Genomic DNA, 42,873 nt, shown 5'->3' on the forward strand with positions numbered 1-42,873 from the left:
TTTAGTACGTGGCTTCTTTATTTTGACTATTACGTATTCATTTTTTATTTTACTTTAAAATTCGTAGATTACATCTTATTTTCCAGTTAAAACTTGTATAGCTTCAACGTAGTATTTAATGTCTTTTACTAAATGTTCCAAACGGGAATAAAATATCATCGTTCACAATCTCAGTTAGGATAGAAATCTTTTCCCTAGATAAACATAAGTTCGAACAATCGTCCGAACACTAATTGGAAATCATATTGTGCCGTATTAATTAATGCACTTCGGGTAAAATTCAGTCACGATAACAAGTAATTCGTTCATCAATTTTAAATAATTTGTCACAATAATAAGTGTTTTATCGTGTTTAGCAAGGGGTATAATTTTACTGTCATTATCAAATGAATATAAACAAGCGGATGATCATGTAATTGATTTAGAAATTCATTATTGGAGGGAAAACACATGAATAAAAAAAAGAGTTTTGCATTAATTGCAGCTTTTGTAGTGCTTGTCATTATTGTTTTATTACCTAACCCCGAGTCACTTCCTGTTGCAGGTCAACGGGCACTTGCCGTATTAGCATTTGCTGTTATTTTATGGGTAACAGAAGCAGTGTCATATCCAGTAAGTGCCATATTTATCGTAGCACTATTAACAGTGCTAGTAGGACTTGCTCCAGATATGGAAAATCCAGCTGAACTCCTTGGTACAAAAGATGCGTTAGTCATGTCAATTGGAGGATTCAGTTCAACAGCACTTTTATTGGTTGCCGGAGCGCTTGTACTAGCAACAGCGATGGAGCTAACTGGTTTACATAAACGAATTGCACTTTACATTATGTCAAAAGTAGGAACCGCACCAGGTAGACTTGTCATTGGAACTATTTTGGTTAGCTTTGTATTAGCGTTATTTGTTCCAAGTGCAACTGCTCGTGCAGGTACGTTAGTTCCTATTTTATTAGGAATGACTGCAGCATTTGGTTTAGCAAAAGACAGCAAATTATCTGCCCTGCTGATGATTACCGCCGTACAGTCCATTTCTATTTGGAATATTGGAATTAAAACAGCCGCCGCCCAAAACATGGTTGCTTTAGGATTTATGGAATCAGAATTTGGGATTGACTTCTCATGGGGAGCTTGGTTCCTATATGCAGCACCTTGGGCAATAATCATGTCTGTTGTGTTATACTTCGTCATGACAAGATTAATTAAAATCGACGAATCCAATTTAGAAGGAAAAGGCGATATAAAAGAGCAATTAAAAGCATTAGGTGCGATGACAATAAAAGAAAAACGACTTATTATTGTGTCCCTTTTTTTATTATTTTTCTGGTCCACAGAAGGGATCATTCATCCATTTGATTCAACGACCGTAACAATTATTGCATTAGCATATATGTTCATACCAAAAATAGGGATTTTTTCTTGGGCGGAGGTACAACCTAAAATAGCGTGGGGAACACTTATTGTCTTTGCCACAGGTATTTCAATGGGACAAGTGTTACTCGCAACTAACGGGGCATCTTGGTTATCGGAAAAATCATTTGAAGCAATTGGTCTAACTACTATGCCGTTAGTAATGATGATTGCTGTTTTAGCACTGTTTAATATTTTAATTCACTTAGGTTTTGCAAGTGCAACCAGTTTGGCATCTGCTTTTATTCCAATTGTAATTGCACTAGTCGTCGGTATGGGAGAAACAGCATTCAATGGACCAGGGCTAGTATTAATTATGCAGTTCGTTATCAGTTTTGGTTTCTTACTACCTATCAATGCACCACAAAATATGTTGGCATACGGTACCGGAGCGTTTACAACCAAACAATTTCTTAAGTCAGGGATCCCTATTACCATTATCGGTTATTTATTAATTATCCTATTTAGTGCAACATATTGGCAATGGATCGGTTTATTATAAAATCGTAACAGAAATTGGACGAGGTAAATTTTGATTGTATGTGCATCCTTTCATAAAGGCTGCACATACAATTGAACATCCCTTGTCCTTTTCATTGTCTACGCTATACCACCGTAAATAGCACTGTGGTAGGGAGTACCTTTATAGCCTTTAAAAAAGGACAAAACGAAAAAGTTTTGTCCTTCATTTCATATTTGATATTAAACGATCGCAGCCAAAATAGCCTTTTGTGCGTGGAGTCGGTTCTCAGCTTGGTCAAAAACGATAGAGTTTTTTCCATCAATGACAGAAGCTGTTACTTCTTCTTCACGGATTGCTGGTAAACAATGCATGAATAAATAATCGTCTTTCGCATGTGCGACAAGTGCATCATTTACTTGATAATTAGCAAACTCTTTAACACGTGCTTCTTTGTCACCTTCCCAACCCATACTCGCCCAAACATCTGTGTAAATAATATCTGCATCTTTTACCGCTTCTACAGGATCATATGTTTGAACGACTGTTGCATTATTATTTGCAGCTATTTCTTTTGCCTCTTGTAATACTTTTTCACTTACTTCATTTCCTTTTGGTACAGCGACATAGCAGTCGATGCCCATCGTTGCACACCCCATCATTAATGAATGTGTCATATTATTGCCATCGCCAATATAGGCAAATTTCAATCCAGAAAATGTACCTTTTTTCTCATAAATGGTGACTAAATCAGCTAATACTTGGCATGGATGTGCATCATCTGTTAAACCATTAATAATCGGAATGGATGCATGTTCTGCTAACTCTTCAACGATATCATGACCAAAAGTACGAATCATGATACAATCCACAAATCTCGATAATACTTTTGCAGTATCATGAATGGTTTCGCCGTTTCCTAGCTGCATGTCTCGCGAACTTAAAAATTGTGCGTGCCCACCTAATTGGAACATGCCCGTTTCAAAAGAGACACGTGTTCTCGTTGAGGACTTTTCAAAAATCATCGCTAACGTTTTTCCTTTTAAATAATGATGTTCTTCGCCATTTTTCTGCGCAGTTTTTAGTTCTAATGCGAATTCGATTAACGCAGTAAGTTCCTCCTTCGTAAAATCGCTAATTTGTAGAAAATCTCTACCTTTTAATTGTTGAATGGTTTTTTTTGCTGTTTTTACTGCACTCATTGTAACACCACTTCCTTTACATTCGTTCCTTCTTCTTGTTGTAATGCCCACACCTCTGGACAGTTATTTTCCATTTGCAAAAATGCTTCTAAAGTTGCTTCACTTGATAACACGAGAACATTATATTCAATCGCACGTTCACGTAATACACTATTCTCTTCATTACTAAATAAAACGATGGATGTTTGCTCTTTCAACCAATTTTCAACTGTTTCAAATGAAACATCTTCTTCAAATTCGACAGTTGTCATTGATCCATTTTGTATTAATGTTTCCATATCAATTGTTTCTATTGGTGACGCGATATATAACTCTTTACCAGTTTGTTGGAATGTATTTTCTAACTGTTCATTCCAAATAAATGCTTTACGCAAACTTTCACCGTACGTTTTCCCAATAGCAATAATTTCTCCTGTCGATTTCATTTCTGGTACGAGAATAGGATCGACCCCAGGTAATTTTTGTGATGAAAAAACAGGAGCTTTCAACGTGTAAAATTTATTTTCACGTAATATTTTTTCATCTCCAACGAGTGATTGTAAGGATGTACCTAGTAATAATTTTGTCGCTAACTCGATCATATTCACTCCCGTTACTTTACTAATTACTGGAACGGTTCTTGACGCACGTGGATTCACTTCTAACACATATAAAACACCGTCATATAAAACGAATTGAATATTAAAAATCCCTTTAAACGTAATGCCTTGTGCTATTTTTTCTGCATATTGTACAACTAATTGTTTCGTTGTTTCATCTAGTGTAATAGGTGGTGTCACTGCCATACTATCCCCTGAATGGACACCTGCTTTTTCAATATGTTCAAAAATCGCTGGGATAAAAATATTTTCTCCATCTGTCACGACGTCCACTTCTATTTCTTTCCCTGGATAAAATGCATCTATTAAAATGGGATATGATGTAGTTCCTTGTAAATAATAATGGACATATTTTTTCAATGCTTTTTCATTTTCAATAGTTGCCATTCCTTGCCCACCAATTACATAGGATGGGCGCACTAAAACGGGATAACCAATTTCAGCTGCTTTCTCATATAATTCTGTTTCATCTTTCGCAATCAATCCTGGAATATGTGGGATATCAAGTTGTTGGACATATTGGTAAAATAAATCACGATCTTCTAACGTATCAATTGTTTCCATAGATGAACCGAGAATATGGACACCATATGCTTCTAGTCCTTCCACTAAATTAATCGCTGTTTGCCCTCCAAATTGAACAATTACCTTATTCGTTCCCTCTCGTTGCATCACTCGATAAACATCTTCTGCTGTTAACGGTTCAATATACAGTTTATCGGCAAATTCATAGTCTGTACTTACAGTAGAAGGGTTATTATTAATTAAAATGGTTTCATAGCCTAACATTTGCAATGCTTTTACTCCTTGTACAGAGCAATAATCAAATTCAACCCCTTGCCCAATACGAATTGGGCCACTTCCGACGATAACGACCTTTTCTTTTTTCTCTATAATTTCATCTGTATCGTCCGCTTGCCACGTTGCATAATAATATAATGCTTCTTCATCTTCTTGTTCAGAAAAAGCTCGCACAGCATCATAAACTGGTGTAATTGCTAATTCTTTCCGTTTATTTGCAACTGCTTGAACGGACACATTCCACCATGTTGCTAATTGTTCATCTAAAAATCCGGCTTGCTTCCATGCTAGCAATTGTTCTTTCTCCACCATCTCCATGGTACTTGTTTTTGCTTTTTCCTCTAATACGACTAACGTTTCCATCGCTTGTAAGAAATAGTTATCGATTTTTGTCGCTGCATGGATTGCCGTAATGGGAACACCACGACGAATTAGCTCTAATAATACAAAAAAGCGACGATCATCCGTATGATGAACGAGTTTTTTTAATTGAATCGTATCATAATGTTCTATGCTTTGTAGGGTTAATCCATCCATTTTTAATTCAAGCGATCGAATTGCTTTATGCAAGCTAGCAATGATTGTTTTTTCAATAGCCATGACTTCCCCTGTCGCTTTCATTTGTGTGCCTAATTTACGGTCTGCTGTTACAAACTTTTCAAATGGCCAGCTCGGGAACTTCACCACTGTATAATCTAACACTGGTTCATATTTTTCCAATGTTACCTTTCTTTGTGCATCAAAAATTTCATCTAATGTATACCCAATGCTTAATTTCGTTGCAATTTTAGCAATTGGATAGCCTGTTGCTTTAGATGCCAGTGCGCTTGAACGGCTTACACGCGGGTTAATTTCAATAACAATATAATTTTTCGTTAATGGATCAAATGCTAATTGCACATTACATGCCCCAATAATACCAATTGCACGGACGATTTTTAAAGATGCTGCTTTCAGTTTTTCAATATCTCGTTGTTGCAATGTTTGAATCGGGCTTACGACAACAGAATCTCCTGTATGAACTCCAACAGGATCAATATTTTCCATATGACAAACGACGACCGCTTGGTCTTTTTTATCACGAACTACTTCCATTTCAATTTCTTTCCAACCAGCAATACTTTTTTCAATCAAACATTGCCCAATTGGGCTCGCACGTAGTCCACGTGTCATAAATGTCGTAAATGCATTTTCACCTTTAGCAATTCCTCCTCCAGAACCACCTAAAGTGTATGCCGGACGAACAATTATTGGATATCCCACTTCATTTGTAAATGCCAAACCATCTTCTAATGTTTCAACAATGGCACTTTCTGGAATCGGCTCATCAATCTTTTGCATTAATGTACGGAATTTTTCTCGGTCTTCCCCTTCCATAATTGCTTCAATAGGAGTACCAAGCACTTCGATATGATATTTTTCAAAAATATTTTGTTCGTATAAAGAAAAAGCTAAATTTAATCCTGTTTGGCCGCTAACAGACACGAGCATTGCGTCTGGCTGTTCCTTCTCGATGATTGCAACAATACTTTTTATCGTTAAAGGTTCGAAATATACTTTATGTGCAATATGTTCATCTGTCATAATTGTTGCTGGATTATTGTTAAGTAAAACGACCTCGTATCCTTCTTCCTTTAATGTTAAGCAAGCTTGTGTCCCTGCATAATCAAATTCTGCTGCTTGCCCAATCGTAATAGGCCCAGAACCGATTACTAATATTTTGTTCATGTCTGTTTTCTTAGGCATAAAAATAGCCTCCCCGTATTTTGAAACTGTCTATTAAAATGTCGCTAATGTTTCTTTTAGTAGTTCAATCGCTTCGTCCATTTGCGCTTCTGTCACAATAAGCGGTGGTAACAGTCGAACGACCGTATCACCTGCAAGTAAAACGAGCAATCCTTTATCTAATAACTGTGTCACGATAGGAGCAACACTTTTATGACAATCGATACCGACCATCATTCCTTTTTGACGAATTGCTTGGACAGATGCCAATGGTGCGATTTCTTTTTCCAATTTTTCTTGTAAATATGTTGCTTTCGCTTCCACTTCATCTATAAACGTATCTTCAAATACTATCTGTAATACCGCATTTGCAGAAGCCATTGCAAGTGGATTTCCACCAAAGGTAGAACCGTGCGATCCAGGACCAAAATCGTCTTTATAAGCTGCTTTAGCAACCATCGCACCTACTGGTAATCCATTTCCTAACCCTTTTGCTAATGTGAAAATATCTGGTTCAATTTGATAATGTTCAAAACCGAATTTCTTTCCAGTACGTCCAATGCCAGTTTGAATTTCATCGACGATCAGCAATATATTGTTTTCCTTACATAATGTTGCTACACCTTCCATAAATTCATGGTCTGCTGGGTGTACTCCACCTTCTCCTTGCACAACTTCGACCATGACAGCAGCGGTATTTTCATCGATTAATTGTTCTACAGATGCTAGATTATTAAATGTTGCATACGCAAATTTTTCCAACATTGTCCCAAAACCTTCACGTACTTTTTCTTGTCCTGTCGCAGCCATTGTTGCAAACGTTCGTCCGTGGAATGATTGTTGGAATGTAATAATTTTTTCTTTTCCTGTTGCTTTGCGTGCCAATTTAATTGCTGCTTCATTTGCTTCTGCACCACTATTACAGAAGAACACATAATCTCCATGACTATGTGTCGTAATTTGTGCTGCTACTTTTGATTGAATTGGGTTTTCATATAAATTAGATGTGTGCCAATATAAATGTAACTGCTTTTCAACTGCCTTTTGTACAATTGGATGACAATGGCCTAAATTACATACTCCGATACCTGAGCCAAAGTCTAAATACGTTTTCCCATGTATATCTGTTATTTCAGCACCTGTCGCACTTTGTACAGATAATGGAAATCTATTATATGTCGGAAACAATGCCATTTTTATCTCTCCTACGCTGTTACGACCGCTATTTTAGTATTTTTTATCGTCGTCCCTGCTAATGTATTTTTATTTTTCATCTTTGATTTTTTCCCATTTACAATCATCACTTCTGAAACATTATGTTTTAATCCTTTCATTGCTGCTTTTACTTTCGGAATCATCCCACCGAAAATCGTATTATTTTGGATTAGTTTTTCTACTGTTTCAGTTGTCACTTCTTCTAATAATTCTCCATCTTGTAAGATACCTGGTACATCTGTCACAAAAATTAATTGTTTCGCATTTAATGCAGCTGCAACTGCACCTGCTGCTGTATCTGCATTAATATTATATTTATTTCCGTCTTTTCCATATGCAATTGGCGAAATGACTGGAACGATATTTTTGCTCATTAAATCATGGAGTACTTCTACATTTACATTGCTCACTTCACCAACTAACCCATATTTGTCATAATCTAGTGGTGTCGCTTCGAGTACATTCATGTCTGCACCTGAAATACCGACAGCATTAATGCTATGGTCATTTAAACGGCGGGACAATGTTGGATTTACGCTACCTGTTAAAACCATTTCTACCACATCCATCATCTCATCCGTTGTTTTTCGTAGTCCATCAATAAATTCAAACTGTAGATTTAATTTTTCTAACATACTTTGAATAGCTGGACCACCTCCATGAACGATTACCGGATGAACTCCTTGGTTGATTAACGATTGCACATTATCAAAAAAACTATCTGATAGTTCATCGATCGAACTACCTCCACATTTTAATACGATAATATTATCCAACATTTTTATTTTTCCCCTTTCTATGTTTTACGTTCTATAACTCGCATTTATTTTCACGTAATCATATGTGAGGTCACATCCCCACGCTTTTCCATTAGCATTTCCTTTATGAATATTTACTTGGATGACAATATGTTCATTTTGTAAGTATGCTGTTGCTGCTTCCTCTGAGAATGGAAGAGGTTCACTATTCTGTAATAATGGAATAGAACCGATTTTCATATCAATTGTTTCTGGATGAATGTCTACTCCACTATAGCCGACCGCTGCAATGACTCTCCCCCAGTTTGCATCATTTCCATATACCATTGTTTTTACTAGGGAAGATCCGACAATCGCTTTTGCAATCTTTTTAGCATCTTCTTCTGTCTCCGCACCTTGTACCTCTACCTCAATTAACTTTGTTGCCCCTTCTCCATCTTGAGCAATTTTTTTCGCTAAGTCTTCACATGTTTTCGTAAGTATTGTTACGAATGTTGACCAATCTTCATGTGCATTTGTTAATGGCTCATTTTCTTGTAGTCCACTCGCTAATACGATAACCATATCATTTGTCGACGTGTCACCATCTACTGTAATACAATTAAATGTTTTATCTACTGCTTCTTTTAATGCTATATCCAACCATTCACCTGAAATGTTTGCATCTGTCGTAATGAAACCTAGCATCGTTCCCATATTAGGCTCAATCATCCCTGAACCTTTTGCAGCGCCTGCCATCGTAATCGTCTTTCCATCGATCGTCGTTTCATAACAAGTACTTTTTGAAAAAGTGTCTGTCGTTAAAATTGCTTCTCCAAAGTCTGTTGCACTTTCAGTTTGATTATTTATGATTAAATTTGGGATGTTCGTTGTAATTTTCTCCATCGGTAAATATTCACCGATCACACCTGTAGATGCCACTGCTACATGTTCTTGTTGAACATGAAATGTATCTGCTGTTACTTTTTGCATTTCATATGCATCTTGCATCCCTTGATTTCCTGTACAAGCATTTGCATTGCCGCTATTTACAATAACCGCTTGAATTTTATTCGCTTTTTTCACCGTTTCCTTCGTTACCGTAATCGGTGCTGCTTGGATTTGATTTAATGTATAAACTGCTGCAGCATCTGCGACCGTATCACAAACGATGACCCCCAAATCTTTTCGCTTCCTTTTTAATCCTGCATGGATTCCAGCTGTTTGAAATCCTTTCGGTGTTGTAATATTTCCATTCTTTATATATTTCATTGTCATTACTCCTTATTACGGAAATAATGGCATAAAGTCTATTCCTTCATGTTCATCAAATCCGAGCATTTTATTCATATTTTGTACCGCTTGCCCTGAAGCACCTTTTACTAAATTATCGATAACAGAAACGACCGTAATTCGTTTCGTTCGTTCATCATATGCAACTGCAATGTCGCAAAAATTTGAGCCAGATACTTCCTTTGTACTCGGAAACCTTCCTTCTTGAATACGTATAAAATGATTATCTTTGTATTGTTTCTGAAATAACTCTGTTAATTCCTTCGTTGTAGTTGACTCTTTCGCTGTTAAGTACATCGTCGCCATAATTCCTCTTGTCATAGGTGCTAAATGTGTAGTGAATGTTACTGGACCGATGTTAGCATTCCAGTTTTGTAATTGTTCTTCGATTTCTGGTGTATGTTGATGTTCATGTACTTTATATATTTTCAAGTTGTCATTTATCTCTGGAAAATGGGTACCTTGCGATGCATTTTTTCCTGCTCCACTTACACCTGTTTTCGCATCGATAATAATCATATTTTCATCAATGATTCCTTCTTTTACTAAAGGTGCTAAACCGAGCAGCACCGCTGTTGGAAAACATCCAGGATTTGCAATGAGATTCGCTTTTTGTAAATCTTCTTCTACCCATTCTGTTAATCCATATACTGATTGATTTAATTTCTCTTGTTCTGCAGCATGTATTTTGTACCATTCTTTATATATTTCACGATTTTTTATTCGAAAATCTCCTGATAAATCTATCACCTTCACACCTTTTTCTACTAATACTGGAGCAATATTCTTCGCTACCCCTGAAGGTGTTGCAGTAAATACAATATCTACTTCTTTCGCTAATTGATCTAAATCTGCTTCTTCTAATGTATCTTGTATAAAATGTTGCATATGAGGAAAAACCGTACTTAGTTTTTCACCATGCATACTTGTTGCATGAATCGAGTGAATAGATACTTTAGGATGTCGGTGTAAAATTCGTACTAATTCAGCTCCACCATATCCCGTTGCTCCAATAACTGCTACTTTCATTTCATATCCACTCTCCTAATTATTTTTCGTAACAAATACTATTATACAGTGTATAAAAATAAAATCAATAGTATATTTATAAGTTTTTTCATTATTTTTAATAATTTTATACATATTTATGGAAACATCACTTTCTATTTATGCAATATAGTTGTATAAATATACCGATTTATTCATTTTCAATTTTTTGTGAATACCTGTATGATAAAGGTAGCGAAAGAAATTGGTAATTTAAACCGAATAAGTTGAATGAAATATTTGCAAACATAGTTAGTGGTATATGCGGAAATACTGAAAGTAGAATCGAAGTATACTTAAAATGAGTTGCAACCTGCTTTACAAATACTTTCATTTCTTCCTACACTAACGAACATTATTGCTTTTCCAAACGAGGAGGAATTCTATATGATTCGTACAAATTATGATTTCATCACATCAGATGGGACAACTATCAACACGTTCAAATGGGAAAATGAGCATCAGTCTCCAAAAGCGATTATTCAGATCGCCCATGGTATGGCAGAACATATTTTACGCTATGACCATTTCGCAACCTTTTTAACCGAAAATAACTATACTGTTATCGGAAATGACCATCGTGGACATGGTGGGAACATCATTGCTCCTGACGACAAAGGTTATTTTGCGGATGAGGATGGTTTCCATCGTGTTACTTCAGATATGCACGAACTAACACAAAAGATAAAACAAGACTATCCAAATATACCAATCATTTTATTTGGTCATAGTATGGGGTCATTTTTATCAAGACGTTACATACAATTGTATGGAAATGAAATCGATGGGGTTATTTTATGTGGAACAGGTGGAGATCAAGGAATTATTGGCAAAATTGGAGAAATCATCGCTAAAATGGAAAAACGAAGAATTGGTCGCCGGACACCAAGTAAGTTAATGGATAAATTAATTTTTGGCAATTACAACAAACATTATAACCATCCTAAAACGTCATTCGACTTTTTAAGCCGGGATGAAACAGTAGTAAATCAATATATAGAAGATGAATATTGTGGATTTATTTGTACTAGTGGATTTTTCGCGGATTTATTACACGGCATCAACACCATCCATAAAAGAAAAGAGATTGAAAAAACACCTAAAGACTTATCGATATACTTCATCGCTGGTGATGCTGATCCTGTTGGCAACCATGGAAAAGGCGTTAAAAAAGCGTATGAATACTACAAAGCTATCGGTTGTACAGATGTAAAACTAACATTATATCACGGGGCACGTCATGAGTTAATTAACGAAACACATAAAGATGATGTATATAATGATGTATTAACATGGTTGGAACATACTGTTTCGGAACATACTAATTAGGAGGCTCACGTATGAAAAAGATTAAAGTAATTGAGTTAGGTGGAACCATTTCTGCCGCTGGTGAAGATCGATTAGATTTTAAAGATTATACGTCAGGAATATATACTGGCGAAACGTATTTAAAAGACATCCCAGAATTATCATCGATTGCTAACGTTTCTTTTGAATCTTTTCTTCGTGTAAGTAGTACGGCTATTCAAACAGAACATTGGATCCAACTTAGAAATAAAATTCAACACGATATCCAATTATATGATGGAATTGTTCTAACACATGGGACTAACACGATTGAGGAGACTGCTTATTTCCTTCATTTAACTGTCGATACAGATAAACCAATTGTCGTTGTTGGTTCCCAACGTCCTTACAGCGCTATTAGTTCCGATGCACATGCTAACTTATTACAAGCCGTCCGTGTAGCGGCAAGTGATGAAGTAAAAGGATATGGAGTACTCGTCGTTTTAAATGATGAAATCAATTGCGCCCGGGAAGTAACAAAAACAAATACATATCGTTTAGAAACATTCCATTCCGGTCAATTAGGTTATTTAGGGTTTATCGATCCCGACAAAAAGGTTCATATGTATCGAAGGCCTGTAAAAAAGCATACATATGAATCTGAATTTTCAAAACTTGAATTCGATACATTTAAAAATGTAGAAATCATATACTCCTATGCCGGTGCATCGGGCCATTTAATTGATTATATTATTGCATCCAAATATTTTTCTGGTATCGTCACAGCTGGAACTGGGGCTGGTTTAGTTTCCCCTGATGAACTTGATTCATTACGAAATGCAACCAAAGAAGGAATGTTTATCGTTCGAAGTAGTCGGGTTGGAAATGGACGTGTGATGGATGTTGCTCCATACAGAGATGATGCATTCATCCATGCAGATAATTTATTGCCACAAAAAGCTAGAATCTTATTAATGCTCGCCTTAACAACTTATACAACCGTAAAAGACATTCAACAAGTATTCGACCAATACTAATATACATAATCACGTCTATAAGAATCAATTTTTGCATCTGGACTCTTACAAATTATGTTTACATATTATTTTCTGTATTTTTTGTTCATCCAATACATAATATACACGCTACAAATTATCCTTTCCGTGGGTCATGCGTCTACGAACTTAGTAAGTTTGCTATCGCGAACTTACTAGGTGAATTTACAGCTGTTGCTTTCCTTCGTGAGTCTACATATTATTTTTCCACTATTATGCTTCCTTACTTTTAATGTTATAAAATAATTCCGAATGCATTCTCTTTATGTTGATGATTTCATATTATTTTCCATCTAACCATTTAACTCCAAAGGCATTACGCTTAATCATCTTTATTTGATTTCCCCACCATTATTATAAAGCTATGAAACAAAAAACGGTCATGTTTATCTTTTTTTGATAAACATGACCATTTTTCATGATAAGAGACTCGTTTTGCCTGAACCTCTTTCGTTGGAATAAAATTAGTTTTTCACTTTGTCATCTAATAACATTGTTCCATTTTCTTTTAAGTTTGTATGCCATGAGAATGCTTTATCTAACATATGTGGAGTATGTCCACCTACTTTTTCAATTGCTTCCTCAAGGTAATCTAATAACTGCTGCTTATATTTAGGATTCGCACAGTTTTCGATAATTTTTCTAGCACGCTTTACAGGAGGTAATCCACGAATGTCTGCATAACCTTGCTCTGTAACGATAACGTCCACATCGTGCTCTGTATGGTCTACGTGAGATACGAATGGAACAATGGTTGAAATGTCTCCACCTTTAGCAAGAGATGAAGTAACAAAAATTGTAATACGTGCGTTACGTGCAAAATCTCCTGATCCACCGATACCGTTCATAACACGTGTACCACTTACATGTGTAGAGTTTACGTTTCCATAAATATCAACTTCGATTGGAGTATTGAATGAAATAACACCTAATCGACGAATAATCTCTGGATGGTTCGAAACTTCTTGTGGTCGGAATACGATTTGCTCTTTATATTTAGCTAAATCCTCTCCTAATGATTCCACACGTTTTTTCGATAATGAGAATGCTGTTGCAGATGCAAACTTAACAACTCCAGCATCAATTAAATCGAAAATACCGTCTTGTAAAACTTCTGAGTATACTTCGATATCTTTAAACTGTGAATCTTTCATTCCACTTAATACAGCATTCGCTACAGAACCAACACCTGACTGAAGCGGAGCTAATGATTTTGGTAAACGGCCAGCTTCTACTTCTCCAGCGAAAAAGTCTAATAAGTTGTCCGCGATTTGTTGTGTTTCTTCGTTTGGTTCGAATAATGGAGAAGGAATATCTGGTTGCTCAGATAAAACGATCCCTTTTACTTTTGCAGGATCTACTTTAATTCCAACTTCACCAATACGCTCTCCAGTACTATATAAAGGAATTTCACGGCGTTTACCTTGTTCTTCTAATACATAAATATCGTGTAAACCTTCATACTCTTTCGGAGCATTTAAGTTTAATTCTACGATAACGTTTTCAGCTTTTTCAATGAAAATTGGAGAGTTACCAACAGAACCAGTCGGAATAATTAATCCATCTTCTGTAATAGCTGCTGCTTCAATAACAGCATAATCAATATTCCCTAAAGTACCTTTACGTACTTCTTCAGCTGTATGAGATAAATGTTGATCAATGTAAAACATTTCACCAGCATTAATACTTTTACGCATTACAGCATTTCCTTGATAAGGAACACGTAAGTTAACAATTCCAGCTTCTGCCATTGATTGGTCAGCAGTTGGCCCTAATGAAGCCCCAGTATATAAGTTTACTTTGAAATCTTCTTTCTTTCCACGCTCTGATAAAGCTAATGGGAACTCTTTCGGCTCACCGAATAATGTGAATCCACTAAATCCTAAATTCATACCATCTTCAATCCATGAAGCTGCTTCCTCAGCAGATACAACTTTGTCTAAAAAATCTTTATTTCTAATCTTTTGGCTTAAATCAACGCTCATGAAAAATCACCTCTTAAAATATTATTTACATTTTGTATATATTTTAACAATTTCCAGCCTAACATTCATGTGTTTTTGCATGAAAGGGCTTTAATTTATACTGAGCTACAATTATTATGACACTAAATGCATTGAAAGTCCACTATCATCATCATCCTTTACACACCAACAACTAAAGCGTTTTCAAAAATCGAGTAATTGACGAAATCTTTTGGAGTAGCTTTGACTTACAGGCACTCTTTCTTCGTTTGACATTTTTAATATAAAAGTGGAATGTGAATCAGGATGAATTTCTTTTATTTGATGTAAATTAACAATGTAGGATCGATGACAACGTAGAAAGTTTTCCGCAGGTAATTTTGCCTCTACTTCTGTTAAATTGTTACGATGTGTGCCCTTATAAGCGATGGAAGAAATAGATGTTTTTCGATTGTATGCTTCCAAATAAACGATATCATCTAAATGAATTGGCACCCAGCGGTCTTTCGTTCGAACCGTGATATATGGTAAATAAAGGGTAGTAGCATGTAATGGATAAATAGCTGTCATAGCTCCAACGATTTCTTTTCCGATAAAAATCGGTTCTGAAATTGCCCGATAGGACATATGTATTCCTTCGTGTTCAATCACTTCCTTCACACGATATCCTTTATCCATTGCCTCTTTTGTAATCGATTTTGTCGGTAATAAATCACCAGGCTTTATTTGTAAATCTAAATGAACACTCGGTTCATAGTACAAATATTTTTGTCGATCAGCAATAATGATAGAGTCCGCATTTGGAAATAAGCGAAAATAATTGCGCAAAACTGTTTGGACAGTTTGTTTATCCATTACATCCACCCCCTATTCATATACATAGCTTTCTCATCTTAAAATAGGTATGTTTCTAATTGCAATGGCTCAATATACGTTCCATTTTTATCATAGACACGCATATTTCCGCCAGAAATTTCATCAATTAACATAATTTCCTTCGTCTCTTTATTACGCCCGAATTCTAATTTTATATCAAATAATTCTAATCCTTTATCTGCTAATGTTTCTTTAACGATTTGTGAAATTTCCTTCGTTAAAGTTACAATTTGATCATATTCATCTTCTGTCACAACATGTAACATTGTTAAAGCTTCTTTCGAAATGGGAGGGTCACCGCGTTCATCGTCTTTAATTGTTATTTCAACAAACCTATCTAACGCTTGCCCTTCTTCACAAAGTGCTGCATAACGACGATAAAAGCTACCAACTGCACGATAACGACAAATCACTTCTAACCCATTACCGAACATTTCCGCATCCTTTACGATCATTGCAACATCATCAAAATTCGTTTTAATATAATGGGTTGGAATATTTCTTTCTCGTAATTTCTCGAAAAAGTATGTCGTCATTTTTAAACCTGATTTTCCAACTCCATCAATAGTTAATCCTACCGTATTGGCACCTGGATCAAATACTCCATCTTCGCCAGTAACATCGTCCTTAAACATTAGTTGAATATTTCCATCTTCAAGCTTGTACACATCTTTTGTTTTTCCTTGATAAATTAGCTCCATCTGTTAATTCCTTTCTGAAAACAGTTGTATAGTTTTAGTATAAGTCTTTTTGAATAATTTTAAAAGACAAAAAAGGATGTAACAGACTAACGCTAAAATAATTGCAACCAAATTTAAAATGATTAATAGTGTAAGTAAACTATCAAACTGTGCAACAAAAAATTTGAATAACATTTGCTTCATGACTACCTTTTCATTCTTAAAACGACTAATGCTCTTTTTCATGAGCAATTTTCACTAATTTCTTTACATAAGAATACAATATTTTGTTTGTACAATTTCCCATAAAAAAACAGCCCTGTTTATCTTTTCCTGATAAACATGACTGTTTTCCAAATGAGAAACTTAGTCGTTCGAACCTCATCTATTTTATAACGTAATAAAAATCATTAATCCAAAAACAATACTTAAATATGTTAAAGAAAAATAGAACATTGAATTGGCATAGCGAATATCATCTTTTCTAAACAATCCACGAATCGCCATGCATAACCAAATAATATTTAATACGGACATCACAATAACGAAAAATGTGCCTAATGAAGTTAAAAATAATGGTAATGGTAAAAGTGCTGCAATATATACTGCATTTTGACGCTTTGTTACTTCAAAACCATATGCTACTGGTAACATCGGTACACCGGCAGCCTTGTAATCATCATGGCGGCGCATCGCAATCGCAAATGTATGTGGAATTTGCCATATAAATAAGATGATAAATAATACAATCGGTACGATATGATACGCAGAAGAAATCGTCGCCCAACCAATTAATGGTGTAACTGCTCCAGATACACTTCCAACAACTGTATTCAGTGTATAACGACGCTTCGTCCAAAATGTATACAACACTACATACGTAAACCAACCAATAAAGGCATATATAAATGCTTCAAACGTTGTAAATAGTAAAATAACATGTCCTAACACAGAACTAACAATTCCTAATGTTAATACTGTTTTCATAGAGAAATTCCCTGTTACTGTAGGTCTTTCTTTCGTTCTATCCATTTTCTTATCTAAATCTACTTCATACCAATTATTCAAAATTAACGCACCAGACATTACTAATGTGCCACCAATTGTCATAAAGATAAATTTGTCTAAATGATCAAGAAAAGATTCATTATTAAAATAAAGGGCTAACCAAAAACCACTTAAAATCGGTAATATATTTGCAAGCAAGACAATACCTTTTACCAGTGCCTTTAAATCTCGCAATACAGTTCCGATACTTTGTTTTTCCATATTATAATTAGTAGACATACTCAACCTCGTACACCTCTTTAATAGTCAATAACTCAATTATACACATTATTATAGCACGAAGAAACTTTTTAGCTATGTTGAATTATTACATATTTAAGACATTTTCTTTTATAGTAAAGATGAGTCGTATTAATATGAAGGAGAATGCATATGACATTACTTAAAAAGGGACTGCATTTTTATTTATTCGGCCTCCTTATTCTAACTTTAGGGATTGCTTTATCCGTTCTTTCTCTATTAGGAACATCACCATTCGATGCACTTTTAGTAGGATTATTCCGAACTTTCGGATTAACGATTGGAAGTTGGGAAATCGTTGTAGGTACATCAATGGTTCTCGGAAATGCTTTGTTCGATCAAAAACGCCCTGAATATTTCGCGCTCATTACATCTTTTATCACTGGAATTGGGATCGATAGTTGGCTATTCATTTTAGAATATATATACATTCCTCATGGGCTAGGTGGGCAAATTGTTTATTTACTACTCGGTATTCTCTTAACAGGAATCGGTGTGGCTTTTTATTTACAATCCGAAATTGCTCCAAATCCAATGGATCGCTCCATGATGATTTTATCCAATAGACTAAATTGGTCTGTCACGAAATCACGTGCCATTATGAATGTGCTTCTCGTTATTATTGCTTTTTTATTCGGTGGTGCAATCGGGATTGGAACACTCATTAATGCGTTTGTAGTCGGATGGATTATTTCCCTTTTATTACCTTGGACAAGTAAATTAAGAAATTCTAATTTGGATCAGACATCATTTGATTGAAATAAAACACAATGAATATAGATGTTTTTCGTTTCATCTCATTCCTTTTTTCAGAATTTTCCGTTAAGATGTAATATATATGTTTCTTAATAAAGGAGCTTGCAATGAATAAATACGTATACGCACTACTCGTCGTCGCAACAACTTCATTAATGGGTTCTGCATTTGCAATTGGTAAAATTGGCCTCGCTTATGCATCACCAATCTTACTTGTCGCCCTCCGCTTTACTATTGCTGGAATTGTCATGGGCATTGCTGTCATAATTTTAAAAAAGCCCCATCCAAAGACGTTGTACGATTGGGGACAAATTTTTATAATCGGATTTTTTCAAACAGCTGGAGTGATGGGGTGTATTTTCGTTAGTTTGGAAACGATTACAGCCGGAGAATCGTCGATTTTAACCTTTATGAATCCATTGCTCGTCATTATTTTCGGAACTATTTTTTTACGTTTATCTTATCGGCGATTACAATGGTTCGGGGTCGTTCTAGGATTCATCGGTGTGTTCATTACTTTTGGAGCGCATGTCTCTATTAAAACAGGAACATTACTCGGTTTTCTCTCTGCCGTATCATGGGCTATCGGGACGTTACTAATTAAAACATGGGGAGCTAAATTTAATGTGTGGGTATTGACTGCCTATCAAATGCTCTTCGGTGGTATCATTTTATTTTTAGCTAGTTTTATTTTAGAAGAGCCTTTTTTCGTCGTGAATAGTTCTTCTCTCTTTATTCTTTTATGGTTAGCAATTATGGCATCTGTCGTTCAATTTGCAATATGGTTTTACTTACTTTCTATTGGTGATCCAGGTAAAACGAGTGCATTTTTATTTTTATCTCCATTCTTCGGTGTTTTATCCGGTTGGATACTATTACAAGAGCCTATTTATTGGTATGTCGCATTAGGTGGCGTCTTTATATTTGCAGGTATTTTCTTTGCAAACTGGACACCAAAACAAACATATTAACGTTCTGCTTAAAGTGGGAGTAGTAAGTATCTACTCTGTCCTTTATAAAAGGATAAAAAATGAGCTTCCAGTCAAATGCTGAAAGCTCATTTTTTAAAGATGTGTAAATCCTCGAATGATGGAACGAATAAATCGGATTGGTAAAGAAAGTATTTCCACAATTTCCACTGTCCACTCTACCTTATCTAGAAAACTTATTTTCTTTTTATTTTTCTTATTTTTTTTACCCACATATCATACTCCTTCATCTTAAATTTCAATTTCATCAATCAACTCTACCGCTTCAAATATTCCTGTCTCACTATTATACTCCATACGATACACTGATTCAAACTCACGAAGTCCTTCTTTTTCTACTCCCGTAATATAAAATTGTTGGCGGATTGTGACGTCATATTGTTCTCCAGAAGATAATACTTCTGTCATTACGACTTTTCCACCTTCATATGTTAACTCCACACCACGTGCTTGATTATCTTTAATGTTATATCATCTTTCTCAATAAATGGTGCGAATAAATCTAAATTTAGTAAAGTAATCAACTCATCTTCACTTATTGCTTCATTTTGACATCCGTATAATACTACACTGCTAATAATAAGAATGCTTGCCAATAATTTCTTCATATTTTCCTCCATCAAGATAGTATTGTTATATTACATTTTATGAAATCTTACATTATTTTCAAAAGAAATGAAAATTTTATAACGAAAACATTCCAGCGAAACTTACAAAAATTAAAAAAATCATAAAAAAGAAGGCCCCTCACGTAATATCACGAGTGAGACCTTCTGTCTTTTTTTATATCAACTTATTAAGCTGATTGTGGTGTTGCTTTGTTCCCCTTCATTTTTGTGAATTGGAAGATTAACATGAGTGCGAAAATCACTACTCCGATAATATCTGTATATGTTCCAGGGTACATTAATGCAACCCCACCAACTAAGGAGATTAGTCTACCGAACCAGTTTAATTTCACATACCAATAACCTATCATCGAAGCACCAATTGCGATCATTCCTGCTATCGCTGTAATTAAAATTAAGACGATTTCAAAGAAGTTCGTATCAATCATTAATAAAGCTGGCTGTAATACGAACATATATGGAATGATAAAGGCTGCAATCGCTAATTTCGAAGCATTCACTCCGGTCTGAATCGGACTTCCCCCGGAAATACCGGTGGCTGCAAAGGCCGCTAATGCTACCGGTGGTGTAATATCCGCTACAATACCAAAGTAGAATACAAACATATGTGCAGCTAAAATTTCAATCGATACAGGTAAAGCTTCATTTAAAGCAATAATTGCCGGTAATGCAATGGTAGATGTAATAATATAGTTCGCAGTCGTTGGCGATCCCATCCCTAAAATTAACGATGTAATCATCGTAAAGATCAAGGTTAACATTAACTGCATCTGCACATTTGTTGAAATAGATGCTGCCATACTAACTAAACTGTTCCCCATTTTTAAACCTAAACCTGTTTTTGTTACAACTCCTACAATAATCCCAGCACACGCTGTTGCTGCCGCTACACCTAAAGCAGTTCTCGCCCCTGAAGTTAAAGCTTCAATAAAACGAGAAAAATTAATACGTGTTTCTTTCAACGGTAAACTAACGATAATAGTAGATAAAATACCGTATAAAGCTGTTCTTTCAATACTTAAGCCTTGGAATAATAATATAACGATAATAATAATCGGTAATAATAAATGAATCTTTTTAAATACCGTCGATTTTTTCGGAATTTGATCTGCTGGAAGCCCATGTAAACCTAACTTTTTCGCTTCCAAGTGTGTCATAATCCAAATTCCAGCAAAATATAATATCGCTGGAATTAATGCTGCTTTCGCAATATCCCAATATGGCACACCAGCAAATTCAATCATTAAGAATGCCGCAGCACCCATGATTGGTGGCATAATTTGCCCACCTGTTGATGCAGCCGCTTCGACCGCACCAGCGAAGTTACGATGGTATCCTAAACGTTTCATCATTGGAATCGTATAGGAACCTGTTGTAACTGTATTTGCAACAGAACTTCCTGAAATGGTCCCTTGTAATGCACTTGAGAAAATAGCAACTTTCGCTGGTCCACCTGTACGTTTTCCAGCAATTGTAATCGCTAAGTCGTTAAAGTAGTTTCCTACACCTGTTTGAACTAAAAACGCTCCAAATAGTAAAAATAAGAAAATATACGTAGAAGATACTTGAAGTGGTGTACCTAAAATACCTTCTGTCGTAAAGAACATTGAATCAACTAATTGGTGTAACGTTAATCCTCGGTGCGCGAACATCCCAGGCATATGTGGCCCAAAATAAGCGTATAACAAAAATACGGATGCGATAATCATAATTGGTAATCCAACCGCACGTCGTGAAGCTTCTAACACAAGTAAAATCGCGATTCCACCAATAACCAATTGTGCATCTGATATCGTCCCTACTTGTTGCACTAAAGTATCATAATACATTGGCCAGTAGCCACAAACGATAATCGCTAATAAAATTAAAATCATATCATACCATGGTACACTATTTTTAACTGTCTTTCTTCGCGCTGGGAATAATAAGAAAATAAGTACAAGCGCAAATCCTAAGTGTACAGTACGTTGAATATATGCTGTATACTGTCCAAACGCTCCTGTATATAACTGGAATAAGGAGAAAGAAATTAATAGGCCGAATACAATCCATGATGCAATCCCAGTTAAACTACGTGTATTCGATTCAGCATCAAATTTCTTCAATAATTCCTCTTGTTCTTCTGCACTAAGCTCAGTAGCACCTTCTGTTTCATTATTTTCCTTTTCTTCTAGCTCTTTTTCTTTGTTGTCATTTGATTCAGTCATGAATCTTCACCTCTTTCCACGCTCTAAATAATGATATATGTTCAACCTTTACGGTATACCAGTTTCCAGGCTCAAAAAAGTCATTGAATAAAACAGTATGTTTATCGCCGGTTTTGTCATACCAAGTAAAGCGATGTTCCGATACTGTTTTCCCATTACGTATTTTCATGTCATCAAATACGTTGTTCAAATTTTTTATATGATATTTTCCATCTTCGTAAAAAAATTCTTCTTCCTCTTCTACCGTCGATGGCATTCCTATTCCAAACTCTTCAAATACAATTTCATGTTGCTCTATTTTACTTTCTGATGTGATTCGATATTTTTCCACCACATCTGTTAAATGAATAGAATGAACAAATGTAATATGAAAGTGTTGATCCTCAAATGTAGGCATATAAGCAGCAATATTTTCACTATTTTTTTCATAGAAAATCAACACTTGTTTTTGTGGTATAAATATAAAAATAATTGCAATCAAACATATCATTACGATAAAACTTACAATCTTTTTCAACAAAACCAACACCTATAGGGGAGAAAAAGGCTGGTGATGTGTAACCACCAGCCTTTCTTTTAATTTTTATTCAATCTCTAAACCTTGCTCTTCGTAGTATTTCTTCGCACCTGGATGTAAATCAAAGCCGATTCCATCAAGTGCTGAATCTAATGAAATGAACTCAGATTTTGCGTGAGCAATATCATCTGTATTTTCATAGATTGCTTTTGTAATGTCATAAACTGCATCCTCAGAAATATCATCTTTAACAACGATCATTGCCATTACAGCAACTGTTTCGACGTCTGATTCTAATCCATACGTACCTTCTTCAATTGTATCATTTGCATAGTATGGATATTTTTCAATTAACTCTTCCGCTTTATCAGCTTCAATTGGTAATACGTTTACTTCAGCAGTAGCTTGTAATTCTTCTACCGCTCCAGTTGGTGTTCCTGCTGTAATGAATGCAGCATCGATATTTCCATCTTTAATTCCACCTGCTGATTCACCAAAGTCTAAGTTTTGTGCATCAATATCATCCATCGTTAAACCATGGATTTCTAAAATTTGTTCAGCGTTTACATAAGTACCTGATCCTGGTGCTCCAACCGATACTTTTTTACCTTTTAAGTCTTCTACAGACTCAATACCAGATTTTTTAGTCGTTACAATCTGAATTGTTTCAGGATATAAAGAACCTACTGCTAATACAGTATCAACTGGCTCCCCTTCAAATGCATTTTCCCCTGCAACAGCATCTGATGCAACATCTGTCTGTGTAAATGCAATTTCAGCTTCGCCATCACGTAATGCGATAATATTATCTGCTGATGCGTTAGAAGATAATGCGTCTGTTTGAATACCTGTTTCATCTGTAATAATTTTGGCAATAGCTCCACCTAATGGATAGTAGGTACCACTCGTTCCACCAGTTAGGAAACTTAAGAAATCTGGTGTTTCCCCACCAGCATTATTTCCTCCATTGTTTCCACCATCATTCGAATTTCCACCACATGCAACTAGAACGAGTGAAAGCGCGAACAATAATAATATTGTAAATAGTGAACGTTTTTTCATGTAATGTTTCCCCCTTTATATAAACTTATTGTATTACTAAAATAACAGTATTCTCAATTAAAATCAACTATTTTGTAATAGCTTACAAGATTGTTATGACAGATATGATATCGGTTTCTTGCAATACGCTATTTTCATGTGTATTCTTAACATATTATATAAAAAAGGTGATAAAATGAACATTGCAATTTTCGATTTTGATGGCACTTTATATAAGAAGGAAACCTTTCCACTATTAATGAAACATTTAAAACATCATCCTATTTACAAAAAACGATACCGTTCTTTTTTCTCAGCTGCATTACTTCCTTATTTAGCTTATAAATGTAAATTATATAAAGAAGATAAAATGAAATATAACATGATGCAATCTTATCTTAATGCGTTTCAAGGACTGACGACGGAAGAAGTCCATCATTTTTTTAAGACGGTAGCAGAAAAAATGATTCCTGACATCAATACAACTGTAAAAAGCCGATTAGAACAACATGCAAAGGATGGCATGGAAATTTATATCGTTTCTGGGGCATTTACACCATTAGTTGAATATGTTACAAAAGACTTACCGGTATCTCATATCATTGCAACGAATATTCCGTATAAAAATGGGGTATACCATTCAACAGAACCGATTACACATGTACATGGCATAACAAAATGCCACCTCATCCAAAAAGCATTAAAAGGTAAACATGTTCAATGGAATGACAGTATATCCTATGCAGATAGTTACTCTGACATACCGATTCTTGAACTTGTCGGAAAACCTATTTGTGTCCACCCAGATGATACTCTACAAATCGTTGCAAAGCAAAATGGGTGGGAAATTTTAGATTAATATTTTATAAAGGAGAATGAATCATGGAAACATTTAAAGCATTAATCGTTGATAAACAAGAAGATGATTTTTCTATTGAATTAAAAAACATTTCACAAACGGACTTACCTGAAGGTGACATATTAATTAAGGTACATTATTCAAGCGTCAATTATAAAGATGGACTAGCATCTATCCCAGACGGAAATATCGTTCGAAATTACCCTCATATTCCTGGTATCGATCTAGCAGGTGTCATCGTCGAAAGTACAAACGATGCATTTACGGTCGGTCAACAAGTGATTGCGACAAGCTATGAAATTGGCGTATCCCAACATGGAGGATTTAGTGAATATGCTCGTGTGAGTAGTGAATGGGTCGTTCCATTACCAGATGGTTTAACATTAAAAGAAGCGATGATATATGGAACAGCTGGATTTACAGCAGCATTAGCGGTACATCGCCTTGAAACTAGTGGAGTTAAAAAAGAGGACGGTCCTATTTTAGTAAGTGGGGCAACAGGTGGTGTTGGAAGCATCGCTGTTTCCATGTTACATAAATTAGGTTATGAAGTAACTGCAAGTACTGGAAAAGAAACCGAACATGATTTCCTACGTTCCATCGGTGCTACAAATATTATTTCACGGGAAGCATTGCAACCGGAAAAAGTACGACCATTAGATAAACAATTATGGGCAGGTGCGATTGATCCTGTTGGTGGAAAAACTTTATCGTATATTTTAAGTACAATAAAATATGGTGGTGCGGTTTCTGTAATGGGATTAACTGGAGGACCAAAACTAGAAACAACTGTATTCCCATTCATTTTACGTGGGGTCAATCTGTTAGGAATCGATTCCGTTTATTGTCCGATGAATGAACGGAAAGTAATTTGGGAAAGAATGGCCTCAGATTTAAAGCCAAACACATTAAATGATGTTGTACACGAAGTCACTTTAGAGGAATTGCCTGCAACATTAGAAGCAATTTTAGCTGGTAAAATAAAAGGGCGTACGATTGTTTCCTTAATATAAAATATAGAAATACGAATGATAATCGTGTTTACAATTGTGATAGCAATGCACATTACTTTTTACAAAAAACTGTTAGAGTGCTGAGACAAAAAAATACTACCTGTCCCTTGCCAACTTTTAAACGGAACGAGAGCAAAACACCCCTCCTGCTCGGGCAGCAGAGGTCAGGTTTTTTTGTTTCTTTTTTCTCGTAAAAAAAAGAAAGGTCTTAAAGGTTTTGTGCATACTGGTAATCAGTATGCAGGGTTTTGTTGGCAGAGCCAACAGCCTCGCAGAGCACACACTTTATGAACATAAAGTATAATGTATGGTTCGTTACTTTGCACATATGGATAATCCCGAAAAGTTTCAGTATGATAAAACTGAAATTATTGAACATGCAGGAGCTGATGAATAGGTAATTCCAGTAAAAAAATAATTTACGGAAATTACCTTTTTCATTCCACACTAGCGACTGTAATAATTTTGCATTTATATACATCCCGTCTTGATCACGGACTTGCACCTCTTCAGCATCATTACCAAATAATTCTATTAGTTCATCCATCTCATCTGTTGCTGGTGATATAATCGATAATGTAATATAAACAGATTATATGAGAAGCCGTTTTCATTATAGTATAATAAAGGAAGAAGCAAAAAATATAGGGGAGCTGATATAAGTGGAATCAATGACGCTATTTAAATATTCACGCACTTCTACATTAATTTTATTAAAACAATTGGGAGAAGAAGTGTGGGATGAACAACCACACAATTGGCCGAACAATATTCGGTGGTTAGCTGGCCATATTTATGCGGAAGCAGAAGGTTTCATGCATGATGCAGACCATTCCTATGAAATCACACATCAAGAATGGATGCCATTGTTTTTAGATGGTTCCCGTCCGTCCGAATGGAAAGAAAATGATCCTGTTCCTACACGTGAGGAAATTATGAATGCCCTTATGGAACAAGAAAGTCGTATTGAAAACTTTTTTAAAGGAAAGTTAAAAAATGACGTATCAAAAGTACGTGATTTAAATGGAATGTTACTTGAAACAGTCGATTCATCCTTACAATTCATCACTTGGCATGAAGGAATTCATATCGGCGATATTAAAGGGCTAAGACTTTTAACAAAATAAAAAAGAGCTATAGACTGAATGTATATATACGTTGAAACTAAAAGAAAGATAAGGACAAAGTATCCATCCGTTCGAAAGATTTTTCTCTAATATTAACGATATCAATGTCGGCAACATTAGCGGTAAATTCATTTCTTTCGCTTCATGTCTTTTATCTTTCTTGTTTCATGCTTACAATTTCCATCCATCTTAAGCTCTTTTTATTTTTCAGTCAATTTTGCATGGAGAACGAGTCGGCCTTTTTCAGGGTCTAACATATAATCACATGTCGATAATGTTAGAATTCGATCATCTGCTGATACATCAATTCCAGCATCAAATTTGGAACGCTCTTTTATTTCATCTAATAAAGCCGTATATTCTGCATCTGAATCAAATCGTGTTTCAATATAATTAAAATCTGTTACCGTGTTATAAACGGCAAACACTTCCGCTTCATAGCTTTTAAACAACGTATCAAAATCGAATGTACGATGTTCTTTAAAGAAATCTTCATCTAAAAATTTCGTAATATGTTGAAACATCGATCCGTCTTTCATCCGATGACCATATACCACCGTATTAAAATCTTCACTTAAAATATCATTCCGATAATCTAAAAAGATACTTCCTGCACGTGATTCATCACCTTCAAAATTTCGTGTTAAATATTGGTCATTATTTTCCGCTTGTAAAATTGGATAATCAATCTGTGTTCCATCAACCGTAATCCAACCGACAACATCTTGATTCATTTCTAGTAGATTATCAAATCCTGAACGAATCATGCCAAGTGGACGCGCTTCTTCTTCCACTTCATTATCATAAAATACATCTTGTACTTCTTTTAACATTTTACGATTATTATAATAATCATATACCGCATCAAATAAACCATATGATGCATAGACAAAAACAGCTAAACAAGTAACTGTAATAAAAATCGAAATGCTTTTTCTTACCGGTGATTTTTGTTTCTTTTTAGCCATTTTTGCCCTCCTTATTTAAATTCCTATTGGAACGATATATTTCCCTATTTTTTCGTCATCTTTTACAACGACATGAACACCGTATATTTTTTCGATTAAATCTTCTGTAACAATTTCTTTTGGATCTCCACTTGCTATAATCTCCCCTTGTTTCATCGCTATAATGTTATCACTATATTGAATCGCTTGGTTAATATCATGTAACACCATGACAACGGTTAGCCCATTTTCTTCAGATAACTGCTTTACTAATTCTAAAATTTCATATTGATAATAAATATCTAAATTCGCTGTAGGTTCATCTAAAAATAAATACGGTGTATCTTGCGCGAGTGCCATTGCAATCCAAACACGTTGCTGCTGACCACCTGATAATGCATCGATTGCCATATCTTTTCTATCATACAATCCTGTTCGTTCTAACGCCCATTTTACCTTTTCTTCATCTTCATCAGATTGAGACGAAAACGTTGTTCGATGTGGTAGTCGCCCGTAATACACAAGTTTTTCCACCGTCATATCACTAGGTGCATGATTATCTTGATGCACGACACCTAATGTCCGTGCAAGTTCTTTCGGTTTATAACTAGACAATGATTTCCCTTGCAACGTGATATCTCCTTGCATAGGACGGTTATTATTTGTCATGACTCCCATTAACGTAGATTTCCCACAACCATTTGGACCTAGAATCGTTGTAATTTCCCCTTTTTGAATATTACTTTCGATATTTTTTAAACGAATTACCTTATCTTCGTATGCAAATGATATATTTTTAATTTCCATAAATCCGATCACTCTTTCTAAGTAAGAATATGAGGAATGGACCACCGATCACAGCCATAATAATCGATGCTGGGATTTCAATAGGCGCTAATAATGTTCTACCTAATGTATCTGCAAGTAGAATTAAACACGCACCTAACAATGCAGAAAACGGAATAAGTGCCTTATGGTCTGTTCCTACTAAAGCTCGACCTATGTGTGGAATGAGTAATCCGACGAATGTAAACATTCCTGCAATTGCTGTGGCAATCGAAGCGAGTAATACTGCTATTGCTGCAATGATAAAACGAGCACGATTCACATTAAATCCTAAATTTTTCAACGTTTTATCTTTTAAAGCTAGATGGTTACAATAACGATAAAAAATAATCGATAAAATTAATCCAATCGTTCCATATAAAACGATAATTTGAACATCATTCCATGTTTTCATGGATAATGTCGATGTACTAACTGAAACGGCTTGCACAACACCATTACCACTAGCCGAAAACAGCTGACTTAAACTTACGAACACCGCATTCACTGCCACCCCAATTAAAATCATTCGCAAAGGGTTTAACCCAGATTTCCATGACAGTGAAAACACGAGTAAAAATGCAATCGCACCACCAATAAAGGCGAATAAAGGTGCATAAAAATATAACGTTGGAAAGAAAAATAAGACGAGTATCGTCATAAATCCTGCACCTGAGGAGACACCAATAATACCTGGTTCTGCTAATGGATTCCGCATTACTGACTGTAATAGTACCCCCGATACAGACAACATCGCTCCTGCAAATAACGCAATAATAATTCGTGGAAAACGTAAATCCTGAATGATCGCCACATTTGGATCCTCCCCTGTAAACAAGCCACGAATTAATTCTACTGCTGATATGTCAATGCTTCCCGTAATGGCAGCATGTATAGTAAGTACTGGTAATAATATGATTACGATTATAAAACTAAGTATTTTTTTCATGTTTATTCCCTCGATTTCATTCTAACAATAAAAAGAAGTTGAGTATTATGAACATAATTACTCAACTTACCAGTATATATAATATATTATTAACAAGCGATCAAATCAAGGGATGTAACTTATGAAACAATGACAAATTGGCAACATTTATGCTTCATCAAATGGCAATGCAAAATTTGGCTTTTTTGGTGAAGGGCTTAGTAATAAATGACTTTTATGTCCCATATCTTTCGTATACCAATAACCAGATAAAAAACGTTCTAAATCAGCCTCGTTTTTTACTTTATAATCTTTTAATTCCTCTAATAATATTTTTGTGTATGATGGCGTTAATTCAAATCCATCTACAACTACTTTTTTCATCGTTCCAATCCTTTCTCTATAGCTTCTTTATATAATCGTGCATTTCCCTCTGCAATAATTGCAGCAGTACGATCAAAGTCTAATGTACTAATTTGATTCATTTCTTCTTCTGTTAATTTATACGTATAACCGAATGTAACAATCTTCCCATGCATCCCGATACGTGATACATGTTCTGCTTGGTCCCTCGTTAAACGCTCAAAACGACTACCTGGAATCTGTCGTTGAAAAAAGTCCTTCGTTGCCTCATCTTTACAAATTAATAATAACTTATCACGTAAATAATTTTGTTGATGTCGTACATAATATTTTAATTCACTCATGCCTATCCACCTCTATGTAAATTATAACAAATTCTTACCGAAAATGTACGTTTACACAAAAAAACTAGGAAAACAAAATCATTTATAAAATATGAACAATTATAGGTAGATGAATCGCCATAAAAAGATGTTTTTCCTCCCCGAATCATAGTAAAGCCCCGATAAGTCATTGTCTTTCAAAAAAGACTTATCGAGGCTATTATCCTACAGAAAATTTCCCACACTTCTCTATTATATTTATTCGTATTGATTTTTGTTTCCTAGACTTATTTATTATGTTATCTACTTAGTTTTTCTTTAGTAAATCACGGATTTCTGATAACAATTGAATGTTTTCATCCACTTCTTCTTCCGCTTCCTCATCTTTTTTCCTTCTTAATTTATTAATTAATTTAACGAAGAGGAAAATAGAAAATGCGATAATAAAGAAGCTTACCACGTTTTGAATAAACATTCCGTATGCGATTTCCGCATCTTTAATTTGAATGGATAGACCTGTAAAATCAATACCACCCATAAATAAACCAACAATTGGCATAATGATATTATCCACTAATGAATTTACTATTTCACCAAATGCAGCACCGATTATAATACCGATTGCTAAATCTAACACATTCCCTTGTGCAATAAATTCCTTAAATTCCTTCAACATATGCATGATCCTCTCCTATTGTATGTGCATAAATAATAATAAATTATACATGAACTGGATTAAATTGTAAATTGGTCCCAAAATACATTTCTAGTAAAATCAAAATAGTCTCATTATTTAACTTGACATTTTCTTTGAAATTGCATATTATAATCCCAAGTATATTGGTATGATTAATTAAGATAATGGGGGATGGAAATGAAAAAACATATCGTACAAATCATGTTAATCATTGTAGTAGGAATGGTTATTGCTGGTTGTGCATCAACAGATACAAGTGGAGACGAGGTTCGTAAAGTAAAAGTAGCATACGTACAAAATAGTAAACCAATGACATATACAGATGATAATGGAGAACCAAATGGTTACGATGTAAGAGTCTTACAAGAAGTAGAAAAACGTTTGCCTCAATATGAATTTGAATTTGTTGGTACATCGGATGACGATCTTTTATTAGGTGTTGAACAAGGTAAATACCAAGTCGGAGTGAAAAATGCATTTTATACGGAAGAAAGAACAAAAAAATTCATTTATCCAGAACAATTTATCGGCTTAAGTAGTATCGGCTTATTGTTAAAAAAAGAAGATGAGGATATTAAGAGTTTAGAAGATTTTGCAAAAGCTGGTTATTCACTTGCGCCAATTGCAGCAAATAATGCGCAGTATACTGTAATTGAGCAATATAACGAAGAAAATCCAGATAATAAAGTTGATTTAAAAGCTGGTGATACATTTACAGTTGATGTCATTCAATGGGTGAACGAAGGACGAGTCGATGGCGGTGTTATTATTGAAGGTATGGCAGAAAAACAAGTATTCGATAAAGATGGTCCATATTACAATTTAAGAGACGAAGTCGTTTATAACGAATTTGATGTCATTGAAACATGGCCTTTATTCAATAAACAAGAACAGCAATTTGCAGATGACTTTGATCAAGCAATGAAAGAAGTACGGGAAGAAAAAATTACAAATGAATTAAGTACAGAATTTTATGGGCGAGATTTATTTGAATTATTACAAGAGGAATGAGGCGGATGCAGATTGGAAAAATACTTTGACATATCCTACTTATGGGGCGCTATACCAGCGCTCCTCCCTTTTTTAAAAGTGACATTTACGTTTGTATTTTGGAGTGTATTATTCGGAACATTGTTCGGGTTGCTCCTCACTTGGATGAAAATTCAACCTAAAAATTGGATTAAAAAAATTGCTGAAGGCTACACAACAGTCTTACGTTGTACACCTTCAATCGTTTTATTATTCCTCGTTTATTATGGAATTCCATATATATTTATGTCATTCGGTGTAAATATTCACCATATCGAAAAAATTATTTTTGTCATTATCGCTTTTACCTTACAGTTTGCAGCAATTATTTCAGAAGTGTTTCGTTCTTCGTATGATGCACTTGATAAAGGCCAAATAGAAGCAGGATTATCTGTTGGGATGACCCCTTTTCAAGTGTTTCGACGAATCATTTTTCCACAAGCATTTTTAATCGCATTACCGAATTTCGGTAACAGTTTTGTTCTTTTATTACATGAAGGTGCGATTGCATACACAATCGGACTTATTGACGTCGTTGGAAAAGCAGAATTAATTATTGCCGATAACTTTAATACACATGCATTAGAAATATTTCTTGCATTAGCATTCATCTATTGGATTTTATCATTATGTATTGAAAAAGTATTCCAATGGTTAGAAAAAATATTCCGTAAAGGACATATTGCATAAGGGGGGAGTTCATTGACGAATGGATTAGATTATCCTTTTTTATTTCAAACGTTTCTTGTTGCATTATCAGGTGTACCGATTGCATTACTTGTAACGGTTGTTGCACTGCTCTTTGCATTACCGACAGGATTTGCATTCGCACTTTCTTCCTTAAATAATGTACCTTTCATCAAACAATTCGTTCGATTATATATTTCATTCGTTCGAGGAACACCTGTTATTGTACAAATTTTTGTTGTATATAGTAGTGTTCCATTGCTATTAGATATCTTTTTTACTGCGAACAATATAAATGTGAATGTGTATGATATACATCCAATTTGGTATGCGTTTATCATCTTCGCATTTAATACGACTGCTATTCTCATTGAAGTCTTTCGTTCCGCATTATCCGCAGTGGATCGAAGTCAAATAGAGGCAGCATATGCAGTTGGTTTGAACACAGTGCAAGCATATCGAAGAATTGTTATTCCGCAAGCATTAATTGTTGCCATGCCAAACTTATGTACCGCAACGATTAATTTAGTGAAAGCTACATCGCTTGGATATGCTATCTCATTACATGAAATAACGTTAAAGGCGAAAGTGGCAGCGAATGTAAATTACAATTATGTAGAAGCATATATCGATATTTTTATCGTCTACTTACTATTATGTATGACTATTGAGTTTTTATTTCGTCAATATGAGAAGAAATTATCTAAATACAAAATGCAACCTAGTGCTGCATAGGAGGGAGATCTATGTTACAGCTAAAAGATATTCATAAACAATTTGGGGATAACCATGTTTTAAAAGGTGTCGATATTTCCGTCGAAAAAGGAGATGTTGTCGTCATTTTAGGCCCTAGTGGTTCAGGTAAAACGACACTCCTCCGTTCGATTAATTTTTTAGAACGAGCGGACGCTGGAGAAATCATTTTCCAAGATAAAACAATCGATACAAAGACTGCAACAAAAAAAGAAATTCATGCATTAAGACAAAAGATTGCATTCGTCTTTCAAAATTACAATTTATTTCAACATAAAACGGCTTTGGAAAATGTGACAGAAGGACTGATCATTGCACGTAAAATGAAAAAAGACGAGGCAGAAAAAATTGGTGTGCAAGCATTAGAAAAAGTTGGTTTACAAGATAAACTAGATGCTTATCCTGTCCAATTATCAGGAGGACAGCAACAACGTGTTGGAATTGCACGTGCCATCGCATTAAACCCAGATGTCATTTTATTTGATGAACCGACTTCTGCATTAGATCCTGAACTTGTTGGAGAAGTTTTAGAAGTAATGAAAGAAATTGCACATGATGGAATTACGATGGTTGTCGTAACACATGAAATGGATTTTGCTCGTCAAGTTGCCGATAAAGTTATATTTATGGCAGATGGAGTTGTAGTTGAAGAAGGTACACCAAAAGAGATTTTTGTTCATCCTAAAGAAGAACGTACACGACAGTTTTTAAAACGAGTCCTTCCAGAAGATTATACGGTTTATATTTAAATATATATCTTTATAAATTACAACATGTGAATAACTCCTTTTACATTCATTTATTGCTCATATTTTTCTCCATGATGGGCATATATAACATATGGATGATGAAAGGAGTTTTTTTATGGAAAATAATGAAATGAAACGTAAAACTTTAACAACTCGTCAAGGACGACCTGTTGTAGACAATCAAAATATTCGTACAATTGGAAGCCGTGGCCCTGCAACATTAGAAAATTATCATTTTATAGAAAAAATATCACATTTTGATCGAGAAGAAATCCCAGAACGTGTCGTCCATGCTCGTGGCGCGGGAGCTTTTGGTTATTTTGAAACTTATGGAAAAGTTGGAGATGAACCTGTTGAAACATATACGAGAGCCAAGGTTTTTTCAGGAGCTGGGAAGAAAACACCTGTTTTAGTTCGATTTTCAACTGTTGCAGGTGCAAAAGATTCACCCGAAACAGCTCGAGACCCACGTGGATTTGCAGTTAAAATGTATACGGAAGATGGAAATTGGGATTTAGTCGGTAATAATTTGAAAATATTCTTCATTCGTGATGCGATGAAGTTCCCAGATATGATCCATGCATTTAAACCTGACCCCGCATCTAATATCTCCCATCCACAGCGAATGTTTGATTTTGTTTCCAAATCACCAGAAGCAACTCATATGATTACACTTTTATTTTCCCCTTGGGGAATCCCAGCATCATACCGACATATGCAAGGGTCTGGAGTGAATACGTATAAATGGATAAATGAAAAAGGGGAAGCTGTGTTAGTAAAATATCATTGGGAACCTAAAGAAGGTATTCGAAATTTAACACAAGAAGAAGCAAATAAAATTCAAGCAAAAAATGTTAGTCACGCAACACAAGATTTATATGAAGCGATAGAACGAGGCGACTATCCTGAATGGGAATTATTTGTGCAAATAATGGAAGATAGTTATCACCCTGAACTGGATTTTGATCCATTAGATAATACGAAATTATGGCCAGAAGATAAGTTTCCATGGCTCCCTGTTGGACGGCTCGTATTAAATGAAAATCCAATTGATTTTCATGCCGAAATTGAACAAGCCGCTTTTGGTACAGGGGTACTTGTCGATGGAATGGATTTTTCGGATGATAAAATGTTACAAGGAAGAACATTTTCCTATTCTGATACACAACGTTATCGTATTGGTTCAAATTATTTACAACTTCCAGTAAACGCACCGAAAGTTAAGGTCCATACAAATCAACGTCGTGCTCAAATGGATTATCGTAGTCGTGAACAATTTGAAGAAAATCCTCATATTAATTATGAACCGTCCATGCTCGGTGGCTATAAAGAGGCAAGTGAAAATGAGCGAATGCCTCATGAACCTGCATACAATGATAAAGTAATGAGCGCGCCAATTGATCGCCCGAATAACTATGGCCAAGCAGGTGAAACATATCGTAGTTTTGAAAAATGGGAACGTGAAGAATTAATTCAAAATTTATCTGAAGCATTAGCTGTATGTGATACTAAAATTCAGGAAGCAATGATTGAGCATTTCACAAAAGCAGATGAAGATTACGGAAGACGTGTAAAAGAAGGAATAAATCAACAATTGAAAAAGGTGCAAAAGGACGGAGAAAATCCGTTATTTGGTCGAGCATCAGGGGCTTCTAAATTTGGACAAAGTTCAACAGATGCAAATAAAGCAACGAAACAAGCAATTCAGAAAAGTAAAGAAGCTGATCCATATTAGTTAAAAGCATATTACAGTTTTACAAAAGAATTCTTTAATAATAATTGAACATTATAATTAACATCAATTTTTCTATTTGTAATCAATTCACCCCTAGCGAAGTGTTGCTAAGGGTGAATTAGTCAATTTCTTTATATATAAACTACATTTATCTCATCTTCTAAACATTTCTGTTCTAGTCGATCATCAATTGTTTTATCAGTAATTAAATAATCAATTTCTGACATATTACATATTTTTGAAAAAGAGATTTTATGAAATTTAGTGTGATCAATCATTAAATTTACCACATCAACATTTTTTATAATTTGTTCTTTTATTCTAGCCTGTTGCTCATTTGACTCTGTCAATCCTTTTTTTATATCTATTCCACTACAGGAAATGAAAGCTTTATCAAAATGATATAGGTCAAATGAGGACTCTGCTAAACTTCCAACGAAAGATAATGACTTCGATAACAATGTTCCCCCAGTAGAAATAACTGTTATGTTTGATTTTTCATTTAACTCCATCGCTACCTTTATAGAATTTGTCATAACAGTTAAGGGAATATTTGGAAGTTTTTTTGCCATATACCAAGCTGTTGAACTAGCATCTAATATTATTTTATTATTTTCCTCAATTAGTTTTATTGCTTCTTCTGCTATCTGACTTTTTTCTAAAACATTTGTTACTTCCCGTTCAGAAAAGGAAGTTTCAATTTTATCAGAAGACTGAACTACGACAGCCCCTCCATGACTACGAAGTAATTTCCCTTTTTTCTCTAATTTCTCAAGATCTCTCCTGATTGTTTCTTCAGTAACAGAAAACATTTTACTTAACTCTGAAACACGTGCACTCTTATTCATATTTATATAATCTACTATTTTTAAGTGTCTTTCTACAGCTAACATTTGTTACACTTCCTTAACTCACTTTTTCTCGACCATTATAACATAAAATATCCATAACTTAAGTAATAACAGTGTTCTTTCTCTTTATTATGAATAACTATATGCACTTTTTTACTATATCTATGTATTGTTATAAATAATGAAGAATAGATTATTACATAAAAATAGTAATAATCTATTCTTTTTTATTTTATCTCTATTACTGAATTCTAATAACATCCTTGTCTAATTTTTGTAACGGTCGCGCACCATCAGCTGTTATATGGAATCCATTTTCATATCGGAAACCTCCCCAGTCATTAAAGAAAATTGGTATATCAATTGAAAATACCATGTTTTCCGCAATAGGTTGTTTAAAACTTGCATTAAGGGATGGAGGTTCGAATTCACTCACACCAATACTATGCCCTCCCGTATAAACAAAATGCTTTTCAAGGCCTTTTTCTTCAACAACTTTCCGTGAAGCACTATCAACCTCATTTCCATTATTACCTGGGACTAATAACTCTTGTGCTACCTCTTGAGCCTTTATTGCAGCTTTTATCGCTTCCTCTACCGCTGGATCAACTTCACCTAGTATAACCGGTCTAGCAATTGCTGCGTGATATCCTTCGTATCTAGGAGCTATCGTTAAAACAACCAATTCATTTTGTTCGATTTTTTTAAAAGTTGTCCTTGCAATTATCGGTGCACTATTCACACTTCCGGAAGCTACCATTGTATCAATTCCCATACCTTCTGACCCTAAATTACGCATCACATATTCAGCGTCAGCCGCAATTTCACGTTCTGTTTTCCCGACTTTAATGGCGTTGATTGCTGCCTCCATTCCTTTCTCCGCAATGTAGTAAGCGTATTCAATTACTTTAATCTCATTTTCAGTTTTATATAAACGTAAATCTAATATCATTTGGTCCACTTCATCTAAATCTTTGTTATCAATTGCATCTAATAATAAATAATAAAAATCAATTGTCATTTTTTCCTTACCTATAACGCCTATTTTTTCAACCGGCTTGTTATATAAAGTTTGTACATTTTGAATTGCTGCCTTTAAGGAGACAACATTTGCAAAAGGGAAGTCATGTGCACCGTAATTAAATTCCTCTACAACTTGAACATTCCGACAAAATGAAGTAGTCTTCACATACTCCTCTGATTCATAGCCTGTAACTAAAAGCGCCTCACCCTCAGATGGCATTAAAATACAAGCATCTTCAAAATGTGGTGTATAATTAAATAAATACCTTGTATGCTCCTGTCCAAAAACAGCACCATCATTTGCATATATAAATAATAAATCGTATCCTTCTTCTTTCATTTTCTCTTGCAATTTCTTTCTTCTTACTTCAAATTCTTCTTCAGGAATCCTTGGCAAATTCATTTAATATCCCCCCTGTATTTAAATTGTATGTGTTTAAATTAATATACATCTTTCCATTCATCGATATTTTCAGCATCAAATTTAAATGGTTCACCCAAAAGAACTTCTGTTCCTTCTCCCGTTTCACTTTCTACTACTTCAAACTCTCCTAACCCTTCTACCTCAAATGTATCCCCTGCATTTCCTTCAATAGTCTCATCCGATAATGCAATAGCTGTTTCTCCCGCTAAATATCCTAGTTCGATAGGGTTCCACAAGTAAATCCATGGTGCAACACCACTGCTAATATATTCTGCCATCTCGCTTGGTAATCCAAGACCTGTAATTTTAATATCGTCTTGAACACCTTTATCAGTAATGACCTTAGAAGCCGCTGCTAATCCAACTGTAGTAGGTGATACAAGACCTTTTAAATCCGGATAGGATTTTAATAATGCTTCTGTTTCAGAAACACTCTTATCTCTTAAATCATCTCCATATGCAACTTTCACTAACTCCATGTCTTTGTATTTATCGTCCTTCAACTCTTCTTCCATCCATTCAATCCATAAGTTTTGGTTTGTAGCCTGAGATGTGGCACTCAATACTGCAATTTCTCCTTCATAATCAATCATTTCAGCAATAGCTTCAATTTGAACTCTTCCTACTCCTTCAGGATCTGCTTGATTAACATGAACTAAACGACTATTTTCATTTACAGCTGAATCCGTTGATAACACTTTTATTCCTTGTTCCATTGCCTTTTTTAGTACAGGCTCTAAAGCATCTTCATCATTACCTGCAACAGTAATACTATCCACTTGCTGTGTAATCAATTCCTCAATTATTTGCACTTGTCCTTCTACCGTTGGAGAATCTGGTGCTCGTAAAATAGCTTCATCACCATTCGATTCGATAGCATCTTTAAAACCATCCATTAACTTTTCACCAAACGGGTTCCCGGTGTTTTTATATACAATCGCATGACGTTTTCCACCTTCCCCACCTCCTCCACCACTATTTTCCTTATTTTTTGTAGCATCATTACTACAAGCCCCAAGTGCTAAAACAAATATCGCAACAATTGTAAACAAAAAACTTAATTTTTTACTCATTACTATTCCTCCCTTATTTTTTACGTTTGCGAAACTTTAAATTCGTTACTGTTACAGATAATATTAATAATAACCCAGTAATAACCAACAACGACTGTGCAGGGACATTTATTAAACCTAAACCATAGTGTAAATAACCAATAATAAATACCGCAATTACAGCACCTAACATTTTACCTTTACCGCCTGCAGTACTTATCCCGCCTAAAGCAACCATTGCGATAACATCCAATTCATACATATCAGCAACATTTGGTCGTGTACTTCCCATTCTCGATGTTAAAAAAATCGCAGTAATTGCCGCACAAATACCTGCAATTGTAAATACGATTATTTTTATTTTACTCACTTCTACCCCTGAAAACTTTGTTGCTTTTGGATTACTTCCAATACCATAAACCTTTCTGCCAAATGTTGTTTTATGTAATGCAATAGTAAAAATGATTGTAAATATTAAAAATAAAATTAATATAAATGGTATTTTCCCTACATATCCCCAACCAAAATAACTAAACCAACTTGGAAAATCACCTGCAGATTGGTCTTCTAATATGACATATGCTAACCCCCTATAAAGTATCATTGTTGATAAGGTCACTATTACAGCAGATAATTGATATTTAACAATTAAAAAACCGTTAATTATACCACACAAAGCTCCAACTAATAAGCAAATTATTATTGCGGCTACCATTGGAACACCTGCATTATACAAGACTGACATTATCACAGCTGATAATGCTACTGTCGAACCAACAGATATATCTATTTCTCTCATAATCATAATTAAAACCATAGGAAACACTATAAATGCCTTATCTAAAAATGTCATACTTGAACCTAAAATACTATCTATGTTTAAAAAATAAGGAGATAGAAAACCGTTAAAAAATATAACAAACACTAAAATTAATATTAATAGCCATTCCCATTGCAGAAAGAAATTCTTCAACGAAAATTCCCTTTTATTAGATATAATTCTTTTAGATGCTAAGCTATCTGTAGACATTTATATCACCCGCCTTAATAGCTGATTTTCTTCATATCGTCTATTTACAATGACATTAAATATAACTGCAAATAGAATTATTCCACCTTCAATTGCCATTTGCCAAAATGGTGAAACATGTATTAGAGGGAGAGCGTTATTTAATATTCCTAGTAATATAGCTCCTAATAATACCCCTGTTATTTTTCCAATTCCTCCATTAATACTTACACCACCTAAAATACAAGCAGCAATGACAGTTAATTCATATCCACTTGCTGTATTCCCTTGTGCCGAAGCGTATTGTGAAACCCATAACACTCCAGACAAACCAGCAAGTCCTCCCATCATACAGTAAACTAAAATTAAAATCCTATCTACTTTAATTCCTGATATAATTGCTGATTCCGGATTACTTCCTACAGCATAAATTCTTCTTCCCGTTATTGTATATGTCATAAAGTACCAAAAGAACAGGAATACAATAATTGCAATAAAAATAAGTGTATTAACACCTAATATTTTGCTAGTAGCAATTGCTTTAAATGATGCCGGCATTTGATGTGCATTTACCCACTCACCTTTTGCAACCATAAATGTTAAACCTCTGTATACATACATAAGCCCCAAAGATGCAATGATTGGTAATATGCCAATTTTTGATACTAAAATACCTAAAATCAATCCGCATATAATTCCAATACCTACCCCTATTAAAATAGCAATGATTGGATGTGTTTCGGGGAATATTTTCAACATTTGCGCAGTGATCATTCCTGATAAAGCAAGTGTTGCAGCAATAGATAAATCAATACCCCTAGTCAACAAAATCATTAACATTCCTATAGACAGAATTATTAATATAGAAGTATTTGTTAATAAATCATTTAAATTACTTAATGTTAAAAAACTAGAATTTATCACTTGAATGATAATGGATAGCAATATAATAAAAACAATTAATCCAAACTCCCTGTGTTTTGCAACTTTTAACAATAAGCTTTCTTTGGCTTTATTCTCTGTCATCCCTATCACCTCACTCTGACATTGCCGCTTCTAAAATCAATTCCTGCGTTGCTTCCTCTTGTACAAACTCTTTTGTCAATCTCCCTTCCTTCATTACAATAATACGATCACTTAATCCTAAAATTTCGGTCATTTCTGAAGAAATTAAAATTATTCCATATCCTTGTTCCGCTAATTCGGCAATAATATTGTAAATAGATGATTTCGCTCCCACATCAACACCTTTTGTCGGTTCATCAAAAATTAAAATATCCACATCATGAGTTAGAAGCTTAGCAATAGATACTTTTTGTTGGTTTCCTCCAGACAACGAGTCTACTGTATAAAACACTGATGGAGTCTTAACTTCTAATTTTTCACTAAGTTTTTTTGATATCTCTAATTCTTGTTTTTCATCGATTAGACCATATTTTGAAAAATCTTTTAAAGAAGATAAAGTTATATTTTTATAAATTTCCCATGACATTATCAGACTCTGATCCTGTCTATCCTCAGGTAAATAATGTATACCATTTTTTATAGCTTTAATTGGTGAACTAATTTCAGTTTTTTTTCCATGAATATAAATTGCTCCTTCATCTATTGGATTGATTCCAAAAATACTTTGGCATACTTCAGTTCTACCTGCACCAACTAGTCCAGTTAATCCTAATATTTCACCTTTATTCAATTGAAATGAAACTTCTTGAAAGAACCCCTTCTTACTTATGTTCTCAACACGTAAAATTTCTTCTTCTATTTCATTATGTTTCTCAGGATATAACTTCTTGATCTCTCTACCCACCATAGCTTGGATAAGTTTATCATGTGTTACCTCTTCTATTGGCCAATTAACTATGTAATTACCATCACGTAAAACTGTAACCGTATCAGCTAGCCGAAACATATCTTCAAATCTATGTGATATAAATATAATTCCAACACCTTCATCCCTTAGATTTTCAGCAATATGATATAACTGTTCACTCTCACGATGTGTTAATGCAGCAGTTGGTTCATCCATAATAATAACTTCCGCATCCTGGGAAAGCGCTTTCGCAATTTCGACTATTTGTTGCTCTGCAACACTTAAAGAACTTATTTCCCTTGTAGGGTCTAAATTCGACCCTAAGCTTTGCAAAAGACCCCTTGTTTCCTCATGCATTTTTGTCCAATTAATTTTCCTAGTAATTTTGTGTATTATTTCATTTTCCATAAAAACATTTTCTGTAATAGTTAAATTAGGATAATTTGTTGCGTGTTGATAAATTGCAGAAATATTATGTGAGATAGCTTCTTTCGGATCATTAAATACAACTTTTTTTCCCTTAACATATATTTCTCCTTCATTTGGTTGATGAACCCCTGTGATTATTTTTATAAATGTTGATTTACCTGCACCATTTTCTCCCATCAATGCATGAATTTCACCCTTTTTCAACTTGAAATCCACATTGTTAAGCGCTTTCACTCCTGGGAATTCTTTTACAATGTTTCTGAGTTCCAACAGATACTCTGACATTTCTTTCACCTCTAATCTATTAATTTTCTGACTATTCCCTCTTTTCTTTAAAAGTAATATACCATACACTTTTGTTTATAGCAATATTATTTTTGTTTATTTTTGTTTATACTTGATTATTGCTTAAGAAATACAATTAAACTAAAAAAGACTACTTTAAA

At 34.6% G+C, this 42,873-nt stretch carries 42 protein-coding genes; 14 read left to right on the forward strand and 28 right to left on the reverse strand.

What is annotated here, in order from left to right:
- The first annotated feature begins 450 nt into the window (after positions 1-450).
- Positions 451-1,905 carry a DASS family sodium-coupled anion symporter gene (locus WKT09_RS09675; RefSeq protein ID WP_340415831.1) on the forward strand — a complete coding sequence of 485 codons (1,455 nt, stop codon included), beginning with the start codon at positions 451-453 and terminating at the stop codon, positions 1,903-1,905.
- Positions 1,906-2,105: 200 nt separating this feature from the next.
- On the opposite strand, the gene argF is transcribed toward WKT09_RS09675, so the two are convergent.
- The 6 genes from argF to argC are packed head-to-tail and all read right to left on the reverse strand — an operon-like array spanning position 2,106 to position 10,464.
- Positions 2,106-3,065 (reverse strand): ornithine carbamoyltransferase, encoded by a 960-nt coding sequence (argF, locus tag WKT09_RS09680; protein ID WP_340415832.1) that lies wholly within the window; start codon positions 3,063-3,065, stop codon positions 2,106-2,108.
- Positions 3,062-6,211 carry a carbamoyl phosphate synthase large subunit gene (locus tag WKT09_RS09685; protein ID WP_340415833.1) on the reverse strand — a complete coding sequence of 1,050 codons (3,150 nt, stop codon included), beginning with the start codon at positions 6,209-6,211 and terminating at the stop codon, positions 3,062-3,064. Before WKT09_RS09685 ends, argF begins: the two co-directional genes overlap by 4 nt.
- Before the next feature lie 33 nt (positions 6,212-6,244).
- Entirely contained in the window at positions 6,245-7,384 is a 1,140-nt protein-coding gene (locus WKT09_RS09690; protein WP_340415834.1) for an acetylornithine transaminase, read from the reverse strand.
- Positions 7,385-7,395: 11 nt separating this feature from the next.
- Entirely contained in the window at positions 7,396-8,181 is a 786-nt protein-coding gene (gene argB, locus WKT09_RS09695; RefSeq protein ID WP_340415872.1) for an acetylglutamate kinase, read from the reverse strand.
- A 27-nt stretch (positions 8,182-8,208) separates the two neighbouring features.
- Positions 8,209-9,414: a bifunctional ornithine acetyltransferase/N-acetylglutamate synthase gene (argJ, locus tag WKT09_RS09700; protein WP_340415835.1), complete on the reverse strand. Its 1,206-nt coding sequence runs from the start codon at positions 9,412-9,414 to the stop codon at positions 8,209-8,211.
- A 15-nt stretch (positions 9,415-9,429) separates the two neighbouring features.
- Positions 9,430-10,464, reverse strand: a complete 1,035-nt coding sequence (argC, locus tag WKT09_RS09705; protein WP_340415836.1) for an N-acetyl-gamma-glutamyl-phosphate reductase — start codon at positions 10,462-10,464, stop codon at positions 9,430-9,432.
- A gap of 405 nt (positions 10,465-10,869) precedes the next feature.
- On the opposite strand from argC, the gene WKT09_RS09710 reads away from it, so the two are divergent.
- Entirely contained in the window at positions 10,870-11,811 is a 942-nt protein-coding gene (locus WKT09_RS09710) for an alpha/beta hydrolase (protein WP_340415837.1), read from the forward strand.
- Positions 11,812-11,822: 11 nt separating this feature from the next.
- Positions 11,823-12,806, forward strand: a complete 984-nt coding sequence (locus tag WKT09_RS09715; protein WP_340415838.1) for an asparaginase — start codon at positions 11,823-11,825, stop codon at positions 12,804-12,806.
- A 482-nt stretch (positions 12,807-13,288) separates the two neighbouring features.
- On the opposite strand, the gene WKT09_RS09720 is transcribed toward WKT09_RS09715, so the two are convergent.
- The 4 genes from WKT09_RS09720 to cyoE form a co-directional block, all read right to left on the reverse strand.
- Positions 13,289-14,809 (reverse strand): succinate CoA transferase, encoded by a 1,521-nt coding sequence (locus WKT09_RS09720; RefSeq protein ID WP_340415839.1) that lies wholly within the window; start codon positions 14,807-14,809, stop codon positions 13,289-13,291.
- Positions 14,810-14,992: 183 nt separating this feature from the next.
- The gene (locus tag WKT09_RS09725; RefSeq protein ID WP_340415840.1) at positions 14,993-15,643 is read right to left on the reverse strand and encodes a LytTR family DNA-binding domain-containing protein; all 651 of its coding nucleotides are present in this window, start codon (positions 15,641-15,643) and stop codon (positions 14,993-14,995) included.
- Between the two features lie 38 nt (positions 15,644-15,681).
- Positions 15,682-16,365, reverse strand: coding sequence for a phosphoribosylaminoimidazolesuccinocarboxamide synthase (locus WKT09_RS09730; RefSeq protein WP_340415841.1), 684 nt, complete (start codon positions 16,363-16,365; stop codon positions 15,682-15,684).
- Positions 16,366-16,734: 369 nt separating this feature from the next.
- Entirely contained in the window at positions 16,735-17,631 is an 897-nt protein-coding gene (cyoE, locus tag WKT09_RS09735) for a heme o synthase (protein WP_340415842.1), read from the reverse strand.
- Positions 17,632-17,784: 153 nt separating this feature from the next.
- Here cyoE and WKT09_RS09740 point away from each other — a divergent pair, with 153 nt between their 5' ends.
- Together WKT09_RS09740 and WKT09_RS09745 are read left to right on the forward strand one after the other, a co-directional pair.
- Positions 17,785-18,411 carry a YczE/YyaS/YitT family protein gene (locus tag WKT09_RS09740; protein WP_340415843.1) on the forward strand — a complete coding sequence of 209 codons (627 nt, stop codon included), beginning with the start codon at positions 17,785-17,787 and terminating at the stop codon, positions 18,409-18,411.
- 104 nt (positions 18,412-18,515) lie between these two features.
- Positions 18,516-19,379 (forward strand): DMT family transporter, encoded by an 864-nt coding sequence (locus WKT09_RS09745; RefSeq protein ID WP_340415844.1) that lies wholly within the window; start codon positions 18,516-18,518, stop codon positions 19,377-19,379.
- A gap of 93 nt (positions 19,380-19,472) precedes the next feature.
- On the opposite strand, the gene WKT09_RS09750 is transcribed toward WKT09_RS09745, so the two are convergent.
- The 6 genes from WKT09_RS09750 to WKT09_RS09775 all read right to left on the reverse strand — a co-directional run bounded on the left by WKT09_RS09750 (position 19,473) and on the right by WKT09_RS09775 (position 23,812).
- Entirely contained in the window at positions 19,473-19,610 is a 138-nt protein-coding gene (locus WKT09_RS09750) for a hypothetical protein (RefSeq protein WP_340415846.1), read from the reverse strand.
- Between the two features lie 18 nt (positions 19,611-19,628).
- Positions 19,629-19,805 carry a hypothetical protein gene (locus WKT09_RS09755; protein WP_340415847.1) on the reverse strand — a complete coding sequence of 59 codons (177 nt, stop codon included), beginning with the start codon at positions 19,803-19,805 and terminating at the stop codon, positions 19,629-19,631.
- Between the two features lie 23 nt (positions 19,806-19,828).
- Positions 19,829-20,005 (reverse strand): hypothetical protein, encoded by a 177-nt coding sequence (locus WKT09_RS09760; protein ID WP_340415848.1) that lies wholly within the window; start codon positions 20,003-20,005, stop codon positions 19,829-19,831.
- A gap of 188 nt (positions 20,006-20,193) precedes the next feature.
- A complete protein-coding gene (locus tag WKT09_RS09765) occupies positions 20,194-22,233 on the reverse strand; it encodes a TRAP transporter permease (protein WP_340415849.1) in 2,040 nt (679 codons plus the stop codon).
- Positions 22,226-22,750, reverse strand: coding sequence for a DUF1850 domain-containing protein (locus tag WKT09_RS09770; protein ID WP_340415850.1), 525 nt, complete (start codon positions 22,748-22,750; stop codon positions 22,226-22,228). Before WKT09_RS09770 ends, WKT09_RS09765 begins: the two co-directional genes overlap by 8 nt.
- Positions 22,751-22,816: 66 nt before the next feature.
- Entirely contained in the window at positions 22,817-23,812 is a 996-nt protein-coding gene (locus WKT09_RS09775) for a TAXI family TRAP transporter solute-binding subunit (RefSeq protein ID WP_340415851.1), read from the reverse strand.
- A 175-nt stretch (positions 23,813-23,987) separates the two neighbouring features.
- On the opposite strand from WKT09_RS09775, the gene WKT09_RS09780 reads away from it, so the two are divergent.
- The 4 genes from WKT09_RS09780 (at position 23,988) to WKT09_RS09795 (ending at position 26,790) form a co-directional block, all read left to right on the forward strand.
- Positions 23,988-24,650 (forward strand): HAD family hydrolase, encoded by a 663-nt coding sequence (locus tag WKT09_RS09780; RefSeq protein ID WP_340415852.1) that lies wholly within the window; start codon positions 23,988-23,990, stop codon positions 24,648-24,650.
- Between the two features lie 23 nt (positions 24,651-24,673).
- Positions 24,674-25,663, forward strand: a complete 990-nt coding sequence (locus WKT09_RS09785; protein WP_340415853.1) for an NADPH:quinone oxidoreductase family protein — start codon at positions 24,674-24,676, stop codon at positions 25,661-25,663.
- A gap of 307 nt (positions 25,664-25,970) precedes the next feature.
- Positions 25,971-26,060, forward strand: a complete 90-nt coding sequence (locus WKT09_RS09790; protein ID WP_340415854.1) for a Rep family protein — start codon at positions 25,971-25,973, stop codon at positions 26,058-26,060.
- A 274-nt stretch (positions 26,061-26,334) separates the two neighbouring features.
- On the forward strand, positions 26,335-26,790 hold the full coding sequence (locus WKT09_RS09795) for a DinB family protein (RefSeq protein ID WP_340415873.1): 456 nt from the start codon (positions 26,335-26,337) through the stop codon (positions 26,788-26,790).
- A 200-nt stretch (positions 26,791-26,990) separates the two neighbouring features.
- Here WKT09_RS09795 and srtB read toward each other — a convergent pair whose 3' ends face one another.
- The 6 genes from srtB to mscL form a co-directional block, all read right to left on the reverse strand.
- On the reverse strand, positions 26,991-27,758 hold the full coding sequence (srtB, locus tag WKT09_RS09800) for a class B sortase (RefSeq protein WP_340415855.1): 768 nt from the start codon (positions 27,756-27,758) through the stop codon (positions 26,991-26,993).
- Between the two features lie 15 nt (positions 27,759-27,773).
- Positions 27,774-28,544, reverse strand: a complete 771-nt coding sequence (locus tag WKT09_RS09805; protein ID WP_340415856.1) for an ABC transporter ATP-binding protein — start codon at positions 28,542-28,544, stop codon at positions 27,774-27,776.
- Positions 28,534-29,511 carry a FecCD family ABC transporter permease gene (locus WKT09_RS09810; protein WP_340415857.1) on the reverse strand — a complete coding sequence of 326 codons (978 nt, stop codon included), beginning with the start codon at positions 29,509-29,511 and terminating at the stop codon, positions 28,534-28,536. The genes WKT09_RS09805 and WKT09_RS09810 overlap by 11 nt, the downstream gene beginning before the upstream one ends.
- A gap of 147 nt (positions 29,512-29,658) precedes the next feature.
- A complete protein-coding gene (locus tag WKT09_RS09815; RefSeq protein ID WP_340415858.1) occupies positions 29,659-29,874 on the reverse strand; it encodes a hypothetical protein in 216 nt (71 codons plus the stop codon).
- On the reverse strand, positions 29,871-30,197 hold the full coding sequence (locus WKT09_RS09820; protein ID WP_340415859.1) for a hypothetical protein: 327 nt from the start codon (positions 30,195-30,197) through the stop codon (positions 29,871-29,873). The genes WKT09_RS09815 and WKT09_RS09820 overlap by 4 nt, the downstream gene beginning before the upstream one ends.
- Before the next feature lie 286 nt (positions 30,198-30,483).
- Positions 30,484-30,852, reverse strand: a complete 369-nt coding sequence (mscL, locus tag WKT09_RS09825; protein ID WP_340415860.1) for a large-conductance mechanosensitive channel protein MscL — start codon at positions 30,850-30,852, stop codon at positions 30,484-30,486.
- 198 nt (positions 30,853-31,050) lie between these two features.
- Here mscL and WKT09_RS09830 point away from each other — a divergent pair, with 198 nt between their 5' ends.
- From WKT09_RS09830 to WKT09_RS09850, 5 genes are all read left to right on the forward strand, one after another.
- Complete coding sequence (locus tag WKT09_RS09830; RefSeq protein ID WP_340415861.1) at positions 31,051-31,884, forward strand: transporter substrate-binding domain-containing protein; 834 nt, start codon at positions 31,051-31,053, stop codon at positions 31,882-31,884.
- Positions 31,885-31,896: 12 nt separating this feature from the next.
- On the forward strand, positions 31,897-32,592 hold the full coding sequence (locus WKT09_RS09835) for an amino acid ABC transporter permease (protein ID WP_340415862.1): 696 nt from the start codon (positions 31,897-31,899) through the stop codon (positions 32,590-32,592).
- 12 nt (positions 32,593-32,604) lie between these two features.
- Entirely contained in the window at positions 32,605-33,324 is a 720-nt protein-coding gene (locus WKT09_RS09840; RefSeq protein ID WP_340415863.1) for an amino acid ABC transporter permease, read from the forward strand.
- 11 nt (positions 33,325-33,335) lie between these two features.
- Positions 33,336-34,091 carry an amino acid ABC transporter ATP-binding protein gene (locus tag WKT09_RS09845; protein ID WP_340415864.1) on the forward strand — a complete coding sequence of 252 codons (756 nt, stop codon included), beginning with the start codon at positions 33,336-33,338 and terminating at the stop codon, positions 34,089-34,091.
- Between the two features lie 115 nt (positions 34,092-34,206).
- Positions 34,207-35,826, forward strand: coding sequence for a catalase (locus WKT09_RS09850; RefSeq protein WP_340415865.1), 1,620 nt, complete (start codon positions 34,207-34,209; stop codon positions 35,824-35,826).
- A gap of 131 nt (positions 35,827-35,957) precedes the next feature.
- Here the strand turns inward: WKT09_RS09850 and WKT09_RS09855 are convergent, their stop codons facing one another.
- The 6 genes from WKT09_RS09855 to WKT09_RS09880 all read right to left on the reverse strand — a co-directional run bounded on the left by WKT09_RS09855 (position 35,958) and on the right by WKT09_RS09880 (position 42,712).
- Positions 35,958-36,719 carry a DeoR/GlpR family DNA-binding transcription regulator gene (locus WKT09_RS09855; protein WP_340415866.1) on the reverse strand — a complete coding sequence of 254 codons (762 nt, stop codon included), beginning with the start codon at positions 36,717-36,719 and terminating at the stop codon, positions 35,958-35,960.
- A gap of 199 nt (positions 36,720-36,918) precedes the next feature.
- Positions 36,919-38,103 carry a M24 family metallopeptidase gene (locus WKT09_RS09860; protein WP_340415867.1) on the reverse strand — a complete coding sequence of 395 codons (1,185 nt, stop codon included), beginning with the start codon at positions 38,101-38,103 and terminating at the stop codon, positions 36,919-36,921.
- Positions 38,104-38,141: 38 nt separating this feature from the next.
- Positions 38,142-39,197: a rhamnose ABC transporter substrate-binding protein gene (rhaS, locus tag WKT09_RS09865; protein ID WP_340415868.1), complete on the reverse strand. Its 1,056-nt coding sequence runs from the start codon at positions 39,195-39,197 to the stop codon at positions 38,142-38,144.
- Between the two features lie 13 nt (positions 39,198-39,210).
- Positions 39,211-40,206: an ABC transporter permease gene (locus WKT09_RS09870; RefSeq protein ID WP_340415869.1), complete on the reverse strand. Its 996-nt coding sequence runs from the start codon at positions 40,204-40,206 to the stop codon at positions 39,211-39,213.
- A complete protein-coding gene (locus WKT09_RS09875; protein WP_340415870.1) occupies positions 40,207-41,211 on the reverse strand; it encodes an ABC transporter permease in 1,005 nt (334 codons plus the stop codon).
- A gap of 10 nt (positions 41,212-41,221) precedes the next feature.
- Positions 41,222-42,712, reverse strand: coding sequence for a sugar ABC transporter ATP-binding protein (locus tag WKT09_RS09880; protein ID WP_340415871.1), 1,491 nt, complete (start codon positions 42,710-42,712; stop codon positions 41,222-41,224).
- Between the last annotated feature and the right edge of the window lie 161 nt (positions 42,713-42,873).

Source organism: Pseudogracilibacillus sp. ICA-222130, from assembly GCF_037892545.1.
In the GTDB taxonomy this organism is placed as follows: domain Bacteria; phylum Bacillota; class Bacilli; order Bacillales; family Amphibacillaceae; genus Pseudogracilibacillus.

Coding starts and splice junctions, on each gene's coding strand:
- WKT09_RS09685 (WP_340415833.1), bottom strand. CDS start 6,211: ATGCCTAAGAAAACAGACATGAACAAAATATTAGTAATCGGTTCTGGG.
- WKT09_RS09730 (WP_340415841.1), bottom strand. CDS start 16,365: ATGGAGCTAATTTATCAAGGAAAAACAAAAGATGTGTACAAGCTTGAA.
- WKT09_RS09860 (WP_340415867.1), bottom strand. CDS start 38,103: ATGAATTTGCCAAGGATTCCTGAAGAAGAATTTGAAGTAAGAAGAAAG.
- WKT09_RS09780 (WP_340415852.1), top strand. CDS start 23,988: ATGAACATTGCAATTTTCGATTTTGATGGCACTTTATATAAGAAGGAA.
- WKT09_RS09805 (WP_340415856.1), bottom strand. CDS start 28,544: ATGGAAATTAAAAATATATCATTTGCATACGAAGATAAGGTAATTCGT.
- WKT09_RS09740 (WP_340415843.1), top strand. CDS start 17,785: ATGACATTACTTAAAAAGGGACTGCATTTTTATTTATTCGGCCTCCTT.
- WKT09_RS09795 (WP_340415873.1), top strand. CDS start 26,335: ATGACGCTATTTAAATATTCACGCACTTCTACATTAATTTTATTAAAA.
- WKT09_RS09875 (WP_340415870.1), bottom strand. CDS start 41,211: ATGACAGAGAATAAAGCCAAAGAAAGCTTATTGTTAAAAGTTGCAAAA.
- WKT09_RS09710 (WP_340415837.1), top strand. CDS start 10,870: ATGATTCGTACAAATTATGATTTCATCACATCAGATGGGACAACTATC.
- argC (WP_340415836.1), bottom strand. CDS start 10,464: ATGAAAGTAGCAGTTATTGGAGCAACGGGATATGGTGGAGCTGAATTA.
- WKT09_RS09775 (WP_340415851.1), bottom strand. CDS start 23,812: ATGAAAAAACGTTCACTATTTACAATATTATTATTGTTCGCGCTTTCA.
- rhaS (WP_340415868.1), bottom strand. CDS start 39,197: ATGAGTAAAAAATTAAGTTTTTTGTTTACAATTGTTGCGATATTTGTT.
- WKT09_RS09850 (WP_340415865.1), top strand. CDS start 34,207: ATGGAAAATAATGAAATGAAACGTAAAACTTTAACAACTCGTCAAGGA.
- WKT09_RS09830 (WP_340415861.1), top strand. CDS start 31,051: ATGAAAAAACATATCGTACAAATCATGTTAATCATTGTAGTAGGAATG.
- argF (WP_340415832.1), bottom strand. CDS start 3,065: ATGAGTGCAGTAAAAACAGCAAAAAAAACCATTCAACAATTAAAAGGT.
- argJ (WP_340415835.1), bottom strand. CDS start 9,414: ATGAAATATATAAAGAATGGAAATATTACAACACCGAAAGGATTTCAA.
- WKT09_RS09755 (WP_340415847.1), bottom strand. CDS start 19,805: ATGACAGAAGTATTATCTTCTGGAGAACAATATGACGTCACAATCCGC.
- WKT09_RS09785 (WP_340415853.1), top strand. CDS start 24,674: ATGGAAACATTTAAAGCATTAATCGTTGATAAACAAGAAGATGATTTT.
- WKT09_RS09745 (WP_340415844.1), top strand. CDS start 18,516: ATGAATAAATACGTATACGCACTACTCGTCGTCGCAACAACTTCATTA.
- mscL (WP_340415860.1), bottom strand. CDS start 30,852: ATGTTGAAGGAATTTAAGGAATTTATTGCACAAGGGAATGTGTTAGAT.
- WKT09_RS09715 (WP_340415838.1), top strand. CDS start 11,823: ATGAAAAAGATTAAAGTAATTGAGTTAGGTGGAACCATTTCTGCCGCT.
- WKT09_RS09870 (WP_340415869.1), bottom strand. CDS start 40,206: ATGTCTACAGATAGCTTAGCATCTAAAAGAATTATATCTAATAAAAGG.
- WKT09_RS09880 (WP_340415871.1), bottom strand. CDS start 42,712: ATGTCAGAGTATCTGTTGGAACTCAGAAACATTGTAAAAGAATTCCCA.
- WKT09_RS09790 (WP_340415854.1), top strand. CDS start 25,971: ATGGTTCGTTACTTTGCACATATGGATAATCCCGAAAAGTTTCAGTAT.
- WKT09_RS09765 (WP_340415849.1), bottom strand. CDS start 22,233: ATGACTGAATCAAATGACAACAAAGAAAAAGAGCTAGAAGAAAAGGAA.
- WKT09_RS09690 (WP_340415834.1), bottom strand. CDS start 7,384: ATGGCATTGTTTCCGACATATAATAGATTTCCATTATCTGTACAAAGT.
- WKT09_RS09675 (WP_340415831.1), top strand. CDS start 451: ATGAATAAAAAAAAGAGTTTTGCATTAATTGCAGCTTTTGTAGTGCTT.
- WKT09_RS09725 (WP_340415840.1), bottom strand. CDS start 15,643: ATGGATAAACAAACTGTCCAAACAGTTTTGCGCAATTATTTTCGCTTA.
- cyoE (WP_340415842.1), bottom strand. CDS start 17,631: ATGTCTACTAATTATAATATGGAAAAACAAAGTATCGGAACTGTATTG.
- srtB (WP_340415855.1), bottom strand. CDS start 27,758: ATGGCTAAAAAGAAACAAAAATCACCGGTAAGAAAAAGCATTTCGATT.
- WKT09_RS09815 (WP_340415858.1), bottom strand. CDS start 29,874: ATGAAAAAAGTAGTTGTAGATGGATTTGAATTAACGCCATCATACACA.
- WKT09_RS09845 (WP_340415864.1), top strand. CDS start 33,336: ATGTTACAGCTAAAAGATATTCATAAACAATTTGGGGATAACCATGTT.
- WKT09_RS09760 (WP_340415848.1), bottom strand. CDS start 20,005: ATGAAGAAATTATTGGCAAGCATTCTTATTATTAGCAGTGTAGTATTA.
- WKT09_RS09855 (WP_340415866.1), bottom strand. CDS start 36,719: ATGTTAGCTGTAGAAAGACACTTAAAAATAGTAGATTATATAAATATG.
- WKT09_RS09810 (WP_340415857.1), bottom strand. CDS start 29,511: ATGAAAAAAATACTTAGTTTTATAATCGTAATCATATTATTACCAGTA.
- WKT09_RS09720 (WP_340415839.1), bottom strand. CDS start 14,809: ATGAGCGTTGATTTAAGCCAAAAGATTAGAAATAAAGATTTTTTAGAC.
- WKT09_RS09820 (WP_340415859.1), bottom strand. CDS start 30,197: ATGAGTGAATTAAAATATTATGTACGACATCAACAAAATTATTTACGT.